This is a genomic window from Intestinibacillus sp. Marseille-P6563, from assembly GCF_900604335.1.
Lineage (GTDB): Bacteria > Bacillota > Clostridia > Oscillospirales > Butyricicoccaceae > Butyricicoccus_B.
Genome location: NZ_UWOD01000002.1, coordinates 1,141,512 through 1,199,182, shown reverse-complemented (window position 1 = coordinate 1,199,182; position 57,671 = coordinate 1,141,512). Strand labels below are relative to the sequence as shown.

50 protein-coding genes and 1 tRNA gene (2 of these 51 cut by a window edge) are annotated in these 57,671 nt (G+C 53.8%); 28 read left to right on the top strand and 23 right to left on the bottom strand.

Features of this window, described 5'->3' with window-relative positions:
- Positions 1-255: the 3' end of a hypothetical protein gene (locus tag EFB11_RS14120; protein WP_122790803.1), read on the top strand. 372 nt of this gene lie to the left of the window's left edge; 255 of the gene's 627 nt are visible here — the last part of the coding sequence; its start codon lies off the left edge, out of view; it ends in the stop codon at positions 253-255.
- Between the two features lie 67 nt (positions 256-322).
- Here EFB11_RS14120 and EFB11_RS14115 read toward each other — a convergent pair whose 3' ends face one another.
- Positions 323-3,961: an S-layer homology domain-containing protein gene (locus EFB11_RS14115; RefSeq protein WP_122790801.1), complete on the bottom strand. Its 3,639-nt coding sequence runs from the start codon at positions 3,959-3,961 to the stop codon at positions 323-325.
- 249 nt (positions 3,962-4,210) lie between these two features.
- Here EFB11_RS14115 and EFB11_RS14110 point away from each other — a divergent pair, with 249 nt between their 5' ends.
- Together EFB11_RS14110 and EFB11_RS14105 are read left to right on the top strand one after the other, a co-directional pair.
- Entirely contained in the window at positions 4,211-5,260 is a 1,050-nt protein-coding gene (locus tag EFB11_RS14110) for a tyrosine-type recombinase/integrase (protein ID WP_122790800.1), read from the top strand.
- 246 nt (positions 5,261-5,506) lie between these two features.
- The gene (locus EFB11_RS14105) at positions 5,507-9,349 is read left to right on the top strand and encodes an S-layer homology domain-containing protein (RefSeq protein ID WP_122790798.1); all 3,843 of its coding nucleotides are present in this window, start codon (positions 5,507-5,509) and stop codon (positions 9,347-9,349) included.
- 55 nt (positions 9,350-9,404) lie between these two features.
- Here EFB11_RS14105 and EFB11_RS14100 read toward each other — a convergent pair whose 3' ends face one another.
- Entirely contained in the window at positions 9,405-10,016 is a 612-nt protein-coding gene (locus EFB11_RS14100) for a hypothetical protein (protein ID WP_122790796.1), read from the bottom strand.
- 229 nt (positions 10,017-10,245) lie between these two features.
- On the opposite strand from EFB11_RS14100, the gene EFB11_RS14090 reads away from it, so the two are divergent.
- The 3 genes from EFB11_RS14090 to EFB11_RS14080 all read left to right on the top strand — a co-directional run bounded on the left by EFB11_RS14090 (position 10,246) and on the right by EFB11_RS14080 (position 14,234).
- Positions 10,246-10,911, top strand: a complete 666-nt coding sequence (locus tag EFB11_RS14090; RefSeq protein ID WP_164706785.1) for a hypothetical protein — start codon at positions 10,246-10,248, stop codon at positions 10,909-10,911.
- Positions 10,912-11,209: 298 nt separating this feature from the next.
- Positions 11,210-13,387 carry an S-layer homology domain-containing protein gene (locus EFB11_RS14085; RefSeq protein ID WP_122790791.1) on the top strand — a complete coding sequence of 726 codons (2,178 nt, stop codon included), beginning with the start codon at positions 11,210-11,212 and terminating at the stop codon, positions 13,385-13,387.
- Between the two features lie 205 nt (positions 13,388-13,592).
- Positions 13,593-14,234, top strand: a complete 642-nt coding sequence (locus EFB11_RS14080) for a hypothetical protein (RefSeq protein ID WP_122790789.1) — start codon at positions 13,593-13,595, stop codon at positions 14,232-14,234.
- Positions 14,235-14,293: 59 nt separating this feature from the next.
- On the opposite strand, the gene EFB11_RS14075 is transcribed toward EFB11_RS14080, so the two are convergent.
- Complete coding sequence (locus tag EFB11_RS14075) at positions 14,294-17,479, bottom strand: S-layer homology domain-containing protein (protein WP_164706784.1); 3,186 nt, start codon at positions 17,477-17,479, stop codon at positions 14,294-14,296.
- A 743-nt stretch (positions 17,480-18,222) separates the two neighbouring features.
- Between EFB11_RS14075 and EFB11_RS14070 the strand changes: the two genes are divergently transcribed.
- On the top strand, positions 18,223-21,357 hold the full coding sequence (locus EFB11_RS14070) for an S-layer homology domain-containing protein (RefSeq protein ID WP_122790786.1): 3,135 nt from the start codon (positions 18,223-18,225) through the stop codon (positions 21,355-21,357).
- A gap of 55 nt (positions 21,358-21,412) precedes the next feature.
- Here the strand turns inward: EFB11_RS14070 and EFB11_RS14065 are convergent, their stop codons facing one another.
- Complete coding sequence (locus EFB11_RS14065) at positions 21,413-21,940, bottom strand: hypothetical protein (RefSeq protein WP_122790785.1); 528 nt, start codon at positions 21,938-21,940, stop codon at positions 21,413-21,415.
- 194 nt (positions 21,941-22,134) lie between these two features.
- Between EFB11_RS14065 and EFB11_RS14060 the strand changes: the two genes are divergently transcribed.
- The gene (locus EFB11_RS14060; protein ID WP_122790783.1) at positions 22,135-22,743 is read left to right on the top strand and encodes a hypothetical protein; all 609 of its coding nucleotides are present in this window, start codon (positions 22,135-22,137) and stop codon (positions 22,741-22,743) included.
- An 85-nt stretch (positions 22,744-22,828) separates the two neighbouring features.
- Here the strand turns inward: EFB11_RS14060 and EFB11_RS14055 are convergent, their stop codons facing one another.
- The 3 genes from EFB11_RS14055 to EFB11_RS14045 form a co-directional block, all read right to left on the bottom strand.
- Positions 22,829-26,524: an S-layer homology domain-containing protein gene (locus EFB11_RS14055; protein WP_122790781.1), complete on the bottom strand. Its 3,696-nt coding sequence runs from the start codon at positions 26,522-26,524 to the stop codon at positions 22,829-22,831.
- Between the two features lie 169 nt (positions 26,525-26,693).
- A complete protein-coding gene (pyrE, locus tag EFB11_RS14050; protein WP_122790779.1) occupies positions 26,694-27,356 on the bottom strand; it encodes an orotate phosphoribosyltransferase in 663 nt (220 codons plus the stop codon).
- Positions 27,357-27,375: 19 nt separating this feature from the next.
- Positions 27,376-27,813 (bottom strand): RrF2 family transcriptional regulator, encoded by a 438-nt coding sequence (locus EFB11_RS14045; RefSeq protein WP_122790777.1) that lies wholly within the window; start codon positions 27,811-27,813, stop codon positions 27,376-27,378.
- A 208-nt stretch (positions 27,814-28,021) separates the two neighbouring features.
- Here EFB11_RS14045 and EFB11_RS14040 point away from each other — a divergent pair, with 208 nt between their 5' ends.
- From EFB11_RS14040 to EFB11_RS14030, 3 genes are all read left to right on the top strand, one after another.
- On the top strand, positions 28,022-28,750 hold the full coding sequence (locus EFB11_RS14040) for a tRNA threonylcarbamoyladenosine dehydratase (RefSeq protein ID WP_122790776.1): 729 nt from the start codon (positions 28,022-28,024) through the stop codon (positions 28,748-28,750).
- A gap of 97 nt (positions 28,751-28,847) precedes the next feature.
- On the top strand, positions 28,848-29,468 hold the full coding sequence (locus tag EFB11_RS14035) for a VanZ family protein (protein WP_122790775.1): 621 nt from the start codon (positions 28,848-28,850) through the stop codon (positions 29,466-29,468).
- On the top strand, positions 29,465-30,301 hold the full coding sequence (locus EFB11_RS14030) for a prephenate dehydrogenase (RefSeq protein WP_122790773.1): 837 nt from the start codon (positions 29,465-29,467) through the stop codon (positions 30,299-30,301). Before EFB11_RS14035 ends, EFB11_RS14030 begins: the two co-directional genes overlap by 4 nt.
- A 34-nt stretch (positions 30,302-30,335) precedes the next feature.
- Here EFB11_RS14030 and EFB11_RS14025 read toward each other — a convergent pair whose 3' ends face one another.
- Positions 30,336-30,632 carry a sigma-70 family RNA polymerase sigma factor gene (locus EFB11_RS14025; protein WP_122790771.1) on the bottom strand — a complete coding sequence of 99 codons (297 nt, stop codon included), beginning with the start codon at positions 30,630-30,632 and terminating at the stop codon, positions 30,336-30,338.
- Positions 30,626-30,859, bottom strand: a complete 234-nt coding sequence (locus EFB11_RS14020; RefSeq protein WP_122790769.1) for a hypothetical protein — start codon at positions 30,857-30,859, stop codon at positions 30,626-30,628. Before EFB11_RS14020 ends, EFB11_RS14025 begins: the two co-directional genes overlap by 7 nt.
- A 166-nt stretch (positions 30,860-31,025) precedes the next feature.
- Here EFB11_RS14020 and EFB11_RS14015 point away from each other — a divergent pair, with 166 nt between their 5' ends.
- Together EFB11_RS14015 and EFB11_RS14010 are read left to right on the top strand one after the other, a co-directional pair.
- Positions 31,026-31,412 carry a helix-turn-helix domain-containing protein gene (locus EFB11_RS14015; RefSeq protein WP_164706783.1) on the top strand — a complete coding sequence of 129 codons (387 nt, stop codon included), beginning with the start codon at positions 31,026-31,028 and terminating at the stop codon, positions 31,410-31,412.
- Positions 31,409-31,825: an ImmA/IrrE family metallo-endopeptidase gene (locus EFB11_RS14010; protein ID WP_122790766.1), complete on the top strand. Its 417-nt coding sequence runs from the start codon at positions 31,409-31,411 to the stop codon at positions 31,823-31,825. The genes EFB11_RS14015 and EFB11_RS14010 overlap by 4 nt, the downstream gene beginning before the upstream one ends.
- A gap of 83 nt (positions 31,826-31,908) precedes the next feature.
- Here EFB11_RS14010 and EFB11_RS14005 read toward each other — a convergent pair.
- A tRNA-Gln gene (locus EFB11_RS14005) sits at positions 31,909-31,982 on the bottom strand.
- A gap of 213 nt (positions 31,983-32,195) precedes the next feature.
- Between EFB11_RS14005 and typA the strand changes: the two genes are divergently transcribed.
- Positions 32,196-34,010, top strand: a complete 1,815-nt coding sequence (gene typA / locus EFB11_RS14000; RefSeq protein WP_122790764.1) for a translational GTPase TypA — start codon at positions 32,196-32,198, stop codon at positions 34,008-34,010.
- 27 nt (positions 34,011-34,037) lie between these two features.
- Positions 34,038-34,415 carry a RidA family protein gene (locus EFB11_RS13995; RefSeq protein WP_122790763.1) on the top strand — a complete coding sequence of 126 codons (378 nt, stop codon included), beginning with the start codon at positions 34,038-34,040 and terminating at the stop codon, positions 34,413-34,415.
- 91 nt (positions 34,416-34,506) lie between these two features.
- On the opposite strand, the gene EFB11_RS13990 is transcribed toward EFB11_RS13995, so the two are convergent.
- The 5 genes from EFB11_RS13990 to EFB11_RS17060 all read right to left on the bottom strand — a co-directional run bounded on the left by EFB11_RS13990 (position 34,507) and on the right by EFB11_RS17060 (position 40,875).
- Entirely contained in the window at positions 34,507-36,786 is a 2,280-nt protein-coding gene (locus EFB11_RS13990; protein WP_122790762.1) for a xanthine dehydrogenase family protein molybdopterin-binding subunit, read from the bottom strand.
- A 3-nt stretch (positions 36,787-36,789) separates the two neighbouring features.
- The gene (locus EFB11_RS13985; protein WP_122791325.1) at positions 36,790-37,248 is read right to left on the bottom strand and encodes a (2Fe-2S)-binding protein; all 459 of its coding nucleotides are present in this window, start codon (positions 37,246-37,248) and stop codon (positions 36,790-36,792) included.
- Between the two features lie 12 nt (positions 37,249-37,260).
- Positions 37,261-38,067 (bottom strand): FAD binding domain-containing protein, encoded by an 807-nt coding sequence (locus EFB11_RS13980; RefSeq protein ID WP_122790760.1) that lies wholly within the window; start codon positions 38,065-38,067, stop codon positions 37,261-37,263.
- A 228-nt stretch (positions 38,068-38,295) separates the two neighbouring features.
- Positions 38,296-39,543 (bottom strand): acetyl-CoA acetyltransferase, encoded by a 1,248-nt coding sequence (locus EFB11_RS13975; RefSeq protein WP_122790758.1) that lies wholly within the window; start codon positions 39,541-39,543, stop codon positions 38,296-38,298.
- Positions 39,544-39,564: 21 nt separating this feature from the next.
- The gene (locus EFB11_RS17060; RefSeq protein WP_122790757.1) at positions 39,565-40,875 is read right to left on the bottom strand and encodes a 3-hydroxyacyl-CoA dehydrogenase family protein; all 1,311 of its coding nucleotides are present in this window, start codon (positions 40,873-40,875) and stop codon (positions 39,565-39,567) included.
- Between the two features lie 307 nt (positions 40,876-41,182).
- On the opposite strand from EFB11_RS17060, the gene EFB11_RS13965 reads away from it, so the two are divergent.
- The 6 genes from EFB11_RS13965 to EFB11_RS13940 all read left to right on the top strand — a co-directional run bounded on the left by EFB11_RS13965 (position 41,183) and on the right by EFB11_RS13940 (position 45,523).
- Positions 41,183-41,989 (top strand): DNA-3-methyladenine glycosylase family protein, encoded by an 807-nt coding sequence (locus EFB11_RS13965; RefSeq protein WP_122790755.1) that lies wholly within the window; start codon positions 41,183-41,185, stop codon positions 41,987-41,989.
- A 115-nt stretch (positions 41,990-42,104) separates the two neighbouring features.
- Complete coding sequence (locus EFB11_RS13960) at positions 42,105-42,590, top strand: hypothetical protein (protein ID WP_122790754.1); 486 nt, start codon at positions 42,105-42,107, stop codon at positions 42,588-42,590.
- Positions 42,574-42,750, top strand: coding sequence for a DUF4250 domain-containing protein (locus tag EFB11_RS13955; protein WP_122790753.1), 177 nt, complete (start codon positions 42,574-42,576; stop codon positions 42,748-42,750). Before EFB11_RS13960 ends, EFB11_RS13955 begins: the two co-directional genes overlap by 17 nt.
- A gap of 66 nt (positions 42,751-42,816) precedes the next feature.
- Complete coding sequence (locus EFB11_RS13950) at positions 42,817-43,590, top strand: inositol monophosphatase family protein (RefSeq protein ID WP_122790751.1); 774 nt, start codon at positions 42,817-42,819, stop codon at positions 43,588-43,590.
- A complete protein-coding gene (locus EFB11_RS13945; protein WP_122790750.1) occupies positions 43,587-44,528 on the top strand; it encodes a DMT family transporter in 942 nt (313 codons plus the stop codon). Before EFB11_RS13950 ends, EFB11_RS13945 begins: the two co-directional genes overlap by 4 nt.
- A gap of 410 nt (positions 44,529-44,938) precedes the next feature.
- Positions 44,939-45,523, top strand: a complete 585-nt coding sequence (locus EFB11_RS13940; protein WP_122790748.1) for a hypothetical protein — start codon at positions 44,939-44,941, stop codon at positions 45,521-45,523.
- A 172-nt stretch (positions 45,524-45,695) separates the two neighbouring features.
- On the opposite strand, the gene EFB11_RS13935 is transcribed toward EFB11_RS13940, so the two are convergent.
- Positions 45,696-45,932 (bottom strand): helix-turn-helix domain-containing protein, encoded by a 237-nt coding sequence (locus tag EFB11_RS13935; protein ID WP_122790746.1) that lies wholly within the window; start codon positions 45,930-45,932, stop codon positions 45,696-45,698.
- Between the two features lie 96 nt (positions 45,933-46,028).
- Between EFB11_RS13935 and EFB11_RS17410 the strand changes: the two genes are divergently transcribed.
- Positions 46,029-46,154 carry a hypothetical protein gene (locus EFB11_RS17410; RefSeq protein WP_279220553.1) on the top strand — a complete coding sequence of 42 codons (126 nt, stop codon included), beginning with the start codon at positions 46,029-46,031 and terminating at the stop codon, positions 46,152-46,154.
- Between the two features lie 53 nt (positions 46,155-46,207).
- On the opposite strand, the gene EFB11_RS13930 is transcribed toward EFB11_RS17410, so the two are convergent.
- The 7 genes from EFB11_RS13930 to EFB11_RS13900 all read right to left on the bottom strand — a co-directional run bounded on the left by EFB11_RS13930 (position 46,208) and on the right by EFB11_RS13900 (position 52,300).
- Complete coding sequence (locus tag EFB11_RS13930; RefSeq protein ID WP_122790744.1) at positions 46,208-47,137, bottom strand: thiamine pyrophosphate-dependent enzyme; 930 nt, start codon at positions 47,135-47,137, stop codon at positions 46,208-46,210.
- A 17-nt stretch (positions 47,138-47,154) separates the two neighbouring features.
- Positions 47,155-48,336, bottom strand: a complete 1,182-nt coding sequence (gene porA, locus EFB11_RS13925) for a pyruvate ferredoxin oxidoreductase (RefSeq protein ID WP_122790742.1) — start codon at positions 48,334-48,336, stop codon at positions 47,155-47,157.
- Positions 48,329-48,637 carry a 4Fe-4S binding protein gene (locus EFB11_RS13920; RefSeq protein ID WP_122790740.1) on the bottom strand — a complete coding sequence of 103 codons (309 nt, stop codon included), beginning with the start codon at positions 48,635-48,637 and terminating at the stop codon, positions 48,329-48,331. The genes porA and EFB11_RS13920 overlap by 8 nt, the downstream gene beginning before the upstream one ends.
- The gene (locus EFB11_RS13915; RefSeq protein ID WP_122790738.1) at positions 48,634-49,212 is read right to left on the bottom strand and encodes a 2-oxoacid:acceptor oxidoreductase family protein; all 579 of its coding nucleotides are present in this window, start codon (positions 49,210-49,212) and stop codon (positions 48,634-48,636) included. Before EFB11_RS13915 ends, EFB11_RS13920 begins: the two co-directional genes overlap by 4 nt.
- A 419-nt stretch (positions 49,213-49,631) precedes the next feature.
- Complete coding sequence (locus EFB11_RS13910) at positions 49,632-50,558, bottom strand: zinc dependent phospholipase C family protein (RefSeq protein WP_122790736.1); 927 nt, start codon at positions 50,556-50,558, stop codon at positions 49,632-49,634.
- A gap of 92 nt (positions 50,559-50,650) precedes the next feature.
- Positions 50,651-51,847 (bottom strand): DNA polymerase IV, encoded by a 1,197-nt coding sequence (gene dinB, locus EFB11_RS13905; RefSeq protein ID WP_122790735.1) that lies wholly within the window; start codon positions 51,845-51,847, stop codon positions 50,651-50,653.
- Positions 51,848-51,916: 69 nt separating this feature from the next.
- Complete coding sequence (locus EFB11_RS13900) at positions 51,917-52,300, bottom strand: metal-dependent transcriptional regulator (RefSeq protein WP_122790734.1); 384 nt, start codon at positions 52,298-52,300, stop codon at positions 51,917-51,919.
- Positions 52,301-52,515: 215 nt separating this feature from the next.
- Here EFB11_RS13900 and EFB11_RS13895 point away from each other — a divergent pair, with 215 nt between their 5' ends.
- The 6 genes from EFB11_RS13895 to EFB11_RS13875 all read left to right on the top strand — a co-directional run.
- Positions 52,516-53,499 carry a LacI family DNA-binding transcriptional regulator gene (locus EFB11_RS13895; RefSeq protein WP_122790733.1) on the top strand — a complete coding sequence of 328 codons (984 nt, stop codon included), beginning with the start codon at positions 52,516-52,518 and terminating at the stop codon, positions 53,497-53,499.
- A gap of 145 nt (positions 53,500-53,644) precedes the next feature.
- Positions 53,645-53,797 carry a hypothetical protein gene (locus EFB11_RS16930; RefSeq protein WP_164706782.1) on the top strand — a complete coding sequence of 51 codons (153 nt, stop codon included), beginning with the start codon at positions 53,645-53,647 and terminating at the stop codon, positions 53,795-53,797.
- Between the two features lie 217 nt (positions 53,798-54,014).
- Complete coding sequence (gene iolM / locus EFB11_RS13890) at positions 54,015-55,205, top strand: scyllo-inosose 3-dehydrogenase (protein WP_206424193.1); 1,191 nt, start codon at positions 54,015-54,017, stop codon at positions 55,203-55,205.
- 78 nt (positions 55,206-55,283) lie between these two features.
- Positions 55,284-56,246, top strand: coding sequence for a 3-dehydro-scyllo-inosose hydrolase (iolN, locus tag EFB11_RS13885; RefSeq protein WP_122790406.1), 963 nt, complete (start codon positions 55,284-55,286; stop codon positions 56,244-56,246).
- A gap of 113 nt (positions 56,247-56,359) precedes the next feature.
- On the top strand, positions 56,360-57,442 hold the full coding sequence (locus EFB11_RS13880; protein WP_122790732.1) for a zinc-dependent alcohol dehydrogenase: 1,083 nt from the start codon (positions 56,360-56,362) through the stop codon (positions 57,440-57,442).
- A gap of 76 nt (positions 57,443-57,518) precedes the next feature.
- Positions 57,519-57,671: the start of a sugar phosphate isomerase/epimerase family protein gene (locus tag EFB11_RS13875; protein WP_122790731.1), read on the top strand. Its footprint extends 675 nt past the window's final position; the window shows 153 of its 828 coding nt (coding positions 1-153); its start codon is at positions 57,519-57,521; the stop codon falls past the right edge of the window.

Sequence of the window (57,671 nt, the reverse complement as noted above, 5' to 3'; positions counted from 1 at the left end):
GGCACTTATACAGGCACTGGCCTTGATAAAACACAGACGATCTCTCTGGGGTTTCGGCCAAAGGCAGTATTGGTAGCTAGCGCACGCTGGAGCGGCAACTATTACGATCCGCAGATGATGAATCTAGCCATAGATGGCATGGATGCAGATAATATCTGCATTACATCCAATGGATTTGAAGCAAAACTATATTTTAACGTTAACAGCGCCGGCAACATGGATGAAACCATCTTTCGTTACATTGCGTTTCGATAAAAATAGAAAATCCCCCGAGATTTCTCTCGGGGGATTTTCTTAAATAGCTTCATTTAGTCGCCATTAATCAAGCATTACCGATAGTGTGCTCAGCATCATAGGTTGCGCCAAAGCTTACCTTTGCATTAGTCGTAGTGAAAACAACATCGGCAAAGTCCTTAACACTCGTACCAACAGTCAGAGTGGTTGCACTACCCTCGATCGCATTCGTCGCAGTAGTGATCGTAACGGTCTTGCCATCCTCACTCAGTTCTGCACTTGCTACAGTCGGCTGGCTTGTGCCGTCAGCAAAGGTATAGTTGCTCGTGGTTTCAGCAGTAGTCTTATCCAGCGGCTTGCTGAAAGTCAGAACAACCTTAGCTCCTACTTCGAACTTATCAACTGCAACATTGGTTACTACCGGAGCAGCCTTCAGTTCGTCGGCTGTCATAGTAACGTTCTTGTAGGTCACATTACCCTTACCAGACAGATTGGTGAGAGAAGTGATGTCGCCGTTTACAACGAGAGTCTTGCCTTCATCAACGGTAACCGAGGAACCTACGGTTACATCGTCGACAGTTACTGCCTTAGCCCATCCAAGCAGCTTCGTCAGTGCATCTGCATCTACAGAAGTTGCGGCAGAAGCATCAACACTTGCTGCGCTGATTTCAGTTGCGGTTGCAGTCGGCAGAGTGGTGCCAGTAGTCAGTACGCCAACGACGGTCAGCTTCTTGCCAGTTACAGTAACAGTGTTGTCAACAGTAGCCTTCTGAACGGTTACGTCCGAAGAGTTCTTCAACAGAGCGACTACATCAGAAGTAGCAGTTTCTGCACGCTCATCAACAATAGCACCCTTTGCTGTAACCTTAGACAGATCAACCTTTGCATCACTCTTGATGGTCAGAGTACCGGTTACTTCCAGAGCGCCTTCACTAACGAACTGAGTTTCACCAGCCAGCGTTACATCACCAGTCTTAGTAACCTTACCGTCCAGAACGGCATTGTTCAGGGTCAGTTCAGAGTTAGAAGCGTAGGTGCCAGCCGGAATTACACCGGTTGCAACAACATCACCCTTCTTCAGAGCAGCCTTCAGAGCAGCATCGTCTGCATACTCAGTGCCGTCCGGAGTTTCCTCGGTGTCGTCGCCAGTGGTATCTTCATACCAGCCGTCGAATTCGCCGTTTACATCAACAACCAGCATCTCCAGATCTGCCGAACCGTTGCTAACTGCCTCGTCCAGGATAAACGCAACGTTCATCTTGTCAGAAGAAGCTGCCTTGGTCAGGGTGGTGGAGTTGTAGGAGTACGGGATAGCCATGTCGTTGCCGCTCTTGCTGGTGTCAACCAGAATAACCTTGGTATCCGCAGTGACATTCAGCTTGGTGTTGTCAACCGAAACATAGCTCTTTTCTGCTGCAGCGTTGGAACCAACAAATGCCTTGCTGGTATTCGAACCATCGCTGCTAGCGTTAAAGCCGGTGCTGATCTTGGCGGACAGATCGATGATGTCATCATCAACATCCTGGATGTAGCCGTCTGCGTCAACGCCAGAGTAACCGATTACCATGTCTTCCTGACGTTCAGAAACGGTTACGCCTTCTTCCTTCACAACGATCGGATCGCCAGAACCATTCCAGATGGTGTACTGGATGTCGTCGCCAGCTACTACCTTAGCACCGTCGATGATGTAGCCGTAGTTATCGTTCGAGGTACCAGTTACATCACTGATCGTCTTGCCAGAGGTTACTTCGATCGAAGCCAGGCGGATACGGTTCAGACCGCCAGACTCCTTAACAAATGCAGCCTGTCCATTGCTTTCAATCGGAGCAGTTGCAGACAGATCGTTGAACTGCTTACCGGTGATTACCTTAGAACGGCCATCCTTGTCATAAACAACGATTGCAGCATCATCTGCTACAGCCTTGCCATCGATGGTGGAAGCAGAAACAGAAACAGTAGCCGGGGTATAGGACGTCGGGAATACCAGAGAGGAGAAGCCGTTGTACTTCTGATTCTCTTCTACATCCTTCAGAGTGGTGTTGCTATCCGAGCCAGATACCTTATAAGCGCGGCCCTCTACCATCGGTACAGTGGTGTTGTCAGACAGGGTAACGGTCTTCAGGGTGCCGTCGAAGTAACGGAGCTTAACCTGGTCGCCGTTCAGAGTGTCGCCGCTACCGGTACCAACAACAACTGCGATGTTGGACGGCAGAGCTGCACCGTCGTTGGTCTCGATGTCAACAATAACACCAGCAACAATGTAAGCCTTTACGGTATCGCCAACCGAAACTTCGCTTGCCTTGTTATCAGCAATGTTGTACCAGGTATCGCCAATCTGGAACTGCTGATAATCGGTCTTGTCCTTGCTGGAGTTCAGGGTATCGGTAACAACCTCAGCCTTTACGATGTCGCGGCAGTCGTCGTAGCGGTTGTACGAGATTGCAACGAAATCATCCGCTTCGATGTCGTCAGCGATGTTTTCGTCATCCATGTTGTAGGTGGTGCCTGCAACGATACGGTCAGAACCAACATAAGTAACTTCTGCAGTCTTGTAGTAAGTTACATATGCACGATCCAGCTTGCCATTGCCATCGCTATCTACAAAGGTAACGGTTGCCGGATTGACCTTGGTGTCAGTTGCGTCGGTTGCATACTTATCAAAGTTTGCAGAAGTCCAAGTCAGGCCATCCTCAGAGAATGTACCATCTTCGGTTACGGTCTGAACATTGATCTTCTTACCATTTTCAAATGCGTAAGACTTGCCGTCGAACTTAACCTTGTCGCCGTCCTTCTCAATGTCCTTCAGGTTAACCGTGTAAGATGCGTTGTCTGCCAGAGCATAAACGCCGATTACGCTGTTGGTCTTGTTGTCGCGGAACATAACCTTGACCTTCTGGCCCAGCAGAGAGGTGTAATCCTGGCTCAGCTTGGTGAACGAGGTCTTTTCGTTATCGCTGTCTGCAACATCGCTGGCATCCTGCGAGATCCACAGGTTGTCATCTTCTACCTTTTCCAGCGTACCAACATTGGTCCACAGCTTGAGGTACTCCTTGCCAACCGAGTCACGCTCAGTACCATCTTCGAAGTACTTGCTGTAAGAATTCGAGTCGGTAGACCACTGAACGGTCGGAGCGCCGATGGTGTTATACATCAGCTGAGCAGCCCACTGACGCGGGCAAGCAGCGGTGATGGTGGTGTTGACACCGTCCAGGATGCCAGCCTCGGTTGCCAGACCGATGGTCTTGGTGGACCAGGTCGAGCCACCGATGTCAGCCTTGGCCGGGTCGTAACCCATCACGCGCAGGCACATCAGAGCCAGTTCTACGCCAGTTACATCACGGTTCGGCTCAAAAGTAGTAGCCGAAGTACCGGATACAATGTTAGCAGCCTGGCAATGCTTAACATAGCCAGCGTACCAAGCGTCAGCCGGTACATCCTTGAAAGTGGTCTGCATGTTTGCATATGCAGATGCGTCGTCGCTATTCGTACGGATCGTGTAGATCATACGGCAAGCTTCTGCGCGGGTAATGGTGTCGTTCGGACGGAAGGAGCCATCCGGATCGCCGGTCATTACGCCGAGCGCATTGAGCATTTCCACGGCTTCGGTCGCTTCAATGTCGGCCTGGTCCGTGTATGCTGCGCCGGCTGTCGCCATCATGGTGAATGCCATGGCGAACGCCAGTACCAGCGCAAGAACCTTTTTCACATGAGTGTTGAAAGCAAGCATTTTTATTTCCCGTCCTGATTTTCATGACATCTATTATTGTTTCCCAAACTTTTTTGAAAAACCGATCGTTTCAAATTTTCGGTTTCGTTTGATTTTTCCCATGATAATAGCCGAGAAAATTTCGCTTGTCAAGCGGCATTCCAGAAAGGGGAGAAAAAATATTCGTCGAATTTCGTCGAATTTATCCAACGAAATTCATGCTATATTTTTACTATATTCATTGAAGCCAAAGGAAAAGGAGTTGCATTCATGAAAAAGCCAGAATATTTTGAAGAAAACGGATGTCTGCATGTGTGTTTTCAGGACACGCAGCCGGTAAAATCGGATCAAGCTCCCCCAGTGGATGGAGATATTCTGCTTGCCGATTTCATGGAAAGCTGGCTGGGGATGATGAAGAGCCAGGTTCGAACCAATACCCTGGACAGCTATTGGTATATGTTCCGCAAACATATTGAACCGTATTACCGCACCCATGGCATCACCCTGAATAATGCCCGGCCATCGGATTTTCAAAATTTCGCAAATTTGAAGTATGAAGAAGGCTATTCCCCCACTTCCATCGTCAAATTTCATTCGATCGTCCACAAATGTCTGAAATATGCGGTCACCATGCAGCTGATCACCCACAATCCATCCGATAACGTCCTGCTGCCCAAACGGACAAAATTCATCGGAAAAGTCTATGATTTGTCCCAACTCAACCGTTTTCTCAAAGAAGCGCGCAATTCTCCGGCCGAACCGGCCTTTGTTTTGGCCGCAACCTATGGATTGCGCCGGAGCGAAGCCGTCGGTCTACGCTGGAGCGCGGTGGATTTCAAAGCCCGTACCATTACCATCAATCATACGGCGGTTTCCACCCGCGGCCATGTGATTTACAGCGATCAGGTCAAAACCAAGTCCAGTTACCGTACCTTGCCGCTCACCCCGGATATGCGGCGCTATTTGAGCGAATTACGCCGTCATCAGAAGGATATGAAGCGTGTTTACGGAAAAAATTATCAAAAAAGTGATTATATCTGCACCCGTGACGATGGCACCCCCCTGCGGCCCGATTACATATCCCAGGAATTTACCAAAGTCTGCCGCCGGGCCGGCCTGCCGCACATCCGGCTGCACGACCTGCGCCATTCGGCGGCAACCTTATTACTCCGCGAAGGATTTTCTCTGCGGCAGATTCAGGAATGGCTCGGCCATGCTGACATCAGTACCACCGCCAACATTTATGCCCATGTGCAATACAGCGACAAGGTCAGCATGGCCCGGCGCATGGGCGGCTTGCTTGAGATCAGCGACATCTAAGGAAACAAAAGCAGCCTCTGGATGTAACACATTTCCTTTCCATGAAAGCCGCCGAATTTACGCGGTTTTTGTGCTATCCACAGTCTTTTCCACAACATATATGCCCTGTAAAGGGAAATGCACGCCGCAATATTACACCTGTGTTACACCTCCTTTAAATCCGTTGACGCGGGCGAAAACGGGTGGTAAACTAGTTCTCGAACAAAGGGGCTCCCCGCCCCGAAAATAAAAAGGAGGAAAAAACCTATGAAGAATCTGAAAAAGGTTCTCGCGCTGGTACTGGCGTTCGCCATGGCGTTCACCATGATGGCGACAGCTGGCGCGGCATACACAGATTCGGCTGACATCCAGGCAACCGAAGCTGTTGATATGCTCTCTACGCTCGGCATTATGGCTGGCGATCCGGACGGTTCCTTCCGCCCGAACGACACCATTACCCGTGCGGAAGCTTGCCGTATGATCTACTCGATCCGTACGAATAGCGACAATGCAGATGCATACAAGGATATGCAGACTACTTTCAAGGATGTACCGGCTGACGCTTGGTACGCTGGCTATGTAAAGCACTGCCAGGCTGCTGGTATTGTATCCGGTACTTCGGCTACTACTTTTGAGCCGAACCGTGACGTAACCGGCGTAGAGCTGGCTCTGATGTGCCTGCGCGTGATGGGTTATGACCCGGCCAAGGCTGACATCGGCGGCTCGACCTGGTCCACCAAGACCATCTCGATCGCTACCGAAGCTGGCATCCTGGATGGCGTTAACACCACCATCACCGCTGCTTGCCCGCGTCAGTGGGCTGCCCAGCTCATGTACAACATGATCCAGGCAAACACAGTTCAGTGGTCGGACGACAAGAACGGCTACTCCGATCAGAACCTGGTTGGCAAGGACTATGACACCGTTGGTGTTAAGTACCTCAAGCTGTACGTAAACATTGGTACTCTGTCTACCATTAACGGCCAGAACCTGACCATCAGCCAGAGCGCAAGCGACAAGGAAGATTCCGATACTACGGATGTTTCCTTCACCAAGCTCCCGAAGAACTATTCGGATCTGCTGGGTCACAAGGTTAAGGTCATGTTCCGCGATCAGAAGACCAACGACGTAATCGGTGTTTACCCGATCGGCGAAGACGCAGTTTACAACACCCGTCTGAACCAGACCGAGCGCGATGGCGATAAGATCAAGTTTGACGGCAAGAGCTACACCGTAGATGACGCAAACAAGATCGCAACCATCATCGATGGCGCTACCGCGGTAAGCAAGTCGCTGGATTACTTCGATGACACGGCTGCTAACAAGGTTTCGATGAATACCGTTACCTTCGTTGATACCGACGAGAACGGCAAGATCGATACCGCTATCGTAACCACCTACACCGATGCAGAAGTCACCTATGTTGGTTCGGATAAGATCACTGCTGGTGGCAAGTCCTACGACATGGACGAAGAGAACATCGACGAAAACCTGGCAAAGGACGACTACGCTGTTATTTCCGAAAACCTGTACGATAGCTGCAAGGACATCGTAAAGGCTGAGGTCATCACGGGCGAGTTGACCGGCTACAAGGAAAAGGACGACTATGTACAGTACGAACTAAACGGTAACTGGTACAATATGGCGACCGAAGATACCGACGTTAGCACTGGCGATACCGTTAAGGCTTACGTATTCAATGGCGTCGTTCTGGATCTGGATACTGACGACGGCACTGGCTCCTTCCCGGGCAACATCGTTGTTGTAACTGGTGTTGCTGGCTCTGGCGACTCCCTGAACGGCGACCAGATTAAGGTTCGCTACTTCGATGGCTCTTCCAAGACCGTTACCCTGGACGATGATGTAAACTTCAAGCCGGTTGTTGGCGTAGCTTACAAGTCCTCTGGTTCGGACAACTCCTTTAAGATTGAAAAGCTGGAAGCCAAGAAGTACAACGGCTATCAGGCAGTCATCACGGATGTTACCAATGCAGCTTCCCAGACTTCTAATAAGAAGCTGGATGCAGATCCGTCCAACGACAAGATCGGCGGTATCAAGGTTGATGACAACGCAGCGATCGTGCTGTTCGATAACAACGGCCGCTCCAAGCAAATCACCGGTAAGCAGTTCAACGCTATGGTAAATAGCGATACAGACCTGGGCGATAACGGTGTAGGTCATGTTTATGCTTCCTTCACCAAGGAGAGCAACGGCCTGACCCGCGTCATGATGGCGTCTGTTCTGGTTAATAGCACCAGCATCACCGGCAAGTCCAGCGACAACTACGGCTACATCGTAACCGACGGTTCTCGCACCTCTTCCGGCGATACCCAGTACACCATTTGGACTGGCTCTGAAAATGTAACCGTTACCGAGAACACCTCGTACTCCAAGGGCGACCGTGCAAAGGGCACCCTGATTGGTTACTCGACCATCACCAACGGCGTCATTAACGATGTTACCAAGTACGGTACCGTTGAGGATGCAACGAATGCAACCGGCTCCCTGAACACGACTTCGCTGTACCGTGCAGGTAACGAAGCGAAGGAAGCGACTAAGTACATCGCAGTAAATGGCAATCAGTTCAATGTAACCGCAGATACCACCGTTCTGCTGGTTGACTCCAAGGCGGATAACGACAACAAGATTGGCCTGACTTACACCTACGGCGATAAGCTGCCGCAGGCAGAGGAGAAGGCGGACGGCACTTGGGTTGTTAACGCATTCTGGCTGATGAATGAAGCTGGTTCTGACGATGTTGATATCGAAGTTCTGGTTATCGACTCCACCGGCGTATTCGACGGCATGGAAGACACTACCACGGGCGGCGGTAGCACCGGCGGCAACACTGGCGGTGAAGTTACCGGCAACATTAAGTTTGGTACCATCGATATGCTGGCAAGCAAGAGCGATTCTGTTACCTTTACAGTGAGCGATCTGCCGGCTTCGACGGGCAACCTGGTATCGAATAATCTGATTCGTGTACTGGATTCCACCAAGGCCACTGTTACTCAGAGCACTGCGACGATTCAAGTAAGTGTATTTGGTGCTGGTGAATCCCAGAGCGTGACGATTGCAACTGGCAGCACCGGTGTCACCCCGGGTACCTACACCCTCGAAGTTCTGGCAAATGGTGCACAGGGTACTGTAACCTTTGTTGTTGGTCAGGCTGGTATTGTAGCTCCTGGCACTGCAGTAACTGGTACCGCTACCGGTGTGTCTACGATTGGTGACTTCAAGATCACCACGACCAAGGACGTATACGCTAAGGGTGAAGCTGTCACTGCAAAAGTTGAGTACACCGGTTCGGATGCTACCCTGACCAAGGGTGCAACCATTACTTTGACTCCATCCAATCTGGATAAGGATGATACCGCAGTTGTTACTTTCCCGGCTGGCGAACTGAAGAAGGGCGCCGCTCAGACCGTAACATTTGCAGGCAAGGCGGATGGCACTAACAATGCTATCACGGTTGCTGGTGTATCTGCAGACACCAAGGCTGCCGCTCCGGTTATCTCTAACGTGACCAAGGGCGCTGCTGCTGGCAAGTTCAACATCCAGCTGGATAAGGCTGTACAGACCAATGTAGGTAAGGCAACAGTATATGCTCCGGATGCAACGAATAAAGAGACAGCATTCAGCAGCACTGCCTTGACGGATGTTGGTTCCTACCTGTATACCATGGATCTGTCTTCTAATACCAAGATGGTTCCGGGCGCCAAGGTTGTTGTTAGCGGTATTGCAACAGCGGATTCGGCTGCTGCTGCTGACTATACCTTCTACGTTGGTGCGGATTACAGCGTAGTTGCTGCTGACACTGCGTTTGTAAATGTTGTTCTGAAGGGTACCCAGGGTACGGATACCATTACTTTCAAGCTGGGCGACGGTACGAGAGATCAGGCCATCACGGTTGCTGACGATACGGAAGTAACGGTAAAGGTTCCTGTAGGCACCAAGATCACTGTTACCCAGAGTGCATCTACCGATACGTATGACGCGACTTATACTGGAATGACCTCCTCTGTTACCAGCGGTTCGGCTATCTCCAATAATAATGCCGCTAACGTATTTACGGTAACTGGCGCTGGTACTCTGACGATTGCTGCATAAGTAATTCGGTCTCAGTACAATCGAAAACCCCCTCTTTCGAGGGGGTTTTCCTTTTTCATTGCAACGCGAGATAGTAACAAAGACGGCCCGCGGTATTCAAAAGCGGGGTACTGTGCATGATGACTTTATTCCCACGTAGTTCAGCAGCGATAACGCTATTGTAATTGGATTTATAGCCCTGTGGCACCATAAACGTGTCATAGCTTTCCGACGAAAGCACGACTGCCGTAGGTGTGAATGGCAAGGTAATTTCCATGGTGTCGCCAGTCGCGGTAAACGTCCCGGTGGCAATCGTACATTTGGCCGCAATATCGCGCTGCAAAGAACTATGTGCATTGCTGTTCGCGTTTTCCAATGCCTCGCGGGCGGTTGCCTCTGCTGCCATCTGTTCGGTAACACTAGTTTCGTCTGCCTTACCGTTGAGTTTTTCGGCGAGTTCTTCGTCGAACATATTCTCGTGAATGGCTCCGGCAAAGGTCTCGGCGACAATGCCTTCGACTTTGGCGCCCAGCGTTTCGTGCGCTTCGGCCAGGGCATTGTGCGCCGTGCGGACTTCATCTGCCGGGGCCTGGAACCGGCGTTTGAGTTCATTAGCGGCGCAGGTCGGCGTATCCGGTAGGCCCGTGATTGGTTCGGCAAACGCCGGAATGGTAAAATTCTTGTTCATCGCGTATCCTCCTTTGTCCCGCTTTCTGGCGGGTTTGTGATGGCGATGATAATAGCCGCGGCGTTTACCCTATGTCAAGCCATATTGCAGGGTTCCTTTTTGGGGAAAATTGCCTTTCATTTATGCAACACAAAGTTTCTCTTGAGAAACCTCCCAGAGCAGGGTACAATAAAGGTAATCAGAAGAACGGTCTTTGATAAGATTTCAAAAGACAGAAAGGGTGAGAACGTTGATCAATTTGATTGGTGCAGAACGTGCCTATACCTATCGTTTCAATACATCCTATCAATCGAATAGCGCCAGCCGTGTGGATGGAATTGGACGGATAGCGGCTGCACAAAGTACACCCGTGCCGCCCGTCACAGCTGTGCCTACGGTACAGTATGGCACTACCCCGTCTTTCGGGGAGCCAGAGCTTCCTACCGTCCGAGAAGGTGTGGACCCGACCGAGATGGCAGTACGTAATCGCATCCAATATCTCGGACAAGAGGATAACAGTGCAGAAAACGCAGCACAAAGTGAAATGAAGTCTGCGCAGGAAGTGATGGAAGAAAGCGAATGCCAGACCTGTAAGGAGCGTAAATATCAAGACGGCTCGGATGATCCGGGGGTTTCTTACAAAACGCCGACGAATATTGACCCTTCGCAGGCTGCTGCTGCGGTACGCGGACATGAACAGGAACATGTCATGCGTGAGCAGTCCCAGGCAAAGCAGGAAAACCGTGAGGTCGTCAGCCAATCGGTTACGCTTTATACCGATATTTGCCCGGAGTGCGGCAAGGTATATGTTTCGGGAGGTACGACTCGTACGACAACCCGTGCAAACCAGGACAATGCCGCAAAGCTGTTCCAGCAGCCAGAACCCACGACCAGCCTGTTTAATGGGGCTGCCTAACCGGTTATTTCAAAAAAGAACTGCAACCTGTAAAGGTGTGCAGTTCTTTTTTTATGTCCCAATCTTCATGCGCGATTGCGTTACATCCCGGTTTATTTCCCGGGAAACTCAAAAGCATTGTCTTTTTAAGAAAATATTTCCTTGAATTGATTGACAGAGCATCTGGTAACACGCTAAAATAAAAATAGTGCATTTTGGATGAAAGGAGATGTATTTTTAAAACACAACTTGTGCAATGCAACAATCATCTGTTGTAAACTATATCCCGGCAGACTGTTGAGAATCAGGAGGAATCGTTATGAAATTGTCCATGCGCAAAGGAATTGCCTGCTTGAGTGCGATGGCACTGACACTCAGCCTATGCCCTTTGCCCGCGCAGGCAGCATCTATCTCAGCACAAGCAAAATATCTGTATTCGGGAGCATCCCACACAAAATACACGAATGAAGCCTATTATTGTGCGCCGATTGTGACCGATCTGAACAACGACGGAAAAGATGAAGTGATTAGTGTCTCGTCCGCTATTACCGTGACCGATGCCACAACCGGTCAAACCAAGTGGCGTGTGAACTCGGGAAAGGATCGCACCTCGTCCTATGAGCCCGAAACGTACGGGAATGTCGGCGGTGCCTGGTGCGATGCAATCGTAGACGACATCGATAACGATGGCTGGAAAGAAATCATTTCCGTCCATAAAAACTGTATTTCGGTGCTGGACTACACCGGTTATTTTAAACCCGGCTGGCCCAAGTACATCAGCATGGATGGTTCCATCCGCTCGGTAGCAATCGGCGATTTTTACGGGGATGGCACCGATGAGATCATCGTAGGCTGCGGTGTCGCATCGGAAACCAGCGTTTGGGCGTATGATTGCCGTGGCAACCAGCTTCCCGGCTGGCCGCAGCTTTCGGGCTCTCAGATCGATATAGCAGAAAGCTATGGTGTATTTGGCAATGGCATTTCCACCGGCGATATTGACGGTGATAACTTGCCGGAAATCATCGTTCCTACGGATAACCGCTGCATTCAGGCCTATGAGATCGACGGTTCGCTTGTCATGGCCAATGCGTCTGAATTTGGAGACGCGCATCCCTGGGGATATGTGAGAACCTATCTGGACTATGGTCACGAGCGGATGGTTGCACAGCGCGGCTGGGATACCGACCAGAATAAAACTTCGCTGACCGAACGCCTGTGCATGGAATTTGGTCATGCTGGCTCGGTGATCGATGACCTGGATGGCGATGGCGACATGGAAATCGTTGTGACAGGTATTGTCATGGACACCCAGGATGTGGCGAATATGTTCTGGCTCAAGAGCCAGTATATGACCGTTTGCGTCTTTAACGGCGATCGTACCCGCTATGTCAATCCGGAAAAGGGCTTTGACTGGACGTCCTTCCCCAGCGGTCTGGGCGGCCGGCTCAAAGACGCGACCAACTCAGTTGCTTCTTTTGTCATGTCCGAGCCGGTGACGGCCGATCTGGATGGCGATGGCAACAAGGAAATCCTCTTTAACTCCTATGACGGCAAGCTGTACTGCTTCACGCTCGACCAGCAGATGAAGAGCTTCACCCTGCCGGCCACCACGGCCAGTGTGGCAGAATATGCCGCCAAGCCGGTTTGTAAGGACATCAATGGCGATGGAAAACAGGAAATCATTTTTGGTTCCTGGACGGACAGCCGTGCAGAAGGCCCACATGATGTCACCAGTGAAAATACCGGCGTGAATGGTTCTCTGTATGTGCTCGACAGCAATCTGAAGCTGATCACCCGCACGCAGCTGCCGACAACGTATCCGGGCTATTACGGCTCCAATGCGCAAACCAATGGCGTAAAATCGGCTCCTGTTGTAGCAGACATTGATAAAGATAGCCAGTATGAAGTGGTCTTAAACACGTCTTATCGTTCGGTATGCACCTATGACCTGGTCGGCTCGACGACGCGCGATACCCCATTTGTTGACCTGGATGGCCACTGGGGCAAGCAATACGTCATGACGTGTGTGAAAAAGGGTTATCTCTCTGGTACGAGTGCTACAACCTTTGAACCGAACGGGGAAATGACCCGTGGCATGATGACATCGGTTCTGTACCGCATTGCGGGCTCCCCCTCCATCAGTGGCAATAACCCGTTCACCGATGTGGATATTTCGCAGTGGTATGCAAGCGGCGCGCTTTGGAGCTGGGAAAAGGGCCTGCTGAAGGATTTGGAAAGCACGTCTTTCAAACCAGATGAAAATATTACGCGGGAAGAACTCGCCTACATGCTGTATCAGTATGATGGCGCGCCCAGTGACTTAACCGCCAGCCTGTCTGGATTCTCGGATAGCGACCAGGTATCCGATTGGGCATTGGATGCTATGAAGTATTGTGTACAAAAGGGCATTTTGCAAGGCAGTGATGGCGCGCTCAATCCGCAGAGCACCGCCACTCGTGCGGAAGTTGCAACCATGTTAACCAAGTTTACTGCATAAGACCTGTCAACGTACGCGAAAGATAAAAACAGGTGAGAAGAGTGGAAAACGTCCACTTTTCTCACCTTGTTTTTTGTATTCCAAATGCAAGGGCAATTTTCTGAAAAAATGAACCTCTCCATATGGCTTGACAAAAATAAAACGCCGCGGCTATTATCATCGCCATCACAAACCCGCGAACTAGCGGGACAAAGGAGGATACGCGATGAATCAAAATTTCACTCTCCCGGCATTTGCTGAGCCGATCACCGGCCTGCCGGATACGCCGACGTGTGCCGCGGATGAACTCAAACGCCGGTTTCAAGCCCCGGCGGATGAAGTCCGGGAAGCGCACAACGCCCTGGCGGAAGCGCATCAAACGCTGGATGAAAAGGTCGAAGGCATTGTCACCGAAACTTTTTCCGGAGCCATTCACGAGAGCATGTTTGACGAAGAACTCTCTCAAAAGATCAACGGTAAGGCTGAACAGACGGCACTCCGTGCCGAAATCACCGCGCGAATCAGCGGGGATACCGCGCTGCAAAGCAGCCTTCAGCAGAAATGTGAAGCATATTTTGGCACTTACACGGGCGACGGCACGGAAAACCGCGTCATTTCGTTGGGGTTCACCCCAAAAGCAGTGCTGCTGCTGACGTCTGACGGCATGACCCATTTTGATGGGCACTATTATGGAGGCCTATCGATCACAAACGGCCCGATTATACTTTCAATCAATGGAATCGATTATTATGTGTTAAAAATTGTTGACAATGGATTCCAGGTGACGGACTTTTATCACAGCCCCGGCCACGTGGGAGCGGAAAGCAATGCAACCGGCCATGTGTATTTTTATCTTGCATTTAAGTGAAGAAAAGGGAAAACCCCCGAGGAAATCCTCGGGGGTTTTATCTGTGCTTACATAGGAAATCAAGTGTTGCCGTTTACACAAAGAATGATTTCCTGAGATGCTGCTGGTGTGGTTGCATCTGCAACAGTAGCAGCAGTAATGGTTACCTTGACAGCAGTCCAGTTGGTAGTAGTGGTACCAACATCGGTCTGCATCAGCTGGATTGCACGGTTATCCATCTTCACATCTGTCTCAGTTTCGCTAGCCAGTGCCTTATAATTAACATCCTGGAAGTCACCAGAATTGCCAGCAGAAGGTGCACTGTCAAGCTTGTTCAGAGTTACAGTAACATCAGTGCCCCAGTCAGCCGTGATTGCAGTTGTAACATTCTTCAGGCTGGAAAGGTCTACACCAGTGTCAATTGTATAAACATTGGAGTCGCTAACCTGAGTAAAGCCATAGGTGAAACCAGTGCCGTTACCGTTGCCTGCCAGCGTTGCAACCAGTGCATTCTTAGCTTCCTGTTCCTTGTTAGCTGCAACTACGCTCGACTTAGTAGCGTTTAGTACCTTGAAAGTATCGTTGCCATCGCGCAGCTTGCCGTTTACTTCGTAAACGATCAGGTCAAGCTCATTGTCGTCAACGATTACGTACGCATTTGCGTAGATACCGCTAGTTGCAAACTCATTTGCCTCAGCAATGCTGTCGCTCTCAACATACTCGTAAGTCTTGTTGGACTCGTCGATGTAGATCACAGCAGTATCCGAAACGATCTTGCCAGCCTGCGGAACAGCCACGTCAATGGTGTACTCGGCATCGCCGTCATTGTAGGTAGACTTCGGAGTAATCAGATTGTTGGAGGATACACGGTCAACAGCGATGTAGCCCTGGGACTGTGCACCGGTCGACTGCGTGTCGCTCTCAACAGTTACCGTACCAACAGCCTTCTCGTAAGTGCCGGTGAAGGATACGATGTCGCCCTTGGTGAAGTTAGCAACCTTGGTTTCCTCGGTTTCAACCGTCTTTGCACCTTCCGGAGTGATCAGGTCGAGGTATACAACGCGATCGCCATCCGAGTTGGTGGAAGTGTAAGACGAGGAAACAACACCATACAGGGTATCGGTGGTATTCAGCTTAGCTGCAGAGGACAGGAAAGCTGCTACGATGGTGCCGTCGTCTGCAACATATGCGGACTTTGCATCACCAGTGATATCATCATAGGAAGCCAGAGCCGAACCGGTGATGACCTTCCAGTCGCTGCCGCCGTTGTAGTTCAGGTAAATAACAGCTGCGTCGTCAATGTCCTTGCTGTCGATGGTCTCAGTCTTAGAGATGTAATCATTTGCACCCTGGACTGCATCGATCTTAGCACCGCTTGTGTAGTTGTCATTTACCAGGAACAGCGTGTAATCGCTGCCATCTACATCGTAGGTATACAGAGCCGGCTTGACGAACTCGTTCAGACCAGCTGTAAATGCGATCGAGATGTCGCCGTCAGCAGCTGCACCAGCGTAAACAGTAGCCTTATTGTCGGTAGCCTTAGCATCTTCGTCGAACTTATCCTGGTCGAAGCCAGCAGACGGAACAACCAGACGCTCTACGTTGATGACCTTCTCGGTGCCGTCCTCGAACAGAACCTTAGCCTCAACGCCTTCGTTAATCTTGTTGTAGTCGCCAATAGACTTCACAAGCAGGGTGTCAACGTCAGTTGCAGCAGCGCCTTCTACATAGTAAGCAAAACCGTTGAGCACATATGCGGTGTAGTCGTTGCCAGCCTTGGCATTGAAGCCGTTTGCACCGGTATCATAGTAATCGTACCAAGTGCCGCCGATCGAGATCGAATCTTCCTTGGTAGCGGAAGCGGTACCGGTTACGGTTTCTGCCTTCTCTACAACAACAGCATCGTTGTACAGATCAGCGGATACAAATACATAGTCATCCTTGGCATAGCCGTCGTACAGAACCGGAGCGTCATCTTCCAGATCCAGCTTATCGCCAGTCGTGGTGGTGTCGCCGCTCATATCGGTCTTAACAGTACGGTAGGTTACAGACGAGCTGTTGGTAGCCGTCAGCTTTGCAAAAGTCTTGTCGAAGACGATAATCATATCGATCTTGCTGTCGCCGTCGTTGGAGATAACCTGTACGTCAACGCCATTGTTGTCCAGATCATTGATTTTAGTCTCCAGGGTAGAAGCATTGGTAACCGACTTGTCTTCGGTAATGCTTGCACCGGTGCCGCTAGCTGCTACGGTGTAGATCGGCATGTAGCTGCCCTGATAGTCAACCGTATACTTGGTGCCATCAACCTTAATCTTATCCTCGCCGGACTGGGATTCCAGGTTATTGGCCGTGGTAGAGATATTTACCTTGTTGTCGTCGGTCGCGAATACACCGTAAACGGTGGTATCGCTGTTCTTTTCCTTATACAGAACCTGTACAGTCTGGCCGATCATGTCAGAATAATCAGTGGTAACATCGTCGAACGAAGTTTCCTTACCAGCAGCCTTATCGGCAGAGCTCAGCGAATTCGGATCCAGAACCAGAGCCTCTTCAGAGCCTGCACCGTCCAGACCAACCTTACCGGAAGCCTGCAGAGTACCGGTAACCTTGATCAGGCTCATGTACTTCTCACCAACGGTGATGTACTCGGTCAGTGTCGTGCCCGAGATACGCTGCTCATCCTTGACATAGTCGCCAGCATCATCAGACCAGCGAACGGTGTCAGCATTCAGCATGTTGTACATCAGCTGAGCTGCGTACTGACGCGGGCAGTCATTAGTTACAGTTGCATTGAAGTCTTCCAGCAGACCAGCCTCGGTCGCCAGACCGATGGTGGTGGTAGACCAGGTGGAACCACCAATGTTAGCCTTCGCCGGGTCGTAACCCATGACACGCAGGCACATCAGAGCCAGCTCAACGCCGGTTACGTTTGCATTGGGGTCAAAAATGGTCGAGGACTTACCGGATACAATGCCGACAGACTGGCAGTGCTTAACATAGCCAGCGTACCAAGCATCATTCGGTACGTCCGTAAAAGTGGTCTGCATACCTGCATAAGCAGATGCATCATCGTTGCCACCCGAACGGATGGTGTAAATCATGCGGCAGGCCTCTGCGCGGGTAATGGTGTCGTTCGGGCGGAAGGAACCGTCCGGATCGCCAGCCATTACGCTGAGCGCGGTGAGCGTATCAACGGCTTCGGTCGCTTGAATGTCGGCCTGGTCCGTGTACGCCGCGCCAGCTGTCGCCATCATGGTGAACGCCATGGCGAACGCCAGTACCAGCGCGAGAACCTTTTTGACATTTAGTAAATCAATACTACAAGACCAGCATTTATCGTGTTCTTTTTTAAATTTAGCGGAATATGAAACGTTTTTGAGATTCTTTAGTCTGTGTGCCATATAAGTGATATGGAACAATATAATTTCAGACTCATAGCTGTTAAGGCAAAGCGAAACATCATCATAATGTATTATGCGTAACGCTATAAACATTTTAACATATTTCCATATCATTACATCCTACTCGAAAGGGGACATTCGCTCCGTAGGATATACACAAGATATACCAAATTCGATATAGGTATGTTGTGCTGCAAATATAATCTAGAAGAAAAGCATAAAATATCTTGATAACGAGATAGCTCTTTATCTAAACTACACCTTTATAACGTGTGAACTTGCAAGAATTTGAAAATATTTAGGAATAGAAATTAACCCGAGCCAGATAATTGGCGTGCCCAATCATGAGATAGAAGCATAAAACCCCATGAAAATTTCATACAGCCTATATGTTAACTGATATACTGATTTTGGATTAATGTATAAAAAATCCGAATAAAGTCAGGTATGGAAAAGAGACATAAATACTAACTGCATAGATCATTATTGAAAATAGAAAAACAGACGCAAAAAAAACACTTGTTTTGATGAAATCTGGTTATATAGTGCTTTAAAATGCACTTGAAAGCTATGTCAAAAAGGTTCTCGCGCTGGTACTGGCGTTCGCCATGGCGTTCACCATGATGGCGACAGCTGGCGCGGCATACACGGACCAGGCCGACATTCAAGCGACCGAAGCCGTGGAAATGCTCTCAGCGCTCGGCATTATGTCTGGCGATGGTGACGGCTCTTTCCGTCCCAACGACACCATTACTCGTGCCGAGGCTTGTCGTATGATCTACTCGATTCGTACGAACAGCGACGATGCGTCTGCATATGCAGATATGCAGACCACTTTTACGGACGTACCGGCTGATGCTTGGTACGCTGGCTATGTAAAGCACTGCCAGGCTGCCGGTATTGTATCCGGTAAGTCCGCAACCATTTTTGACCCCAATTCGAATGTAACTGGCGTAGAATTGGCTCTGATGTGCCTGCGTGTCATTGGTTATGATCCGGCTCGTGCTGACATCGGCGGCTCGACCTGGTCTACCAAGACCATTTCTCTGGCAACCGAAGCTGGCATTCTGAAGAATGTCAACACCACCATCACTGCTGATTGCCCGCGTCAGTGGGCGGCTCAGCTGATGTACAACACCATCGGCGCAAATACGGTTGAATGGTCTACCGACCGTGATGGTTACAGTGATAAGAACGATAATGGCGGCGATCTGGATACCGTCGGCGTAAAGTATCTGAAGCTGTATACCAACGTTGGTACTCTGACCTCGATCAACGGCCAGAACCTGTCCATCAGCCAGACGGATAGCGATAAGGCAGATTCTGACACTACACATGTTGACTTCACCAAGCTGTCCCAGGACTACTCGAGCCTGCTGGGCCGTAAGGTCAAGGTTATGTTCCGCGACGAGAAGACCAACGACGTTATTGGCGTTTATCCGGCCGAGAGCACGGTGGTTTATGAGACTTACCTGAACGCGACCGAGCTGGACGGCGACAAGATTAAGTTCGACGGCAAGTCCTACACGATTGACGATGCAGATAGTGCTGCAGGAGTCCAGATCAACGTCATTAAAGACGGCGCTACTGCCACAAAGGAGAACATCTCTTACTTTGCCGACACGGCTAGCAACAAGGTTTCCATGAATACGGTTACCTTTGTCGATCAGGACGAGAATGGCAAGATTGACACCGCGATTGTTACCACCTACACCGGTGGTGAAGTTACTTATGTTGGTTCGGATAAGATTACCTTTGACGGTAAGACCTACGACATGAGCGACGACAACATCGACGAAGAGCTTGTTAAGGACGACTACGCGGTTCTGTCCAAGAACCTGTACGACGACTGCAATGAAATCGTCCGTGCCGACATCCTGACCACCGAGCTGACCGGTTACAAGGAAAAGGATGGCTATGTTCAGTATGAGCTGGACGGCTCCTGGTACAACATGGCGGCCGAGGATACCGACGTCACCACCGGCGACACCGTTAAGGCATATGTTTACAACGGAGTTGTACTCGACCTTGACACCGACGACGGCACCGGTGCTGTACCGTCTAACATTGCAGTTGTAGTTGGCAAGGGCACCAGCGGTTTGGATGGTGACCAGGTCAAGCTGCGTTACTTTGACGGTACGACCAAGACCGTTACCATTGCTGACGACAGTGACGTAACTCCGGTTGTAGGCCGTGCATACAAGGTTTCTGGCTCGGATTCTGATATGAACTTTGAGCATACCAAGGCGAATACCAAGTACAATGGCTTTACCGCTACCATCGGCAGCGAGACCGCTGCAGGCAACATTGCACCAGACGATGATATGATTAACGGCGTAAAGGTTGCCGACGATGCAGTTGTTATTCTTTGGGCTGGCAACGGCGTATCCAAGGAGATTTCTGGCAAGCAGTACAACGCGCTGTCCAACAGCACGGATGGCCTTGCAGGTACCACTGGTGTTGCAACTTCGGTATTTACCAAGGAAACCAGCGGTCTGACTCGTGTACGTCTGGCAGCTATCCAGGTCAGCAGCACCGACCTGATTGGTGAGTCTTCTGACAATTATGGCTATATTGTTACCGACGGCAGCCGTACCTCGAACGGCAATGTGAAGTACACCATCTGGACTGGTTCTGAGAATGTAACCGTCACCGAGGATACTTCTTACAGCAAGGGTGATCGTGTTAAGGGTATGCTCGTTGGTTACTCCAGCATTAGCGATGGCGTTATCAACGACGTTAAGGCTTACGGCACCATCGAAAAGGCTAAGGATGCTGTATCGAACATGAACAACTCCGACATGTATCGTGGCGGCAACGAGTCCAATGCTTCTGGCTACATTGCTATTGACAACATCCAGCTGAATGTAACAGCAGACACCACCGTCCTGCTTGTTGACTCCAAGGCAAGTGATGACAACAAGATTGGTCTGAACTACACCTATGGCGATAAGCTGCCGCAGGCTTCCAAGTACAAGGAAGGCGACGTTGACAAGTATCTGGTCAATGCGTTCTGGATTATGGATGAAAACGGTAGCAGCGATGGTTCTGACGATACCGATATCGAAGTCCTGGTTATCGACTCCACCGGTGCATTTGATGGCTTTGAACTGGATGATGTAAATGCTCCGAAGATCACTGCAGCTGAAAAGAGCGGTAATGCAGAGTCCATGAAGTTTGGTGATTCTACGGTTACGTTGACCTATACTGCTACTGCTGTCAACTACGCATCTGATGCTGCAAAGCAGACGCTGACGGCAACCGTTTCTGGCGGTGATGACAACACTACTGGTATTACCAACGGTACTGTTGACTTCGAAGTGAAAAACAACGGTTCCCAGGATGTAACTGTACAGTTCGACGCTACTGCAAATATTGACACTTATACGATTACCGTTAAGGCTGGCGACACCGTTCTGCTGACCGATACCTTTGCAGTTCTTCCGAAGGATGCAAGCACGTCTGCTGCACCGACCTTTAGTGGCACGGTAACTGGAGACACCACCAAGGTGAAGGAAATTGATGCTTCTATGTTCACTGCAGGCGATTCTTCCTACACTGTTACCAGTGTTAAGATCACGGTTGATGATGTTGAAATGACCTCTGGTTCTGATCTGCTTTATGTTATTCCGAGCGGTTCGACCGTTACAGCTGACGTAACCGTTACGGCTGCTGAGAACTACACCTTCCCGAATGGTGCAAGCACCTATGTCTTTGAAGATGTAGAGGTTACAGTATCCTAAATATGACATGTTATGTGTCATAAAAAAGCAGCCCCCTCATACGAGGGGGCTGCTTTTATTTAACTGCCACATAGAGAAATTTTTTTCCCATCCAATTTAAGAATGAGTAATTAGGGGTATTGGTTAAAAGAAAACCATGTTGTAGAATCACACAGAGATCATCATCGCTCGGATTTTGGACAGGGAACGCGAGATACTGACTTACTTGACCTGCGGAAGAAATCAACCCATCTGCACGTGTGATAAATACCATCCTTGGCATAAAGCCCAACGTAATTTCCCTTGGATATATACCGTCTCCCGTATAGGTTCCAAAATACAGATCACTACGCCGGGCTAGAGAATCGCTTAGTTCATGTGACAGCATATCTTCTGTAATCGCTCCAGCAAAGGTTTCGGTGACAATGCCTTCGACCTTTTCGTCCAGCGTTTCGTGCGCTTTGGCCAGGGCGTTATGCGCTTCGCGGACTTCGTCCACCGGGGCTTGAAATCGGCGTTTCAGTTCGGTTGCTTCGCAGGTCGGCGTGTCCGGTAGATTCGTGATTGGCTCGGCAAATGCCGGAATGGTAAAATTCTTGTTCATTGCATATCCTCCCTTGTCCCGCTAGCTCGCGGGTTTGTGATGGCGATGATAATAGCCGCGGCTTTTTGTTTTTGTCAAGCCATAAGGGGAGGGCAATTTTCCCGGGAAATAAACCCTGCAATATGGCTTGACATCGGGTAAATTTGGCAGCTATTATGAGCGGCAAATCCCAAATCAAAGGAGGACTCCTCAATATGTTCACCGAACGAAAAATCTCCGCCTTTCAAAACCGCATTTCCGACCTACCGGATACCCCGACGTTGACCGCATCCGAGCTGAAAGCCCGGTTTGACGCCTGCCCGGAAGAATTGCGGGAAGCACTCAACGGCATCTGCGACGACAGCAAAGTCCTGGAAAATCGCATGGATGAATACCGTGCCCAAACCTTCACAGGTGAAATCACGCGCGAGATGCTGTCATCTGCTGTGAAAAGCGAACTGGATAGCAAAGCGGATGAAGAAGCCATGCAAACCGCTTTCAAAAACGAAAGCGATGCCCGACAGAGCGGTGATAGCGCACTAGAAACCAAAGTGGCGGCAAAATGCGAAATCTATACCGGCTCATACACCGGCAACGGCAGCTCCAAAACAATCACGTTAGGTTTTCAGCCAAAAGCTGTTTTGGTAATGGCCCGTCAGTATGGTGACCCGTATAGCGCAATTTTGGCAAATCTTGCTCTTCCCGGTGTTGCAGCGCCTTATGTAGCGGTTACAGCAACCGGTTTTCAAGTTTCCGGTTACCTGTGCGAGTCGGATGAATATGCAAAAGGTGGCAATCCGTATCGGTATATTGCCTTTAAGTAACAAGAAAAACCCCCTCAAAAGAGGGGGCTTTCTTGTTATGCAGTATTTCCGTGCTGCTCAAAGGCATTTCAGAAATGAATTGGAATCAAGCACCGGTAGTCCACTTGTCAGTACTCCAGGTGTAGTTACCTTCAGAGTGATCCGATACGCCAGCAACATTGCTGATAGTACCACTGCCGTTGGTTACATTCAACTGAGAGCCTTCAGTGCCAGTGATAGCATTGTTGCCATCCAGGCTTGCCTTTGCAGCCACATTGATTACACCGGTTGCGCCAACAACTACCTTGGCGTCACCAGAAACCTTAAAGCTGCTGCTGCCAGCGGAAACCAGCTTCAATGTGCCGTTAACAGTCAGAGTACCGGTTGTCAGTTCCATAACCAGACCCTCTGCCTCTGCGGCAAGCGGGCCAAGCATGGAGTACCAAGTCTGGCCTGCCGGAATCTCTGCATCGCCGGCAATCGTCATTGCGCCGTTCGCCAGATCGAGAGAAACCGTAGTATCTGCTGCTGTCTGAATGCGAGCCTCTGCGGTATCCGGACCAACCAAAGTTGCCGAAGAGTCGCTATTTTTATCTGCAACCTTCAGAGCGCCGCCAGCGTTTACATTCAGAGTACCTGCAGTCAGATCCTTAATGCTGCCAGCAGTTACATTCAGAGAAGCACCGTTCAGTACATCTACCTTCTCGATAGACGCAACATCTGCCTTCGACAGGTCAACATCGCCGCTTACGTCAATGTCGCCAACTACAACAGAACCTTCTACGGTTGCATCCTTCAGAACGGCCTTGTCATCCAGCGTCAGCTTTTTGCCTTCCGGCACCTTGACTGCACCAGTAACATCGCCGCTAACGGTAACGTTGGTGACACCTTCCTGCTCAAAAGCGTTGTTGATGTCATCGGCCGACGGATTGGACAGACCTTCTACCTTGATGTCAGACAGCGCAATGGTAACCTTGGCGCCGTCCTTTACCTGAACGCCGGTGGTTTGGTAATTCGATGCATTTGCAGCAACATCATCGCCCTTTGCAACCGGAATGTCATTTACAAATACTTCCCAGTCGAACGTGGTGTTTGCTGCCGTTGCATTGCCAAGCACATTGACCGTAAAGATTACGTTGCCATCTGCCTGGATGTCTGCGGTCTTAACTTCCAGAACAGTCTTGTCGGTCGTGGTGAAAGTAAAGTCACCCTTGGAGGTCGAACCTCCGTTGCCAGAGCCAGCGCTGCCGCTTTCCGGCTTGTTGAAGTCAAATGCGCCGGTGTTGTCGATGACGAGCAGATCCAGATCGTCATCGTCTGCAGAAGTGCCGCCGCCATCAACACGGTAAACCATGTTCAGACGGTAGACTTCGCCACTCTGGGTAACTTCCTTCAGAGTTGCGGTCTTGAGGTTATTGCCAGCGGTGTACGGGATGCCGATTTCGTCTGCCTTGTCTGCATCCGAATCTACAACCAGAACATGCGTGCTGGAGGTAACATTCAGAACCTTGTTGCCGTCGGTAACAACCGTAGCGGAATCAGCCAGGTTTGCTGCTACGTAGAGGTCGGCAGCCGTTGCAGGTTTGCTCATCTTGGACAGATCTTCGATCGTGCCAAAAGCTTCTGCATCCTGGAGGTAGTCGTTGTCGATTGCGGAATAAGCAACCAGAGTGCCCTTGGTATAATCGTCTTCCGAACCGCTCTCAACCTTAACATTCAGATTTTCCGAGCCGTTCCACATCGTGAATTCGACATCGCCGTTCGAAACCTTTGCACCGTCAGAGGTAACATAACCGTAGTTATCATACGAAGTGCCGGTGATATCGGTATCCTTTACTTCAACCGCTGCCAGGAGCACGCGTTCTACACCATTAACCTTCTTGGTGAAGGCTGCGGTGCCAGCCTTGCTCATATCAGCTAACAGGTCCGAATTACCACTGTCGATTGCCTTGAACTGCTTACCAGTGATCTTCTTGGAGCTGCCGTCATTCGGGTTGTACAGGATAACGGTTGCATTGTCATCAACAACCTTACCGCTGATCGAATTCAGCTTGCTGTTCGAAGCAGTAACGGCTTCACCGGTGCCATAAGTCTTAGTAATGTACTCATAGCCGTTGTACTTCTGACCCTTCAGTTCTTCCAGACGGGTGCTGTTGTCCGAACCGGAAACCTTGTATGCAAAGCCCTTGACAGCCTTTGTGGTCGTGCCGTCAGCCTTTACAGTCTTGTCCAGAGTAACCGTCTTCAGGGTGCCGTCGAAGTAACGCAGCTTTGCCTGGTCGCCGTTGAGCGAGTTGTCGCCCAAACCAACAACAACTGCGATATTGGTCGGGATTGCGCCAGTGCCGTCATCGGTGTCAATGTCAACGATAACGCCAGCAACAATGTAGGCCTTTACGGTATCGCCAACCGTTACATTATCCCAACCGGAGGTTGCATTTTCTGCAATGTTGTACCAAGTTTCGCCGATCTTATACTGCTGATAGTTGCCCTTATCCTTGGAGGAAGCCAGAGTATCTACAACAACATCTGCCTTTGCAATGTCCTTGCAATCGTCGAAACGGTTCCAGGAGATCATTGCGAAATCGTCCTTGGCCAGATCTTCCGAGATGTTGTGGTCTTCCATCTTGTAGGTCTTGTCAGCCGTGATGCGGTCAGAACCAACGTAGGTTACTTCTGCAGATGCATACTCGGTAACAAATGCAATATTCAGCTTGCCGTCACCATCGTTATCTACGAAAGTTACGGTCTTTTCTGCAACTGCATTTGCATTGCTGTTTGCCTCTACATCAAAGTAGGTCGACTTCACATCAGAGGTAGTAACCTTACCGTCTACATCCAGGACTTCAACACGCAGGGTAGCATCGTCAAAGCCATAGGACTTGCCGTCAAACTTGACCTTGTCGCCATCCTTCTCGATATCCTTCATGTTTACGGTATAAGAGGTGTTATCTTCCAGCGGGTAAACGCCGATAACAGCATTGGTCTTGCCATCGCGGTACAGAACCTTTACCTTATGGCCCAGCAGAGAAGAATAGTCGTTTGCAACCTTCGTGAAGTCATGGTTGCCAACATAGCTGTTGTCGCTATCTTCTGCATCGCTGCTGTTCGAATAGATGGTGAGGTTATCATCATCTACCGAAGTCAGAGTACCAATGTCAATCCACAGCTTGAGGTACTCCTTACCAACGGAATCGCGTTCCTTGCCGTCATCGAAGTACTTGCTGTAAGAATTGGTATCGGTAGACCACTGAACGGTAGGCGCCTCGATCGTGTTGTACATGATCTGAGCAGCCCACTGACGCGGGCAAGCCGAAGTGATGGTGGTGTTTACACCGTCCAGGATGCCAGCTTCGGTAGACAGAGAGATGGTCTTGGTGGACCAGGTCGAGCCACCGATGTCAGCCTTGGCCGGGTCGTAACCCATCACGCGCAGGCACATCAGAGCCAGCTCTACGCCAGTTACTTCGCGGTTCGGCTCAAAAGTGGTAGCCGAAGTACCGGATACGATATTAGCAGCCTGGCAGTGCTTTACATAGCCAGCGTACCAAGCATCAGCCGGTACATCCTTGAAAGTGGTCTGCATGTCTGCATAAGCAGACGCATCATCGCTATTCGTACGAATCGTATAGATCATACGGCAAGCTTCTGCGCGGGTAATGGTGTCGTTCGGACGGAAGGAGCCATCCGGATCGCCGGTCATTACGCCGAGCGCGTTGAGCATCTCCACGGCTTCGGTCGCCTGAATGTCGGCCTGGTCCGTGTATGCCGCGCCAGCTGTCGCCATCATGGTGAACGCCATGGCGAACGCCAGTACCAGCGCGAGAACCTTTTTGACATGCTATTATTGAGAGAATTTTAAATATAAAATCCGTGATTTTCAAACGAATTCGAGAAATCCCGAACAAATTGAGACATAAAAAACCACCGTTCCCAAAGAAACTCGTTTGAAACGGTGGTCCTTTTTATTTTTAGAAAACGCAGTACTGCGCCATATAGGCTTCCATCTGACCTAAGATATCACCATAGGTGCCTTGCTCTTTCAGGTATTCGTAAATGTCCTGTACGGTGATCAGGGCATGCACCTGAATGCCGAATTCCTCGCCAACTTCCATGACAGCGGTCTTGCCCGGGGTCTGACCAACTTCACAGCGGTTGACCGAGATAAACATATCGGTCACCTTTACATCGGCACAACTCTGCAAAACCGGCATGGTTTCCCGGATTGCGGTACCCGCCGTGATAACATCTTCAATGATGATCACACGGTCGCCGTCCTTGGGCTTGTAGCCGACGATATTACCGCCTTCGCCGTGGTCCTTGGCTTCCTTGCGGTTGAAGAAGAACGGCTTATCAATGCCATAAACACGCGCCAGAGCGCCTGCCACCGAGGTTGCGAGCGGGATACCCTTATAGGCCGGGCCAAACATCGCATCAAAATCTGCGCCCACAGCTTCTTTGACCGCAGCGGCGTAAAATTCGCCCAGACGCGAGTTTTGCAGGCCGGTTTTATAGTTGCCGGTATTGACGAAATACGGCGTCTGACGGCCGGATTTAGTGACAAAGCTGCCAAACCGCAGCACATCAGCCGACATCATAAATTCAATGAATTCTTTTTTTGCAGCAGAAAGCATGTTGTGTTCCATCCTTTTTTTATTTTGCAGGCATATCGCCCATTTTTTTCTGATGATCGGTCACCAGATCAGCCAGGGTCACCGAATCGACATAGCGGTCGATCACATCGGCAAGACCGGTCCAAAAGTCCAGGGTTGAGCAGTGTTCATTGCGTGGACAGACTTCGGCTGCCTGGTCTAAGCAGGCGATGGGTGCCAAGCCGCCTTCGGTGACGCGCAAAATCTCGCCAGCCGTATATTCGGTGGCAGACTTGGCCAGACGATAGCCGCCCTGTGCGCCACGCACCGATTGCAGCAGCCCGGCACGGCTGAGCTGATTGACGATCTGCTCCAGATATTTGACCGAAACGCCCTGACGGGCCGATACCTCTTTTAATGGGATAAAATCACCGCGGCCATGCTCGGCCAGATCGATCATCAGCCGAAGTGCATACCGCCCTTTGGTGGATACTTTCATGTCCATCCTCCTGTTCCACATTTTCATGATACCATGTTGAGGGTTCAAAAACAAGCCCGAAACGTCGCTTTTCGCGGTTTGGTGGCGATGAAAACCGTTTTTGTTCGCTGGACAAGTACAGTCCCCTGTGATACACTAAGACCGTCTGTTTGGCTGCCATGCGCCCAAGGAGCGCTGGCGATTTTTGTATGTTTCGGAGGTTTCACCTATGCTGCATGAATTTTCCCGTACCGCGCTGCTGCTCGGGCAGGAGGGGATGGACCGTTTGGCTGCTGCTCATGTGGCCGTGTTTGGGGTAGGTGGTGTCGGTGCGGCCGCGACCGAAGCCCTGGCGCGTGCCGGGGTGGGCGCCCTGACCCTCATCGACAGCGATACGGTTTCGATCACCAATCGCAACCGGCAATTCATCGCCCTCGCGTCGACGACCGGTCAGTCCAAAACCGCCGTGATGGCTGCGCGGGTGCGCGATATCAACCCTGCTTGCCGCGTAACGCCGCTCGACCTGTTTTTCACCCCCGAAACCGACCTGGATTTGACCGGGTTCACCTATGTGCTCGACGCGATCGACACCGTATCGTCCAAGCTGTATTTGGCCGAGCAGTGCTTCCGGCTGGGGGTCCCGCTGATTTCCAGCATGGGGACGGGCAACAAACTCGATCCCACCCGCTTTGAAGTGGCGGACATTTACCAAACTTCGGTCTGCCCTTTGGCCCGTGTCATGCGGCGCGAACTGAAAGCCCGGGGCGTCAAGCGGCTCAAAGTGGTCTATTCCAAGGAAGAGCCCCAGCGCATCCCGCCCGAACGGTATGCCCTGGCGGAGGGCGACCGCAAGGGGACTGCCGGCCGGCCGGTCCCGGCCAGCATCTCGTTTGTCCCGCCGGTGGCGGGCATGATTCTGGCCGGAGAGGTCATCAAAGACATCGCCTTGGCCCGATAGGCAGACTTTTTTACAGATCGGGCCAAAAAACCATGGGAAAATCAGGCTTGCCGTGCTATAATGGCTAACGGAGCCATTCCATGAGAAAGGTGATTTTTTGAAAAGTCTGTCAACTTGGATCTGGGGCATTTTATGCGCCGTGTTCCTGGGGTTCAACATCTATGCCGAGCACTCCGGACGGTTCCTTATCGATCCGTTTTTAAAGATCGCGCTGGCGGCCTGCTTCTGCCTGCTGCTGACGCTGACCATCCATCCCTTTGAAAGCCGTACCCGGCGCAAGGTCTGGATGGGGCTTTTGTTTTTGTATTATCTGTGGGTGCTGGCCAATCTTTTGTTTTTTGACGCGGCTTTTGGGCGCGACAGCGCACCCGGCGGCGTGAATATGGAGCCGCTGCACACCATCCGCAACTATCTGCGCGCCTATGAACTGGGCAATATTCACCTGAAATTTGTCGTCATCAATCTGGTGGGCAATCTAGTGGCGTTTGCCCCCATGGGCTTTTTCCTGCCCAGCTTGTTCCGCAGCCAGCGCAACCTGCTGGTGTTCTGGATGACCATTTTGCTGATGGTGGGCGCGGTGGAACTGGTGCAGTATGTCACCCACACGGGCAGCTGTGACATCGACGACCTGCTGCTCAATACCGCAGGGGCGCTCGTGATCTGGTTTGTGCTGCTGCCCTGGCGGCTGTATACGCGATACAAGGAGGACCATCGATGAAAAAGAATGTAGTGATCGTCGGCCTGGGCCTGATGGGTGGTTCCATGGCCATGGCCATCCACAAATATACCGACTGCGCTGTGTATGGCTGGAACCGTACTCGCGCAGTCGCTGAGCAGGCCGTGCAGGACGGCGTGCTCGACGGCCTAGCCGGAGAAAATGAGATTGCAAACGCCGATTATCTCATCATCAGCCTGTATCCGCAATCGACGGTGGATTTCCTGCTGGAACACATGCCGCGCATGAAGAAGGGCGCCATCATCGTCGACTTGGTGGGTGTCAAGCGTTTCATGCAGGACCATTTGGAGCAAGCAGCCGTGCAGGCGGGCGTGCATTTTATCGGTGGGCATCCCATGGCCGGTAAGGAATTTTCCGGTTATGCCTTCGCCGATGCCGACCTGTTCCGGGACGCGAGCATGATTCTGGTGCCCAATGCGTCCAGCCCGCTGTGGGCGGTCGATGAGATGGACGGGTTCTTTATGGGCCTGGGCTTTGCGCGCGTGGTGCGCTGCTCGGCTGAGCAGCACGACCACATGATCGCCTTCACGTCGCAGCTGGCGCACGTGGTGTCGAGCGCGTACATCAAAAGCCCGGAGGCGCTGCGCCACAACGGCTATTCGGCGGGCAGCTACAAGGATTTGACCCGTGTGGCCAAGCTCAACGAACAGATGTGGACCGAATTGTTTTTGCGCAACGCCGAGCCGCTCGTGCAGGAGATCGATGAGATCATCCGTCACCTGACCGACTACCGCGATGCTATCGCGAACGGGCAGGAGGAACGGCTGTGCAACCTGCTGCGCGAAGGGCGCGAACGCAAAGAAAGCATTGGATAAGACAAAAGGGCGGGAACGATGGTTCCCGCCCTTTTTAATGCGCCTGAAATTCCAGATTGTACGATAACATAATGGCCAGTCGGCGACGCGCCTTTTTCAGGTGCCGGCAGACGGCCGACGGGGAAACGCCCCACAGCGCGGCAATCTGCTTTTGGCTCTTGCCGTCCAGATAGTGCATGCACAGGGCTTGATACTGCCGCTCGGTCAGCGTGTCGCGCATGGCGCGGAAAAAAGCGTCCCGGAAGGCGGCGCGCCAAGCGCTGTTGTCGCCGCCCAACGATTGAAGGTATTCGCGCATGGCCGCGCGGTCGGCTGCATAATCGGTCAGCATGCGCTCTCACGCTCCTCGTAATAATGTTCCAGGTAATAGCCCGTGCCGCGCGCTTCGTTGATGAGCACGTGCAGCATGCCGATGCGGTGCTTGAGACGGCGGCGCAGTTCCAGGCCCTGGGTGTGCTTAAGCTGGTGTTTGAGCTGCATCAGCCGCAGTTCGAGCAGGGCGGCATTGGCGCGGTATTCGGTGGCCATTGCGTCCAGCGAGTGGAACGTTTGGGTCATGGTCAATTCCTCCTTTTGAAAAACACGTTTCGTGTGATTTGCGAACTCCTTTTGTGTGGTTCTCATAATAGAACACGAAATGTGTTTTGTCAAGCAAAGTTTGCCAAAAATTTTCTTGTGTTTACACGAAATGTGTGGTATCCTAAATCCAAAAGGAGGGAGCGTCATGTTGGGTGAACAGATTCGCAGACTGCGCACCGGTGCGCGCATGACACAAGGCGACCTGGCGGCGCGGCTGGGCATCTCCAAAAGCGCGGTGGGGATGTATGAGCAGGGCAGGCGGGAGCCGCCCTATGAACTGCTGCTCAAGATCAGTGAATTATTCGGGGTGAGCGTCGACTGGCTGCTCGCGCGGGAGCAGCCCGAAACCCCGGCGGCAGGCGGCGATCTGGATGACCTGCTGGCGGCATTCCACCGGCAGCTCAAAAACCAGGAAGGTCTGATGTTCCATGGGCAGCCGCTGGATGCCGGGGACATTGAAAAAATCGTGCGCGCCATGCGCCTGGGTGCTGAGCTGACGCTGCGCGAGAGCAAAGAGGATGAACTGCCATGACGCGCGCCGAGCGGGAAGCCCATCGCCTGATGGCCGATTACGGGGAGCATGACCCCGAACGGCTGGCCGAAAAAATGGGGGTGCTGGTCATCCAGTGCGACCTGCCCGAAACGGTAGAAGGGTTTTACCATTGCTTCCGGGAGCACCCGATCATTTATCTGGCCGACCGGTTGCCAGCCTGCCGCCGCCGGGCGGTCTGCGGCCACGAACTGGGGCATGCGGTGCTGCATGGACAGATCAACTCGCTGCTGCTGGGCGATGCCGACAGCCGGATGGAACAGGAGGCCGACCTGTTTGCCGCGACGCTGCTGCTGGCTGGCACTTTGCCCGAGGATGGCGCCGACGTGGCCAGCATCATGCGCCAGACCGGCCTGCCCGAAGGCGCGGTGCGCCGGGCGTATCATTTGATTTAAATAAAAAAAGACCGCACCGGTTGGTGCGGCCTTTGACGGATAAACATAAAAAAACAAGCTACACATTCGTGTAGCTTGTTTGCTGGCAGCCGGAGAAGGATTCGAACCCTCACAAACAGAGTCAGAGTCTGTCGTGCTACCTTTACACAATCCGGCTGTATCTTGTCGGCTCTCTCGCTGACGAAGATTATTATATCGAATCTTCCCGAGAAAGTCAAGCACTAATTTAAAAAAACTTCAAAAAATCGCACAGTTTTTTGTGTGCGCTCTGCGTAAAATTTTATACATCCGCATGTGGAAATCCCTAGGGTGACAGGATATAATAAAATACGAATAGAAATGATGTTTTTTGTCTATCTTAGGAGGCATTATGGTTCGGAATGATTTAAGAAATATTGCAATCATCGCACACGTCGACCACGGCAAGACCACGCTGGTCGACCAGATGCTTAAGCAGGCGGGCACCTTCCGCGAAAACCAGGTGGTCGAGGAACGCGTCATGGACTCGAACGACATCGAGCGCGAGCGCGGCATCACCATTTTGGCTAAGAATACATCCATCCATTATAAAGATACCAAGATCAATATTGTCGATACCCCGGGCCATGCCGACTTCTCGGGCGAGGTTGAACGTATCCTGAAAATGGTGGACGGCGTTATCCTGCTGGTCGATGCGGCCGAAGGCCCCATGCCGCAGACCCGTTTCGTGCTGCAAAAGGCACTCGAGTTCGGCCATAAGATCATCATTGTCATCAACAAGATCGACCGTCCGGACGCGCGTCTGAACGAAGTAGGCGACGAAGTTCTCGAACTGCTGCTCACCCTGGACGCGACAGACGAACAGCTGGACAGCCCGATCATCTACTGCTCGGGCCGTGACGGCACGGCATCCATGTCCCCGAACAAGCCGGGTTCTGACCTCGTGCCCCTGTTCGAGCAGATTTTGGAGCACATCCCGGCGCCGCACGTGGACACCGAAGGCAACACCCAGATGCTCGTGTCCTCGATTGACTACAACGATTACGTCGGCCGTATCGGCATTGGCCGCATCGAGCGCGGTAGCCTCAAGGTCGGCCAGCCGGTGACCGTATGCGACTACCATCAGAATGTGAAGCCGTACAGCGCCAAGATCGTATCGCTCTACACCATCGAAGGTCTGGTGCGTACCCCGGTCGAAGAAGTCAAGGCAGGCGAAATCGTTTGCTTCTCGGGCATTGAAAACATCACCATTGGTGAAACGCTGTGTATGTACAATGAGCCCGAGCCGCTGCCCTTTGTCAAGATTTCCGAGCCCACGGTCGAGATGACCTTCTCGGTTAACGATTCGCCGTTTGCGGGCAAGGAAGGCAAGTTTGTTACCTCCCGCCATCTGCGTGACCGTCTGTTTAAGGAACTGCTCAAGGACGTTTCCCTGCGCGTGAGCGAAACCGACACGACCGATTCCTTCCGTGTCGCTGGCCGCGGTGAGATGCACCTGTCCATCCTCATCGAAAACCTGCGCCGTGAGGGCTATGAGTTCCAGGTCGGCGCGCCCAAGGCCATGATGAAGGAAATCGACGGCGTCAAGTGCGAACCGATCGAGCGCATGATCGCCGACGTGCCGCAGGATTCGCTCGGCTCGGTCATGGAAAAGATGGGTTCGCGTAAGGGCGAACTGGTCACCATGAACCCCAAGGGCGACCGCATGCGCGTGGAATTCCTGATTCCGGCGCGCGGCCTGTTCGGCTACCGCAGCGAGTTCCTCACCGACACCAAGGGTGAGGGCGTCATGAGCTCGGTCTTTTATGAATACCAGCCGTACAAGGGCGAGATTCAGAAGCGCAACCTGGGCGCCCTGATTGCCTTTGAAACCGGCGAAGCGGTCACCTACGGCCTGTACAACGCCCAGGAACGCGGCACGCTGTTCATCGGAGCAGGCACCAACGTATACGAAGGCATGATCATCGGCTGCACGCCCAAGGATGACGATATCGCGGTCAATGTCTGCAAGAAAAAGCAGCTGACCAACACCCGTGCTTCGGGTTCGGACGATGCGCTGCGCCTGATTCCGCCGCGCCAGATGTCCATTGAGGCAGCGCTCGAGTTTATCGGCGACGATGAACTGCTCGAAGTGACGCCCAAGAGCCTGCGCATGCGCAAGAAGATTCTGTCCAACCAGCAGCGTATGAAGAAGATTCACGGCTAAGCCGTTAGAAAAAGGAGAGAATTCCCCATGAAAAAGGTAATTTCCAGCATTCTGGCCCCGGCGGCCATTGGTCCCTACTCCCAGGCGACCGAAGCGAATGGCATGATCTTCACTTCGGGCCAGATTCCGCTCCATCCGGAAACCGGTGAGCTGGTCGGCACCACCATCGAGGAGCAGACCGAGCGCGTCATGCAGAACCTCAAGGCCGTGCTGGCCGAGGCAGGCGTTGGCTTCGACCATGTGGTCAAGACCACCTGCTTCCTGGCAGACCTGAGCGACTTTGCGGCATTCAATGCAGCATACGGCAAATATTTCCCCGAAAATGCACCGGCACGTTCGTGCTTCCAGGTCGCTGGCCTGCCCAAGGGCGCCAAGGTCGAAGTGGAAATGATCGCGGTAAAATAAAGCGGGGCTCTGCCCTTGTATGCGCAAGCCTTTGAAAAGGCTTGACCGAAACGTAAAAGCCCTCGGAATCTCAGATTCCGAGGGCTTTTTGTTATTTCTGCATGCCCATGACGATTTTCTCAGCCGTGATGGGCAGTTCCCGAATGCGTACGCCGCTGGCACGCGCGACCGCCGCCGCAATGGCCGGGGCCGGGGTATTGATGACCACTTCGCCGATCGACTTGGCGCCGAACGGACCAGAAGGTTCATAACTGCTTTCAAATTCTACCCGCACCTTGCCGATGTCCAATCGGGACGGGATTTTATACTGCATAAACGAGTTGGAATAGTTGATGCCCTTGGCGTCATAGATGACATCTTCGTACAGCGCCATGCCAATGCCCTGCACCAGACCGCCTTCGGTCTGTACCCGCGCGAGGTTGGGGTTGATGGGCGTGCCGCAGTCGACACAGGCACAGTAATCGACCAAATCGACCTTGCCGGTCTCGGGGTCCAGTTCGATTTCCGCTGCGCCCGCCATGAACGGCGGGGGCGAGGTGGGCGAGGAATGGCTGACCGTTGCAGCCAGTTCGTTGTTGCTGCCGCACTGGCCCTTGTAGGCAACATCCTTGCGGGTGACAAACCGTTCGGGGTTAGCCACTGCATAGACCTTATCACCATCAAACTCGACTTCTTCGACCGAAAGGCCGAGCATCTGCGCGCCGGTATCCAAAATCTTGCCGCGCAGTTCGTCACAGGCCTTGACGCAGGCCATGCCGGTGACGTAGGTGGTCGCCGACGCATAGGAGCCCGAGTCATAGGGCGATACATCGGTATCCGAGGCATAGACCGCGATGTCCTCCATCTTGCAGTCCAGGCAATCGGCCGCCATCTGCGCCAAAATGGTGTCGCAGCCGGTGCCCATATCGGTGCAGCCGAGCAGCATATTATAATCGCCGTCATCGGCCATGCGGAGGGTCACCGAGCCAACATCGACCCCCGAAATGCCCGAGCCCTGCATGGCCATCGCCATGCCGACCGCGCGGATTTTGCCGTTCGGCAGTACGGTGGGTTCGAGTTTGTTCTCCCAGTCGATCATCTGCTTGACGCGGGCGACGCAGCGGTCGAGCGCACACGAGGTGGCCGTTTCGCCGTAGTAGGCGGGCATCACGTCGCCTTCGTGGATGATGTTGTTTTCACGCAGGACGGCCGGGTCCATGCCCAGCATGTCGGCCAGTTCGTTGACCGTGGATTCAATGGCGAAAATGCCCTGGGTTGCGCCGTAGCCGCGGTATGCGCCCGCCGACATGGTGTTGGTATAGACAACATCCCAGCGGAAGCGGAACGCCTCCTGCTTGCCGTACATCGGGATGGGCTTATGGCCGGACAGGCCCACGGTTGTGGGGCCGTGTTCGCCAAAAGCGCCTGTATTGGACAGGGTATAGAGGTCAATGCCGCGGATGGTGCCGTCCTTCATCGCGCCCAGACGCACGGTCAGTTCCATGGCGTGGCGCGGGGAAGAGGCGATCATGGATTCATAGCGGCTGTAAATAATCTTGGCCGGTTTGCCGGTCTTAAGGGTGACGATGGCCGGATACACCTCGGTCACGACCGTCTGCTTGGCGCCAAAGCCGCCGCCCAGACGGGGCTTGACCACGCGGATGCGCGACTTGGGAATATCCAGCGCATGGGACAGGATGCGGCGCACATGGAAGGGCACCTGGGTCGAAGAAATGACGTTCAAACGACCGTAGGTGTCCAGCTGAGTATAGGTGCGGAAGGTTTCCATCATGGCCTGCTGGTTGGGCTTGGTGCGGTAGGTGCGCTCGAGCACGATGTCGCAGCTTGCCAGCACGGCGTCGATGTCGCCGTTGCCGTCCTGGCCGGAAGCGCACAGGTTGCGCATATTGTCCGCCCCAACCGGGCAGAGCGACTTCCAGCTTTCTTCCGGGTGGATGAGCGTTTTGTTGTCCTTGGCGTCGCGCATTTCCAAAATGGCGGGCAGGACCTTGTATTCGACCTTGATGAGTTTAAGGGCCTTGTCCACCGCCTGCTCGGTTTCACCGGCCACGATGGCGACCGCGTCGCCCACAAAGCGCACGCGGCGGTCGAGAATCAGGCGGTCATAGGGCGAGGGCTCGGGATAGGTCTGGCCGGCCATGGTGAAACGGTTCTGCGGCACATCCTCATAGGTCAGGATGCACGCAATGCCAGGCACCTTGGCGGCAATGTTGGTATTGATATCGGTGATGAGTGCATGGGCGTGCGGGGAACGCAGCACCTTGACGATCAGGCACCCGGCGGGTGCAAGGTCATCGGTATAGACCGGCTGGCCGGTGGTCAGGGCATGTGCATCCGATTTGCGCACGCCGGTGCCGACATAGGAATTCATAGGTCAGCCCTCCTTCTTTGCGTTCAGATAAGCGTGGATGGCACGCAGTTGGCCGACATAGCCAGTGCAGCGGCACAGGTTGCCCGCCAGGTATTCCCGGATGGCATCCTCGCTCGGGTCGGTCAGTTCGCGGGTCATGGCAATGATGTTCATGATAAGGCCCGGCGAACAAAAACCGCACTGCTCGGCGCCCTGGTCGGCCAGATAGCCGCCGATCTCGGCGGCCTGCTCCTGAAGCCCTTCCAGGGTGACGATGTCGTGGCCGTCGGCCCGCACAGCCAGAACGGTGCACGAGAGCACCGGCTTACCGTCCATCAGCACGGTGCACAGGCCGCAGTTGGACGTTTCACAGCCGCGCTTGACCGACAGGCAGCCCTTTTCGCGCACATATTCCAGCAGCGGCTGGTCGGGCGCGACCGCATCTTCGATTTTCTTGCCGTTTAAGGTAAACGAAATCAGCACTTTTGCCATGGGTCACACCTCCTTGGCGCACGCGGTGAGCGTGCGGCGGGTCAGTACGCGGCACAGATGGCGGCGGAAATCCGCGCTGCCGCGCATGTTGGATGCAAACGAAACTTGTCCGGCTGCCCATTCGGCAAAGGCAGCCGCACTTTCTTCGGTCACGCCGTCCGAGAGCAGGCCGTCCGGGTCGGTCAGCAGCGTAGCGCGCTGCGGGCGCGCACCGATGGCGACACGCCAGCCGTTGTCGCGGAAATCGGCCGGGATTTTGCACACGGCGCAGGCCAGCACCGGGAAATCGGTGGCCGCTGCGCGGTGGGTCAGGTAATAGGCCTTCTGGCTGCGCTTGGGCAGCAGCACAGCGGTCAAAATATCGCGGTCATACGGTTTTTGGACAAAATCGCACAGGGGCAGAACGCCGCCGTGGAACAACTGGACCTCAGCACCCAGCGCCAAAAACAGGGTCAGCGGGTCCGAAAAGCCGAAGCGTGCCCAGATGGAGCCGCCAATGGTCGCGCAATTGCGGAACTGTACGCCTACGATATGGCGCACCGACTCGGCGATGCAGTCGCCAAAATAGGAGGCCAAAGTCTCGCTGGTTTCGAGCTGCCGCAGGGTGACCATGCAGCCGATGCGGAAATGGTCATCCTTTTCTTCGATCTGGTCCAGCCCCAGGCCGGACAGGTCGATGGCCGTGCGAATGGGGCGATGCCCCATCTTGAGCCATCCGCAGCCGCCCAGGATGGTCGCGGTCTTTTTTTGATTGAGCGCGTAAGCTTCTTCCAGGTTTTGCACCTTTACATACTGCTCGATTGTGAACATTCCCGATCTCCTTTATCGTTCTTTCTAAAAAACATACAGACAAAAACCACGCCGTTCGGCGCGATTCGAGAAAAAGACATATATATTGTATTATAGCATCCGGGCAGCAAAAATACAATTTCCCGCCTTGGTTTTTTGACCAAAAATATCACCAAAAAAGCAAAACAAACGGAAAAAAGCCCCTGGCCACGGGACCAGGGGCCTTTTCCTATGGAAAAGATAAGGGAATCATTCCATCCCAAGGATGAAAGCGTAGTTGGAAGTTGCCGAACCGCCCATGTTGAGCATCAGGCCGTTCTTGACCGGCTTGGGAACCTGATAGCCGCCAGCGGTGCCGGTGATCTGCTTGAACAGGTCAAGGAACATACGCACGCCGGTTGCCGACTGCGGATGACCGCCGCCGATCAGGCCGCCAGACGGGTTGACCGGCTTGGCGCCGTCAAAGGCGATGGTGCCGTCTCCGACCAGCGTATGCTCTTCGCCGGGCTTGCACAGTTCCACACACGACAGCGAAATCAGTTCGCCCGAAGTGTAGTAGTCATACAGTTCGAATACATCGATGTCCTTGGCGCTCAGACCAGCGGTCTGGTAAGCCTGCTGGACGGTCTTGTGGGTCCAGGGCAGCAGGTAGTCGCTCACACGTGCTTCGGTCAGCTTGGTCTGCAGTTCCAGCGGAGCAACGTGGAAACCGCGGCCCTTGACGATCGGCAGGGCACGGTCCGGGCAGTGCTTCTTCTTGAAAGCTTCGCTTGCCAGGATGACAACAGCAGCGCCGTCGGTGGTCATAACCGTATCCGACTGGGCCAGACGGCCAGCGATCAGCGGGTTAGTCGAGCAGCCGCGCATATTGGCCTGCTTTTCGTTCATGAACAGCTTACGGGTCTGGGCATTCGGGTTGCGCTTGCCGTTTTCGTAAGCCAGTTCGGTCAGATGTGCCAGCGCGTGCATCACGCGGGTTTCATCCACACCGTATTTCTGCAGATACGCGTCGGTCAGCTTGCCGTACAGGCCAACCAGGTCGCTGCTCTTGGATTCTTTTTCGACAAAGGTGCCGCGTGCCGTGTAAGCCGCGCTGGTAGCAGCATCCACGGTGCCAAGCAATGCCCAGCCAACCACGATCGCAACATCGGCTTCGCCAGCGTTGATCTTGGTGACGGCTGCATCGATGGCTGCCGCGCCTGCGGCGCAAGCGGCCTCAACACGTACGCTCGGTACGCCGAAGAAGGCCGGGTCTACTTCGGTCATCAGTGCGCCGACATGGCTCTGGTCGTTGTACAGCTCGGACAGGAAGCTGCCGACAAAGCAGGAGACACGGTTTTCTTCGTTCAGGGAAATGATATCGTCATAGGTGATGTTGGCGTTTTCGCAGCCGTCGGAAACGACTTCGCGCAGCATTGCAACAACGTTTTTGCCTTCGCGGCTCCAGTTGCGCTCGAAATCGGTCTGCGCGCCGCCTAATACGTATACTTTATTCATAGCACAGTGCCCCTCCCTTACTTATTGCTTGCCCTTGAAGTAGCTGCGGAAATCGTAATGCGAGCATTCCGGCAGGTCCTTCAGGGTTTCCTTGAGCTTGATACGCGCAAGCAGTTCGCTCGACAGGCGCTCTTGGGCAAGCTTCATAAATGCATCCTTGCCGCCCAGCGCGTCGATGACAGCAAGCGGGGGTACCCAGCCGAAGCCGGTCGCCATGGCTGCGTCGGCCGCATGGATATCGTCCGAAGCCAGCTTGACAGCGGTCACCGAGTACAGAACATATTTAATCAGGAAGGACAGGCAGATCTCGGCCTCGATCGAGTGGTTGTGCATCAGGGAATCGAAAGCCATCTTGTAGTCGCCCTGGTGCAGGTAGTCGATCATCTTCTTGGCGAAGGGGAAGGAATAACGCATCTTTTCGCGGTATTCGCCCGAGTCAATGTCGTAAACATACTGGGTCTTCTTGCCTGCCTCGTTGACGACGGTCTTGTACAGGCCTTCCTTGACCTTGCGGCCGAGCTTGCCTTCGTCGATCAGCTTCTGCATGTAGTCGGGCAGGATGAAGGTCGAGCGGGCGTAGTCCTTGGTGTTGGCATATACGTTGTCTACGATCGCCTTGTGTACGTCCAGGCCGACGAAGTCTGCCGTTGCAAGCGGCGGCATGTTACGGCCGGTAAACTGGCCCAGGATGGCGTCAATGTAATCGATGCCGCCGTTGTCCTTGTACATCTCTGCGTATTGGCACGCCTCATTGATGAACTGGAAACCGATGCGGTTGCCCAGGAAAGCGGCCGTATCGGCCACCTTGACCACCGTGCGGACCAGCTTTTCCTTGGCATACTGCATCAGGAAAGCAGTCAGGTCCTTGTCGGTGTACTCGCTCGGGATGATCTCACACAGGGTCATCATGTACGGGGGGTTGAAGAAATGCATGCCGAGGAAGCGCGAACGCAGATGCTCCGGATACATTTCGGCCAGCTTGTCGATCGACAGACCCGAAGTACCGGTGGCCAGAATGGCTTCCGGACGTACATAGTCGGCAATGCGATGGATGATATCTTCCTTGGTGGCAAAGGTCTCCGAAACCGATTCGAAGATCAGGTCCGATTCGGCGACGCACTTCGGCAGGTCGTCAAACGTTGCAGGCACCAGGTTTTCCGCGATGGCTTCTGCACGAACCGATTTCGCCGCACGCGAAACCGCCTTCTGCGCCTTGTCCATGCTGCGGCAGGCCATGTAAACTTTCGCGTTGCCAAAGGACGCGAAGATACCCGAGATGTTGCAGCCCATGGTACCGTTCGCACCAATGACTGTTACGGTTTTGATTTCCAAGAGGATCCCTCCCTAATTTTTTTAGAGGCAAGTTTGTTAAATGTTTAACATTTATCTTTGTTAAAAGTATAACACTTTTCGGCTGGCATTTCAACTAGTTTCTTCGTAAAATTGAAATATTTTTTTGTAAGCTTTCCATGATGCCCATCTTACGGGCACATGCTGATGGGGTTTTGGTAGGGTTTTGAGAAAAATTTCACAAAGTCGCCCGCTTGCGCGCAAAGCATGCGCCCGATATAATGGAAGAAACGCGGCGGATGTCCGGGAAACGGCGTCCGCTTTTTCTGCAAATCAGGAGGATGAGAAGATGTTTCAAACCAACCTGGTCCCGTGTGACCTGGGCCAGATCGCAGCGTCCGGCCAGTGCTTCCGCATGCAGCCAGCCGAGGACGGCTGGTGGCGTGTGTGCGCCCGGGATGCCTGCGTGTACATACAGCAGAAAGACGATGCCTTATTGTTTGATTGCACGGCCGATGCGTGGCAGACCCGCTGGCGGTCGTACTTTGATTGGGGCACCGATTATCAGGCCATTCTGGATGCCGTACCGGCCGACGATGCCTTTCTACATGCGGCGGCGGCTTACGGTAGCGGGCTGCGCATTTTGCAGCAGGACCTGTGGGAAACGCTCATCACCTTTGTCATTTCCCAAAACAATAATATCCCGCGCATCCGCGCGGCGGTCGAGGCCATTTGCCGCGGCTGGGGTGCCGCCCATACCGACAGCCGGGGGCAGACCTATTATGCCTTTCCCGAGAAAGAGGCCCTGGCGCAGGCGAGCGTGGAGGAATTACGCGCCGCCGGGCTGGGCTACCGCGACCGGTATGTCCACGCCATCGCGCACAGCGATTTCGATGCCCAAGCTGTGGCCAAAATGGACCGGGCGGCGGCATATGAAGCCCTGCTGGCCCTGCCCGGAGTGGGCAAGAAGGTGGCCGACTGTGTGCAGCTGTTTGGCCTGCATGATCTGGCGGCTTTCCCGGTGGATACCTGGATTCGCCGCATGTGTGAAACCCATTATGGCGGCGCCTTTCCGGTGGAGCGGTATGCCGGCTTTGCCGGGGTCATCCAGCAATATATCTTCTTTTATGGCCGCACTGGAAATGGGAAAATTTGACCGATTTTCGGTCGGGGAAATTGGTGGATTTGATGAAATAATCAAATTTTTTGCAGCCCCTAGGCAGGCGCGCTATCGGTATGGTATACTAAAGAAAACAATAGGAGAAGAAAGAATGAAAATCCATTTACGCGAACTGATGCACCGCCTGTCCACCCTGCTGGAAATGCTGGTCGGCTTTTTGATGCTAATCTCGCTCTGTGCGGCATTGATCGGCCTGGTTTGTATCATCAGTCCACTCAGACTCATCGATGACCCCAATGTGTTTTCCGAGTATCTCGGCATCGCATCGGCCATTGTCATCGGTTTGGAGTTTGTCAAGATGTTGTGTACACACACCATCGATTCGGTCATTGAAATCATGCTGCTGGCCATTGCGCGGCAGATGATCACCGAACATACCAGCCCGTTTGAAAACCTGCTGGCCGTGCTTTCGATCGGCGTACTGTATCTGGTGCGTAAATTCCTATACATCCCCAAGAAAGATGATATCCAGCATACATCCATCTTTTCCCGTTTCCGCCAGAAGGGGTGCGGGGCCCCGGCTGCGCCGCAGACGCAGGAAGAGGAGAAAGGAGAACAAAATGTCCTTACCCAATGACCCGGTGATGCTGCTCAGTGTGGTCAACACACTGCTGCGTGACCGGTATGGCGACCTCGATGCTTTGTGCGACGGCGAGGATCTCGGCCGCGCCGCATTGGAGTCCCGTCTGGCGACCGTGGGATACCGCTATCGTCAGGATCTCAATCAATTTCGCTAAGCATTTTGCCGCATCCCGCTTTGCGCGGGAGAGCGGCTTTTTACATTTGGAAAGAGGTTTAAAATCATGTTGTCATACATTATGGAAACGGTAAAAAGTTGCGGTCCCATGCTGCTGCGCGCCACCCAGGTCGCGCAGAGTGTCTCCGAGAAAGAAGGGCAGCGCAATTTTGTAACGACCTATGACAAGCAGGTGCAGCAGACGCTGCGCAAGGCGCTGCTTGGCCGGTGGCCGGAAGCGCATTTTATGGGCGAAGAAGGGGACAACCAGGAGGATACGCTGCATGGCCTGGCCTTTGTCGTGGACCCCATCGACGGCACCACTAACTTTATCAAGGGATACCGGGCGTCGACCGTTTGTGTGGCCGCCTTGCAGGACGGGGAAGCCATCTGCGGCGTGGTATATGATCCCTATACCGATTCCCTGTTTGCCGCCGAAAAAGGCCGGGGGGCCTGGCTCAATGGGGAGCCCATCCATGTATCCGGCCGCAGACTTTCCGAAGGACTGGTGTGCCTTGGCACCTCGTCCTATTATGCTGAACTGACCGACCATACCTTTGTGATGGCGCGGGCTTTGTTCGATGCAGCGCTCGATTTGCGCCGGTCGGGTTCGGCGGCGCTTGATATGTGCTATGTGGCCTGTGGCCGTGCAGAACTGATGTATGAAGAAAAGCTGTGGCCGTGGGACCATGCGGCAGCTGCCCTCATTGTGCGCGAAGCGGGCGGCAAGACCGGCCAGTTGTCGGGCGAACCGCTGCCCTTTGACCGCAGCAGTTCCATTGTCGCGGGGGCACCGCGGGCATACGATGATTTTTTTGAAAAGGGGTTGAATCGGCTGTGACAAAACACAAAATGGGGATCTTCTTTCCGGCTGTGCTGTGTACCGCCCTGTGGGGCAGCGCCATCCCGGTGGTTATGACGGGATATGAACTATTCCAGATTGCAGCCAACGACATACCGGCAAAACTGGTGTTTGCCGGATGGCGTTTCACCTTTGCCGGATTGATCGTGATGGCATTGTTTGCCGTGCGGAGTAGGTCCAAGCTGATGCCGGCGCGGGGCGACTGGTCGGGCATTTTGCTGCTGTCGGCCGCGCAAACGGTATTGCAGTACATGCTGCTCTATCCGGGTCTGGGCAACACCACCGGTGTGCGCGGTTCGGTCCTGAGTGCGACATCTACGTTTTTTGCTGTCTTTATTGCCCATTTTGCGTTTGCCGACGACCGCTTGACCCTCCGCAAGACCATGGGATGTATCGTCGGTTTTGCGGGCGTGATCGTCATTCTATCGGGCGCCGGACTGGGCGGTCAGGGCATCACCCTGACCGGCGAAGGCTTTGTCCTGTGCAGCGCACTGGGACAGGGCCTGGGTGCCTGCATCAGTCGGAAAATCACGCCGGGCCGCGATCCGCTCATGATTACTGCCTGGCAGCTTACCCTGGGCGGTCTGGTGTTGCTGGCAGTCGGTTTGGTGAGCGGCGGGCACATCGTCTGGAGCGGCGGCGGGGTATTGGTGCTGATGTATTTGTCGGTGCTGTCCTCGGTATCGTTTGCGCTGTGGACCGTTCTGCTGCGCGACCATCCGGTCGGAAAGGTGACCATTTATATGTTCCTCATTCCGGTGTTCGGGTCGCTGCTCAGTGCGGTGCTGCTGGGTGAAAATGTTTTCACGCTGCGCAATTTGTGCGCCCTGCTGCTCGTGTGTATCGGCATTACAACGGTCAATTACCAGAAGGATACCGGAAACGATCGAGGGGTGGACCCGTCAGCCGATTCCTGAAAATGCAGGAAGTTAACATTTAAGATGCAAAAATGATGGAAAAATCGTCTTTTCAAAAAGCTCCCAGTTTTCTGGGGGCTTTTTGTATACCTGGCATTGTAAATGGATATACTAAAACCAGCAACTTTTACATGGTCAAAATGAGTGAAAAAGCACTTGCTTCGACAAAATAAATTTGCGAGAATTGACAAATCAAGTTGCAAAATTTTGAAAACATGTCTGAACAAATTGTGAAAGTGTACGAAATGTCGAAAACCCGCTTGCAACACATCGGCATATATAGTAAAATAGGCGCAATGTAAGGCAGGCAATGAGCCGATCCATCGGATGTCCAGCCTTTTCCGGCCCGTCAGACGGCAGGCCGTGCAGAGGTGACATCATTTTCCTGGAAGCGAAGAAGGTGTTTTTTAATGAAAAAGTATATCAATGGAACATTGGCAGCCCATGCGGAAAACGCAGCCGGTTGGGACTTGCGCAAGACCGGCGGGCAGGAAAATATCGTATCGTATGAATTGCGCACCCGTGGGGCGCACAAGGATGAGGCGACAGATGTGGCGTTGCATGTCATCAACGGTTTGCTGGACGGCATGCAGGTCGGCGTCATCGCGGAAAGCGGCGAAGCCGAGATGCCGGCACTGACCAAATTGGGCAGCGTATGGCGCGACGGCCGTCTGCTCAAGCGTGGCCAGGGCAGTGCCTTTGTCGCTATGGAACCGAACTTTGATCCGCTCAGCCGGTGTGGGGTCGAACCCTGTGTCGGCACAGGAGCCGCATTCCGTTTTCTCGGCTTTGAATCGAGCGCACCGGCCGACCGGGTTTTCCGCAGTCTGCTGGAGCCGGGCAACGATGCGGTGATCGAGCTGCGCTGTAAGGACCTGGCCGGCGGGGTGCTGGACATCCGTCTGGACGCGGAAAAGATCGATGAGCGCAAGGCTCTGGGCGGTATTTCGGCCGCGCTGGGCCATTGTGGACAGTCCCTGCAGGTGGAGATGTAAGTTTTCGCGAAAGTCGGCTGGCTGCGCAACCGTGCGGCCAAAGCCCGGCAGGGCAAGGGAGCGGTGTCTGCCGCTGGATTTGCGCCGTCCTGCCGGGCAGCCGTTTTCCTTTTTGGGACAAGCAAGAGCCCGTACATCCGAGTGATGTACGGGCCCTTTTTTGTGCTTTATTTTAAATATCTGGCCGAACAGACGGCGGAAGCGGAGTCGGATCGTCGGTCAGACCGAGCAGATATTCCAGATTGACTTCGTAATAGCGTGAAAGACGGATGAGAACATGCAGTGGTATCTCATGGACGCCGTTTTCATAGTTGCAGTAGGTGTTTTGCGCTACGTGGAGTACATTTGCGATTTCCCGCTGTTTTAAATCGCGGTCTTCCCGAATTTCCTTGAGTCGATATCGATACATGTCTTTCACCTCAAGGAAACTATAAAATATCTCAAAACGAGATATTGACTTTTATCTTGAAACGAGATAATATTAAAGAAAATGGGAGGAATTGAAATGAAAGACAGCACCGACTACAAAAAGCTGTACTATGCGCTGTTCAACGACGTCACCGACGTGATCGAGCGGCTCAAACAAATCCAGGCCGACGCCGAAGAGCGTTTTTTGGACGAGGAAGCGTGAAAGAGCGGTATCCAACAATCGGATACCGCTCTTTCGATATGGGAGCATGGATTTTATTGGCATTTTTTCAGCAGGGCTTCCCACTTCTGATCGACCCATGCCTGGGCTTCTTCGATCATCCATTCGTTGCCCTTCTTGAAGCAGTGCTTGAACCGGCCCTGCTTGCTCATGAATTCTTCGACCGGCAGCTTCTGCTTGGGTTCATAGGTCAGGCGATATTCACCTTCCACCACCTCAAACATGGGCCATACGCAGGTTTCCACCGCCAGACGGGTGATTTCTGCGATGTCCTCGGTCGGATATCGCCAGCCGCGCGGGCAGGGCGACAGCACGTTGAGAAACGCCGCGCCGGGGGTATAGATGGCCTTGTGTGCCTTTTCGTGTAAGTCCTTCATGTTGCCCAGGAAGGTCGACTGCGCAACATAGGGGATGCCGTGGGCGACCAGAATCTCGGTCAGGTCTTTTTTGTTCTGCCGCTTACCGGACGAAGCCGAACCGACCGGGGTGGTCGTGGTGTCGGCAAAGCGCGCCGTCGAGGACGAGCGCTGGATGCCGGTGTTCATATAGGCTTCGTTGTCGTAGCAGACATAGACCATGTCATGGCCGCGCTCCATGGCGCCCGAAAGCGACTGGAAGCCGATGTCATAGGTGCCGCCGTCGCCGCCGAAGGTGATGAATTTAAAGGTATCGTCGATCTTGCCGCGGCGCTTTAAGGCATTGTAAGCCGCTTCCACGCCGCCGCAGGTCGCGGCTGCATTTTCAAACGCATTGTGGATATAGCTGTCTGTCCATGCGGTGTACGGATACAGGAAAGAGGATACTTCCAGACAACCGGTCGCATTGGTGACAACTGCTTTATCTTCCGGATTGAGTGCGCGCATAACCGCCCGCACTGTGATGCCTGCCCCGCAGCCGGCGCACAGACGATGGCCGCCGACAAAGCGCTCGGGCTTGGCAAGCTCTTGTTTCAAATTATATGGCATGATGGAACCCTCCCTGATTATTCGCGCTGGCCCAAATGACGGTAACGCGGGCCGGTCTGGCCGGTGCGGACGACTTCATCCAGTTCGGCAAAGATCTGGGCGCAATCCTGCACGCGGAAATCGCGGCCGCCCAAACCATAGACATAGTTGATGGTCTTGGGACGGACATCCAAATCGTACAGCGCGCCGCGCACCTCGGCGCCGAGCGGGCCGCCGGCATTGGAGAACGATTCGGCCTTGTCCAGAATGGCCAGGGCCTTGAGGTGGCCAAGGGCTTCGGCCAGTTCCTCGTCCGGGAAGGGGCGGAACACACGCAGCTTGAGCATGCCGACCTTTTTGCCCTGCGCGCGCAGTTCGTCGATGCAGGCGCGAGCGGTACCCGCCGACGAGCCGATGAGCAGCACAGCGGTTTCGGCGTCCTCCAAGCGGTAGGTTTCAAAGAAGCCATAGCTACGGCCGGTCATCTCGCCGAAGCGGCGGCCGACATCCAGAATGACCTGCTTGGCCTTCTTCATGGCATCCGCCTGAGCGACTTTGGCCTCCATATAATAGGGAGAAATACCATAGGGGCCGACGGCGAGCGGGTTTTCATGCTTTAACAGATAGTTTTCGGGTTCATAGGTGCCGACAAAGTTCTTGACGTCGGCGTCGTCGCACAGTTCGATGTTCTCGACCGCGTGCGAGGTGATGAAACCATCCTGGCAGACCATGACCGGCAGGCGGACCTCCGGGTTTTCACCGATGGGCATGGCTTGCAGGTAGTTGTCATAGGCTTCCTGGTTGTTTTCGGCGTAAATCTGAATCCAGCCGGTATCACGGGCGCCCATGGAATCCGAATGGTCGTTGTTGATGTTGATGGGGCCGGTGAGTGCACGGTTGACACAGGCAAGCGTGACCGGCAGGCGGTAGGACGCTGCCACATAGAGCAGTTCCCACATGAGCGCCAGACCGCACGACGAAGTCGCGGTCACGGCGCGGGCACCGGCGGCTTCGGCGCCGATGCAGGTGGACATGGACGAATGCTCAGATTCGACGGTGACATATTCGGTGTTCACCTGTCCGTTGGCGACATACTGGGCAAAATACTGGGGGATTTCGGTCGACGGGGTGATGGGGAATGCGCCCATTACATCCGGGTCGATCTGCTTCATCGCATAGGCGACCGCTTCGTTGCCCGAAAGACGATCTCGTTTAGCCATGGTCGTGTGCCTCCTTGTGGAACGTGATGGCCCCAAAGGGGCAGACCTTGGCACAGATGCCGCAGCCTTTGCAGTGGTCAAAGTCAAAATCCGGCCGGCCGTCCTGAATTAAGATGGCAGAATCCGGGCAATAGGGGACACACAGCAGGCACTGTTTGCAGCGGTCGGCCAGGAAGGTCGGGGTTTGGGTGCGCCACTCGCCGGTATTGGTCAGGCGGGCGGTACCCGGTTCGTAAATTTCGCAGCCCGGCGTCAATTCATACCATTTGGACTGCTCGTTGATCTGTTCTGCTTTCCTCATCCGAACTGCACCTCTTCCATGGATTGGGTCAGGGCCTTCATATTTCCATCAATGACCTGGGGTTTGGTGGCGAATTTATGCTCAAAAGACGCCTTCATATCTTGGACGAACCGGTTCGGTTCGACCACGCCCGACACCTTGACGGCTGCGGCCAGCATGGGAGTGTTCGGGAAATTTTTGCCCAGCGTTTCCTCGGAAATACGGCGGGCATCGATGGTACAAACCTGGCCCTTGTAGCCGTTCAGGTAGGGACGAATGGCATCCGGGGCCTTGGCGGTGTTGACGATGATGGCGCCATCCTCCGACAGACCGGCGGTCACATCGACCGATTCGAGCAGGGTCTCATCCACCACGACCACATAGTCGGGGTTATAAATGTTGGAATGTACCGGGCAGCGCTCGTCGGAAATGCGGTTATAGGCTGTGATGGGCGCGCCCATGCGCTCGGGGCCGTATTCCGGGAAGCCCTGGACATATTTACCGGACGAAAACGCCGCATCGGCCAGCAGCAGGCAGGCGGTCTTAGCGCCTTGGCCGCCGCGGCCATGCCAACGAATTTCCACGGGTTTTTTCATCTTCGTTTCCTCCTGTATCTCGATTTTATTTCACAATCATAAGCAAAAAAGCGGCCGTCCGTAAAAGGACGACCGCTTGAAAGAGCGACGTAAACCACCTGTTACCGTACCAGCATACGTTCCCCAGCTAACGGCGGGGGCACCGGCGCAACCTACGGCAAGGCTTTCGGCGCGCGGCTCGGGAGTGATTTTCGGCATCGGGCGACTGGCACCGGGCTTACACTCTCCCCGGCTCGCTGCGGCGTTTGCCACGCGCTTACTCTCTCCGTCATTGCTTTTGTGCTTTATTGCTATGAAATAAGTATACGGCCAAAACCGAGGTCTTGCAATCGTAAATTTTTACAAAATTGCAAATTGGATTTTGGATGTTGCGCACACATGTCCGTGCTACACGGAAAAATAGACAGGCTGTACACCGGTCAATCGTGGATTGCCTTGGGGCTTCCATGGTCAAAAGGCGTATCAAAATGGTGCAGCAGCAGCCAACCGGCGTCAAATTCGGCGGCATACTGCCCGGCCAGGGCGACTGCCTTGTCGCGCGCCTGCTCGATCAGTTCGGGCACCGATTCGGTGCGCTCGACCTCGGGCTGCCACAGGTTGCGCCAGGGCGCATGGTCGAGATTCAGGCAGTTCCAGCGGGGCGGCTCGGCCTTGATGTGGCTGGTGAGCACCGCGCCGCGGCGGATGAGCCGCTCGACCTGCCGCAGCGAATGATAGAAGGTGCGGCTGCCGGCGTAAAGGAAATTCTGCACGGCCAGCATTTCGCCAAACGAGCTGCGCAGCGCAGCCGTATCGACCGACACACCATATACCACCTTGAGCAGGTAGTGCAGCAGCACAGCCAGCACGGCGGTTTCCTCATCGGTCAGTTTATAGTAGGCGTCCGGGTCAAATTCGGTCACGGACGCATGATATTCCGCGTCATAGAGCGCATAATCGATGTCGCTTTCGATCTGGCAATGGACGGCAGAGGTGCTCTGCCGGGGGTCAGCTTTCAGGCATTCCTGCTGCCGGCAATACACATAGGGATGCAGCGCATTGTCGAGCGCATAATGGCACAGGAAGCCGTAAAAATAGCTTTCTGCAATCTCGCGGCTGGCGCCCGTCATGCGGTTGACCGCGCGGGCAAAGGCGAAAAACAGTTCATCGGTGCGTTTGGAATGCATCAGGTTGCCGTATTTGTGCAGCGGGCTGCCAAAGGCAAGCTTGTGGAAAAACAGCGGGTCCGGGCCTTGGAGTCCCCAGTTGAACACCGCCGCGCGGCGGGCCGCCGCAAGCTGAACGACCGGAGGGAAGGCGGCAAGCGCCTGTTCTCCAAAAAGATAGTGGGATACAAAATCAGCCATAAACCGTTCCATCCTTTCCCTTGGGATACGCCTTTATTATACAACGATTTTGCGCGCGCGGAAAGAAAAATGTCTGCAAACGAACAAATCCTTTACGGCTTGCGCCGCAATGCGCCGCCATATTGCACTGCGTCCCGGCCGTATTTGCCGCGCAGGGCATCGACCGCGCGGTCGAGCCGTTCGAGCTTTTCGCGCCGGGCGGCCGCGCCTTCGTCGAACAAGGAAAGCTGCTCGCCGGTGTCGCCGCGCTCGACCAGGGAGGAGGCGGTCACGGTGATCATACGGATGGGCTTGCCCGGCGTCCAGTGCTGGGCGATGAGCGCCAGGGCGGTTTCGGTGAGCAGGCGGGTGCTGTCGGTCGCGGCGGACAGGGTGGTCTGGCGGGACAGGTTGCGAAAGTTCGGGTCCCGGATGAGCACCTGGACGGTCTGGCATTTTTGGCCGTGCTTGCGCAGCCGGGCACCGACGTTGTCACACAACATCATCACTTGGACCGCGATGTCGTCGTGCTGGGTGAGGTTGTGCGAGAAGGTCATGCCTTTGCCGACCGACTTGACCGTATGCTCGGCATAAAACGAGCGCACCGGGTCGCGGTCCTCGCCGCGCGCATAGGCGCCCAGCGTATCGCCCAGCTTGCCCAGCGCGGTATGCAGTAAGGCAGCGTCGGCCTGCGCCAGTTGACCGATGGTTTCAATGCCGAGCACATGCAGCTTTTGCTGGGCCTTGGGACCCGCATAGAGCAGCGCGCCGACCGGCAGCGGCCAGACGATAGCGCGGTAGCGGCTCTCGTCGAGCACGGTTGTGGCATCCGGCTTTTTGTAATCGCTGCCCAGCTTGGCAAATGCTTTGTTAAAAGACACGCCGACCGAGATGGTCAGCCCGATCTCCTGTTTCATGCGCGCGCGCAGCGCGTCGGCAATGGCCGGGCCTGCGCCGAACAGGTGCAGGGTGCCGGTCACGTCCAGAAAGGATTCATCGATGCCGAACGGCTCGACCAGATCGGTGTATTCCAGATACAGCTGGTTGGCCAGCCGGGAATAGCGCACATATTCCTCGCGGTGGGGCGGCACCAGGCGCAGATCGGGGCATTTGCGCTTGGCTTGCCAGATGGTTTCGGCCGTCTGCACGCCATAGGCCTTGGCTGCCTCGTTCTTGGCCAGAATGATGCCATGGCGGCTTTCCGGGTCGCCGCAGACGGCCATCGGCCCGGCGGCCAGCGACGGGTCGAGCAGCGTTTCCACCGAAGCATAAAAGGCATTACAGTCACAGTGCAGGATGGTGCGGGGCATGGTCGTCCCTCCTTTTTGGGGCTTTATGCAAAACAGGATGCCCGTGGCCGGGCATCCTGTGAAGAAAAGTCAGTCTTGGGAAGGCGCGTCGTGACGGGCAATGTGCGCCTTGATTTGGTCGAAGGTTTCCGAACTGATGACATGTTCGATGCGGCAGGCATCGGCCTGCGCGGTGTCCGGATGGACCCCCAGGCGGGTGAGCCATTCGGTGAGCAGTTCATGCCGCTCGAGCATGCGCTCGGCGATCTCGCGGCCGGCGTCGGTCAGCGACAGCAGGCCATTGTCGTCCATGATGACATAGCCGTTTTCCCGCAAAAGGCTCATCGCACGGCTGACGCTGGGCTTGGAAAAAGACAAAAACTGTGCCACGTCAATCGAACGGCACGACCCTTTTTGTTTTTGAATCATCAGAATGGCTTCCAAATAATTTTCAGCCGATTCCTGGATTTTCACGAGCAAACAACCTCCTATTCATCCGGACAGCGCGGGCACCGGACGGCGGGACACACGGCGATGACACGAACATATCCAACATAATTCTTATTCATATTGTATCATAAAAAAGGGGGTGATACAAGACTAACTGCGGCCCGTCGGGCGCCTTGCCTGCGGTTTGGTTTTTTGGTATAATAACCGCAGAAACACACCGCACGGAAGGGGGATGCTGCATGACTATCGCACAGATTGCCCAGCGAGCGGGGGTATCCAAAACCGCCGTGTCCCGCTACCTGAACAACGGGTATGTCAGTGAGGAAAAGAAAGCCCGCATCCGGGCGGTCATTGACGAAACCGGATACATTCCTTCCCGGCGGGCGCAGGACCTGCGCCGGGGACACAGCCGTACCATTGGGGTCGTGCTGCCCAAAATCGATTCCGAACCCATTGGCCGTGTGGTGGCGGGCATCAGCGATGTGCTCGAAAGAAAGGATTTTCAGCTTCTACTGGCCAACACCGGCGGACAGGTTTCCCGCGAACTGTGTTATTTGGACTATTTTCAAAATGACCAGGTGGATGGCATTTTATTCATCGCCGACCGGCTTACGCCGCGGCACCGCAGCGCCATTGCCCAGGGTGCGGTGCCGGTGGTGGTGATCGGGCAAAAGGCCGAATATGCTTCGTGTGTGTATCATGATGAATATGCCAGCACGCGGGAACTGACAGCGCTGCTGCTGCGGGATGGACGGGAGCGCATTGCCATGCTGACGCATCACAGCATTGGGGGCCAATATGCCTGGGGGTTCCGCGATGCAGTCCAGACGCGGGGCATCGGCGATTCGCCGTGTATCCTGCATACCGGAATGGGCATTGAGGACGGCTACGCCGCCTGTCAAACGCTGCTCGAGCAGCAGCCGGAGGTGCAGGCGATCTTATGCACCGCCGATTTCACCGCCGTCGGGGTGCTCAAGTATTTGCGAGAGCAGGGCAAGCAGGTGCCCGAGGACATCGCGGTGGCCGGGATGGGGCACAGCCGTTTGTCCGAACTGGTTGCACCACGGCTGACGACCGTACATTATTGTTATAAGACCAGCGGTATCGAGGCAGCACAGATGCTGCTGGACATTCTGGACCGCGAAGTGGACAATTGCCGCCAGCTTCAGCTGCCGTACCGCATCGTGGAACAGGAAACGACCGTGCGCGATAGGATGTTATAAAAAACAACAGGAGTCCGTGGACTCCTGTTATTTTTTTATGGTTTCTGGCGAATGAATGTGGAGAAAATCGGGGGATTGGGCAGGGCATCTGTCAAATTACACAGGAAAGCAGAGTAAAAGTTGTGAAAAATACAAGAAATAGCGGATGCACAAAAAAGAAAGAATTTTTGTAAAAAGGGCCAAAACAACGGCTAATGGGCGGGGAAATCTTTCGAAAAATGACTTTTCAGAATTTGCAGAAAAAAGGCATGCGGTTACAGACCGCAAGAAAACGAAAGCCAAAGAAAAAATTCCCTGAAATCCGGGGAATTTTGCGAAAGACAGCACAAGAAAGGTATGGCGAGAAAAAAAGGAGTGCCGTATAATAAAGCCATCGAAAATGAACAAAGGCAAGCAAGACGAAGCAAGGAGATTTGTAGGAAATGATAAACAAATGCTTCTGCTTCGAAAATTTTCGAAAGCAATGTAATTGACACTAACATAAATACATGGAAGCTGAAAGGGAGGAACGAGCCATGGCAAATACCATGCGAGCATTCTATGTCGAAGCCGACCACGAACCGCGCCCGGGCTATAAGATGAGCGAACGTGAGATCACGACCGGTCGTGCACTGCGCGGCAATCAGATCTGGCGGAACATCCGCGGATCGGTCACCGATCGTCCGATTCCGGTATGCGGCGAAGAACAGGTGCTCATTAAAGTAGGCGCTGCCGGCATCTGCGGCACCGACGCTCACCTTTTGAAGAAAGACGCAGACGGCTACTCGATGTACGATGGCCATTCCAAATATCCGATCATCACCGGCCATGAATTTTCGGGCGAGATCGTCGAAGTAGGCTCCAAGGTTAAGAAGCTAAAAGTCGGCGACTTGGTATCGGTAGAATCCATGCACTGGTGCGGCGAATGCGATGCTTGCCGCCGCGGCATGTTCAACCAGTGCAAAGACCTGGAAGAACCCGGCCTGACCTATGACGGTGGCTTTGCGGAGTATGCAACCGTGCATGCCAAGTACTGCTATCCGCTGAACGACATTATGAATTACTACGGCGGCGATAAGATGACCGCGTTCGAACTGGGCGCGATGATCGAGCCCACCGGCGTTGCCTACAACGGTCTGTTTGTTCGCGGCGGCGGTATCCGCCCGGGCGGCCATGTTGCCGTATTCGGCGCAGGCCCGATCGGTCTGGCAGCCATCTCGCTGATGAAGACCGCTGGCGCTGCTAAGCTGATCGCTTTTGAAAGCGTTCCGGAGCGCGTCGAGCTGGCCAAGAAGTGCGGTGCGGATTATGTTTACGATCCCACGTCCTTCAAGTCTCCCGACGAGCAGGCTGAACTGCTGATGGACCTGACCAACGGCGCTGGTATCTCGCTGTTTGCTGAATGCGCAGGCGCTACCAAGTTCACCTACCCGGTTATGGGTAAGGCGCTGGCCATCGGCGGCAAGACCGTTCAGATCGGCCACACGGTCGGCATCACCCCGGTTGACATCTTCAACTGGCAGTGGAACGCAGCAACCATCTCGGGCTCCAACGGCCAGTCTGGCCAAGGCATCTATCCGGACGTTATTGCCCTGATGGCTTCGGGCCGCATCGATATGCGCAAGATGGTCACCGGCCGCTTCAACCTCGAAGACATCGAAGAAGGCATGAAGATCACCGCTGGCAAGGTTCTGGTATCCACCAGCTACCCCCGTCTGAATAAGTAAGACCGTACGCATCCCGCGTATTTTGAAAGAACTCTCAAGCAACCCCAACCGACACACCTTATAAAGGAGGAAACAACAATGAGCAAATGGAATCTGCCTGCAAAGGGCGGCCACATGGAAGCCCAGGACGGTATTTACTACCAGAATATGACCACCAAGATGGTGGAAGAACGCCTGAAGAAGAATGACGTTATCCTGATCCCGGTTGGTTCGACCGAGAACCATGGTCCGTCCGCTCCGTACGGCGAAGATACATACCTCGACACCCGCCTGTGCGAACTGGTTGCCGAAAAGACCGGCTGCACCGTAGCAATGCCGATTTGGTATGGCTCGCATCCGTACCATCACTTGGGCCAGAAGGGCACCATCATGATCCCGGAAAAGATCCTGGCTGACTACCTGGCTTACGTATTCGCAGGCTTCTGGAACACCGGCTTCCGCAAGATGATCGTTGTCAATGGCCATGGCCAGGACTACGTTATCCCGCTGGCAATCCACACCTTCGGTAAGAAGTGGCAGGTACCGGGCATCATCCTGTACACCCACTTCTGGAACTGCGCAGGCGACGAAATGTACACCAAGGACAAGGGTGGCCCCTACGACACTCCGTTTGTACACGCAGACGAAGTCGAGCAGTCCTGGTGCCTGGAACTGTTCCCGGAATTCATCCACATGGAAGATGCAATCAAGGTCGACAAGGCTCCGCTGCTGCCGGCAGGCCACATCAATACCTCGGCAGAAGACGGCGCAGGCCCGATCAAGTGGTACAATGCATTTGGTTCCTGTGGTATGGAATGCATCTGCCAGCCGCAGGGCGTTATCGGTGACGCACGCATGGCTGACGGCAAGAAGGCCGAAGCTGGCGTAGAGCGTACGCTCGATTACCTCGAGAAGCTGGTGAACGACATCCTCGAGAAGTATCCGGCTGGCACGCTGCCGCCGATCGATATGATGACTCAGCGCGACCGCGCCGACATCGAAGCAGTCATCAAGGGGCCGAACGAACCGGGCGGCCGCCATATTTACACCCTGGCTTACTAAGATTGACTTTATATTGCCTCCGGCGGATGCAGGGGCGCTGCCCCTGCATCCCGCCCGCTTTTTGGAAAAGCGGGGCAAAACATACCTGTGAAATTTGAAAGGAGATACTCGTTATGACCAATCGTCCTACCAAGTGCAAAGCTGCATTTATGCATGGTCCGTTCGACCTGCGCATTGAAGAACTCGAACTGCCGCCGCTCAAGCCCAATCAGGTTCTGATTAAGCTCCGTGCTTGCGGTATCTGCCAGTCCGACGTAGAATGCTTCGAAGGTCTGTCGGCAGAAGGCCGTTACGACCTGGGCCCCTATACGCCGGGCCATGAATGGGTTGGTACTGCGGTAGAAGTCGGCAGCGACTGCACCTCGGTTAAGGTTGGCAACAAGGTTGTAGGCGACTGCGTACTGCCCTGCCACCAGTGTGCAAACTGCAAGGACGGCAAAATGTCCTCGGCTTGCCTGAACATGCGTGAAGTTGGTTTCCGTCCGGACTCTCCTGGCGGCTTCGGCGAATACATGATTCTGGAAGAAGCTTACACCCATGTCATTCCGGACGACTGGTCGGATGAAATCGGTATCTTCGTTGAAAACTTCAACGTAGGTTACTGGGGCGTATGGGGCAATGGCTGCAATCCGGACGCTTCGGACGACTGCGCCATCATCGGCGGCGGCCCGATCGGCTGCTCGGCTGCTATGGTTTGCGCAACCTCTGGTGCGAACGTTATCGTTATTGACCCGGTAGAATCCCGTCGTGAAAATGCGCTCAAGTATGGCGCAAATATAACGGTTGACTCGTCCAAGTTCACCGAGCCCGGCGCTCTGGAAGCAGAACTGAAGCGTCTAACGAACGGCCGCGGCCCGTCTGTTATCATCGAATGCTCGGGCAACGACAACGGTATCGCTTCGCTGTTCGACATCGCTGGCCACTCGGCTCGCGTTGGTGTGGTTGGTCACTCCATCGGCCGTAAGGTTCCGGTTGAAATCGGCAAGACCATCTGGAAGACTCTGCACATCGCAGGTTCCGGCGGCACCACTAACTGGTTCCCGCGCACCATCCGCTTCATGTCCAAGATCAAGGACAAGTATGACTTCAAGGCTCTGGTTTCTCACTACTACAAGTTTGAGGACCTCGACGAAGCCATGAAGATGGCGCAGAACAAGGCAGTTGCTCGCAAGGTTATGCTCACCTTCGACGACTAAATTCCATATAACTTTATGAAGGAGGGGAAGCGGTTGGCTTTCCCTCCTTTCCGGATTTCCAAGTAGGAGGATACATATGAAACAGTGGAAACTGGCGGTTTCTTCGGCGGACGCTGCGCCGCTCACCGCACCCATCCTGATGATCGGCGATGTTGCAAGCAATGTCAAGAAAGCGGGCGCCCTGGGCTTTCAGGCCATTGAGGTGCACACCCGGGAAGATGCAGACCTG

Bases quoted from the DNA above. Each gene is read 5' to 3' on its own strand.
- EFB11_RS13955 (WP_122790753.1), top strand. From the start codon at position 42,574: ATGTCCTTACCCAATGACCCGGTGATGCTGCTCAGTGTGGTCAACACA.
- EFB11_RS13960 (WP_122790754.1), top strand. From the start codon at position 42,105: ATGAAAATCCATTTACGCGAACTGATGCACCGCCTGTCCACCCTGCTG.
- EFB11_RS14010 (WP_122790766.1), top strand. From the start codon at position 31,409: ATGACGCGCGCCGAGCGGGAAGCCCATCGCCTGATGGCCGATTACGGG.
- EFB11_RS14115 (WP_122790801.1), bottom strand. From the start codon at position 3,961: ATGCTTGCTTTCAACACTCATGTGAAAAAGGTTCTTGCGCTGGTACTG.
- EFB11_RS14030 (WP_122790773.1), top strand. From the start codon at position 29,465: ATGAAAAAGAATGTAGTGATCGTCGGCCTGGGCCTGATGGGTGGTTCC.
- EFB11_RS14070 (WP_122790786.1), top strand. From the start codon at position 18,223: ATGGCGTTCACCATGATGGCGACAGCTGGCGCGGCATACACGGACCAG.
- EFB11_RS13940 (WP_122790748.1), top strand. From the start codon at position 44,939: ATGAAAAAGTATATCAATGGAACATTGGCAGCCCATGCGGAAAACGCA.
- EFB11_RS14085 (WP_122790791.1), top strand. From the start codon at position 11,210: ATGAAATTGTCCATGCGCAAAGGAATTGCCTGCTTGAGTGCGATGGCA.
- EFB11_RS13935 (WP_122790746.1), bottom strand. From the start codon at position 45,932: ATGTATCGATATCGACTCAAGGAAATTCGGGAAGACCGCGATTTAAAA.
- EFB11_RS14105 (WP_122790798.1), top strand. From the start codon at position 5,507: ATGAAGAATCTGAAAAAGGTTCTCGCGCTGGTACTGGCGTTCGCCATG.
- EFB11_RS13920 (WP_122790740.1), bottom strand. From the start codon at position 48,637: ATGAGGAAAGCAGAACAGATCAACGAGCAGTCCAAATGGTATGAATTG.
- EFB11_RS14025 (WP_122790771.1), bottom strand. From the start codon at position 30,632: ATGCTGACCGATTATGCAGCCGACCGCGCGGCCATGCGCGAATACCTT.
- EFB11_RS14110 (WP_122790800.1), top strand. From the start codon at position 4,211: ATGAAAAAGCCAGAATATTTTGAAGAAAACGGATGTCTGCATGTGTGT.
- porA (WP_122790742.1), bottom strand. From the start codon at position 48,336: ATGGCTAAACGAGATCGTCTTTCGGGCAACGAAGCGGTCGCCTATGCG.
- EFB11_RS13930 (WP_122790744.1), bottom strand. From the start codon at position 47,137: ATGCCATATAATTTGAAACAAGAGCTTGCCAAGCCCGAGCGCTTTGTC.
- EFB11_RS14075 (WP_164706784.1), bottom strand. From the start codon at position 17,479: ATGGCGTTCACCATGATGGCGACAGCTGGCGCGGCGTACACGGACCAG.
- pyrE (WP_122790779.1), bottom strand. From the start codon at position 27,356: ATGCTTTCTGCTGCAAAAAAAGAATTCATTGAATTTATGATGTCGGCT.
- typA (WP_122790764.1), top strand. From the start codon at position 32,196: ATGGTTCGGAATGATTTAAGAAATATTGCAATCATCGCACACGTCGAC.
- EFB11_RS13950 (WP_122790751.1), top strand. From the start codon at position 42,817: ATGTTGTCATACATTATGGAAACGGTAAAAAGTTGCGGTCCCATGCTG.
- EFB11_RS13915 (WP_122790738.1), bottom strand. From the start codon at position 49,212: ATGAAAAAACCCGTGGAAATTCGTTGGCATGGCCGCGGCGGCCAAGGC.
- EFB11_RS13990 (WP_122790762.1), bottom strand. From the start codon at position 36,786: ATGAATTCCTATGTCGGCACCGGCGTGCGCAAATCGGATGCACATGCC.
- EFB11_RS14060 (WP_122790783.1), top strand. From the start codon at position 22,135: ATGTTCACCGAACGAAAAATCTCCGCCTTTCAAAACCGCATTTCCGAC.
- EFB11_RS13895 (WP_122790733.1), top strand. From the start codon at position 52,516: ATGACTATCGCACAGATTGCCCAGCGAGCGGGGGTATCCAAAACCGCC.
- EFB11_RS17410 (WP_279220553.1), top strand. From the start codon at position 46,029: ATGAAAGACAGCACCGACTACAAAAAGCTGTACTATGCGCTGTTCAAC.
- EFB11_RS14045 (WP_122790777.1), bottom strand. From the start codon at position 27,813: ATGAAAGTATCCACCAAAGGGCGGTATGCACTTCGGCTGATGATCGAT.
- EFB11_RS13880 (WP_122790732.1), top strand. From the start codon at position 56,360: ATGACCAATCGTCCTACCAAGTGCAAAGCTGCATTTATGCATGGTCCG.
- EFB11_RS14015 (WP_164706783.1), top strand. From the start codon at position 31,026: ATGTTGGGTGAACAGATTCGCAGACTGCGCACCGGTGCGCGCATGACA.
- EFB11_RS16930 (WP_164706782.1), top strand. From the start codon at position 53,645: ATGCACAAAAAAGAAAGAATTTTTGTAAAAAGGGCCAAAACAACGGCT.
- EFB11_RS14065 (WP_122790785.1), bottom strand. From the start codon at position 21,940: ATGAACAAGAATTTTACCATTCCGGCATTTGCCGAGCCAATCACGAAT.
- EFB11_RS13965 (WP_122790755.1), top strand. From the start codon at position 41,183: ATGTTTCAAACCAACCTGGTCCCGTGTGACCTGGGCCAGATCGCAGCG.
- EFB11_RS14100 (WP_122790796.1), bottom strand. From the start codon at position 10,016: ATGAACAAGAATTTTACCATTCCGGCGTTTGCCGAACCAATCACGGGC.
- EFB11_RS13980 (WP_122790760.1), bottom strand. From the start codon at position 38,067: ATGTTCACAATCGAGCAGTATGTAAAGGTGCAAAACCTGGAAGAAGCT.
- dinB (WP_122790735.1), bottom strand. From the start codon at position 51,847: ATGCCCCGCACCATCCTGCACTGTGACTGTAATGCCTTTTATGCTTCG.
- EFB11_RS13975 (WP_122790758.1), bottom strand. From the start codon at position 39,543: ATGAATAAAGTATACGTATTAGGCGGCGCGCAGACCGATTTCGAGCGC.
- iolN (WP_122790406.1), top strand. From the start codon at position 55,284: ATGAGCAAATGGAATCTGCCTGCAAAGGGCGGCCACATGGAAGCCCAG.
- EFB11_RS13995 (WP_122790763.1), top strand. From the start codon at position 34,038: ATGAAAAAGGTAATTTCCAGCATTCTGGCCCCGGCGGCCATTGGTCCC.
- EFB11_RS13910 (WP_122790736.1), bottom strand. From the start codon at position 50,558: ATGGCTGATTTTGTATCCCACTATCTTTTTGGAGAACAGGCGCTTGCC.
- EFB11_RS14080 (WP_122790789.1), top strand. From the start codon at position 13,593: ATGAATCAAAATTTCACTCTCCCGGCATTTGCTGAGCCGATCACCGGC.
- EFB11_RS14040 (WP_122790776.1), top strand. From the start codon at position 28,022: ATGCTGCATGAATTTTCCCGTACCGCGCTGCTGCTCGGGCAGGAGGGG.
- EFB11_RS14020 (WP_122790769.1), bottom strand. From the start codon at position 30,859: ATGACCCAAACGTTCCACTCGCTGGACGCAATGGCCACCGAATACCGC.
- EFB11_RS14055 (WP_122790781.1), bottom strand. From the start codon at position 26,524: ATGGCGTTCACCATGATGGCGACAGCTGGCGCGGCATACACGGACCAG.
- iolM (WP_206424193.1), top strand. From the start codon at position 54,015: ATGGCAAATACCATGCGAGCATTCTATGTCGAAGCCGACCACGAACCG.